The organism is Lentzea sp. CC55, from assembly GCF_021056325.1.
GTDB lineage: Bacteria > Actinomycetota > Actinomycetes > Mycobacteriales > Pseudonocardiaceae > Lentzea > Lentzea jiangxiensis.
In genome coordinates, this window is the sequence record NZ_JAJCXE010000003.1 from 1 (window position 1) to 57,219 (window position 57,219).

51 protein-coding genes and 3 tRNA genes (1 of these 54 only partly in view) are annotated in these 57,219 nt (G+C 70.5%); 31 read left to right on the top strand and 23 right to left on the bottom strand.

Annotated elements, in window-relative coordinates; genetic code table 11:
- Positions 1 to 694 precede the first annotated feature (694 nt).
- The 3 genes from L6E10_RS40145 (at position 695) to L6E10_RS02030 (ending at position 2,991) form a co-directional block, all read left to right on the top strand.
- Positions 695 to 829 carry a hypothetical protein gene (locus L6E10_RS40145; protein ID WP_275675957.1) on the top strand — a complete coding sequence of 45 codons (135 nt, stop codon included), beginning with the start codon at positions 695 to 697 and terminating at the stop codon, positions 827 to 829.
- A 180-nt stretch (positions 830 to 1,009) separates the two neighbouring features.
- On the top strand, positions 1,010 to 1,435 hold the full coding sequence (locus L6E10_RS02025; protein ID WP_236216289.1) for a PH domain-containing protein: 426 nt from the start codon (positions 1,010 to 1,012) through the stop codon (positions 1,433 to 1,435).
- Positions 1,432 to 2,991: a PH domain-containing protein gene (locus tag L6E10_RS02030; RefSeq protein ID WP_236216188.1), complete on the top strand. Its 1,560-nt coding sequence runs from the start codon at positions 1,432 to 1,434 to the stop codon at positions 2,989 to 2,991. The genes L6E10_RS02025 and L6E10_RS02030 overlap by 4 nt, the downstream gene beginning before the upstream one ends.
- Here L6E10_RS02030 and L6E10_RS02035 read toward each other — a convergent pair.
- Positions 2,964 to 3,899, bottom strand: a complete 936-nt coding sequence (locus L6E10_RS02035) for a GlxA family transcriptional regulator (protein WP_236216190.1) — start codon at positions 3,897 to 3,899, stop codon at positions 2,964 to 2,966. The genes L6E10_RS02030 and L6E10_RS02035 overlap by 28 nt on opposite strands.
- A gap of 71 nt (positions 3,900 to 3,970) precedes the next feature.
- Between L6E10_RS02035 and L6E10_RS02040 the strand changes: the two genes are divergently transcribed.
- Positions 3,971 to 5,236, top strand: coding sequence for an MFS transporter (locus L6E10_RS02040; RefSeq protein ID WP_236216192.1), 1,266 nt, complete (start codon positions 3,971 to 3,973; stop codon positions 5,234 to 5,236).
- Here L6E10_RS02040 and L6E10_RS02045 read toward each other — a convergent pair.
- On the bottom strand, positions 5,168 to 6,685 hold the full coding sequence (locus L6E10_RS02045) for a helicase HerA-like domain-containing protein (protein WP_236216194.1): 1,518 nt from the start codon (positions 6,683 to 6,685) through the stop codon (positions 5,168 to 5,170). The two genes, L6E10_RS02040 and L6E10_RS02045, sit on opposite strands and share 69 nt — an antisense overlap.
- A 72-nt stretch (positions 6,686 to 6,757) precedes the next feature.
- Here L6E10_RS02045 and orn point away from each other — a divergent pair, with 72 nt between their 5' ends.
- From orn to L6E10_RS02060, 3 genes are all read left to right on the top strand, one after another.
- Entirely contained in the window at positions 6,758 to 7,363 is a 606-nt protein-coding gene (gene orn / locus L6E10_RS02050) for an oligoribonuclease (RefSeq protein WP_090100295.1), read from the top strand.
- A 65-nt stretch (positions 7,364 to 7,428) separates the two neighbouring features.
- Positions 7,429 to 7,501, top strand: a tRNA-His gene (locus tag L6E10_RS02055).
- A gap of 58 nt (positions 7,502 to 7,559) precedes the next feature.
- Entirely contained in the window at positions 7,560 to 9,185 is a 1,626-nt protein-coding gene (locus L6E10_RS02060) for an ABC-F family ATP-binding cassette domain-containing protein (RefSeq protein WP_236216196.1), read from the top strand.
- 4 nt (positions 9,186 to 9,189) lie between these two features.
- Here the strand turns inward: L6E10_RS02060 and L6E10_RS02065 are convergent, their stop codons facing one another.
- Positions 9,190 to 10,326, bottom strand: a complete 1,137-nt coding sequence (locus L6E10_RS02065) for an Ig-like domain-containing protein (protein ID WP_236216198.1) — start codon at positions 10,324 to 10,326, stop codon at positions 9,190 to 9,192.
- A gap of 284 nt (positions 10,327 to 10,610) precedes the next feature.
- On the opposite strand from L6E10_RS02065, the gene L6E10_RS02070 reads away from it, so the two are divergent.
- Together L6E10_RS02070 and pip are read left to right on the top strand one after the other, a co-directional pair.
- Positions 10,611 to 10,684: transfer RNA gene (locus L6E10_RS02070), tRNA-Lys, on the top strand.
- Between the two features lie 103 nt (positions 10,685 to 10,787).
- Positions 10,788 to 11,759, top strand: a complete 972-nt coding sequence (pip, locus tag L6E10_RS02075) for a prolyl aminopeptidase (RefSeq protein WP_236216199.1) — start codon at positions 10,788 to 10,790, stop codon at positions 11,757 to 11,759.
- A gap of 58 nt (positions 11,760 to 11,817) precedes the next feature.
- Here pip and L6E10_RS02080 read toward each other — a convergent pair whose 3' ends face one another.
- The 3 genes from L6E10_RS02080 to L6E10_RS02090 form a co-directional block, all read right to left on the bottom strand.
- A complete protein-coding gene (locus L6E10_RS02080) occupies positions 11,818 to 13,416 on the bottom strand; it encodes a beta-1,3-glucanase family protein (protein ID WP_236216201.1) in 1,599 nt (532 codons plus the stop codon).
- Positions 13,417 to 13,594: 178 nt separating this feature from the next.
- Positions 13,595 to 14,794: an acyltransferase gene (locus tag L6E10_RS02085; protein ID WP_236216204.1), complete on the bottom strand. Its 1,200-nt coding sequence runs from the start codon at positions 14,792 to 14,794 to the stop codon at positions 13,595 to 13,597.
- Between the two features lie 147 nt (positions 14,795 to 14,941).
- Entirely contained in the window at positions 14,942 to 18,121 is a 3,180-nt protein-coding gene (locus L6E10_RS02090) for a S8 family serine peptidase (protein WP_236216206.1), read from the bottom strand.
- A gap of 188 nt (positions 18,122 to 18,309) precedes the next feature.
- On the opposite strand from L6E10_RS02090, the gene L6E10_RS02095 reads away from it, so the two are divergent.
- From L6E10_RS02095 to L6E10_RS02110, 4 genes are all read left to right on the top strand, one after another.
- The gene (locus L6E10_RS02095; RefSeq protein WP_236216208.1) at positions 18,310 to 19,512 is read left to right on the top strand and encodes an amidohydrolase; all 1,203 of its coding nucleotides are present in this window, start codon (positions 18,310 to 18,312) and stop codon (positions 19,510 to 19,512) included.
- A gap of 43 nt (positions 19,513 to 19,555) precedes the next feature.
- Positions 19,556 to 20,167 (top strand): lysoplasmalogenase, encoded by a 612-nt coding sequence (locus L6E10_RS02100; protein WP_236216210.1) that lies wholly within the window; start codon positions 19,556 to 19,558, stop codon positions 20,165 to 20,167.
- A 79-nt stretch (positions 20,168 to 20,246) separates the two neighbouring features.
- Positions 20,247 to 20,320: transfer RNA gene (locus L6E10_RS02105), tRNA-Lys, on the top strand.
- Between the two features lie 87 nt (positions 20,321 to 20,407).
- The gene (locus L6E10_RS02110) at positions 20,408 to 21,793 is read left to right on the top strand and encodes a DUF4241 domain-containing protein (RefSeq protein WP_236216212.1); all 1,386 of its coding nucleotides are present in this window, start codon (positions 20,408 to 20,410) and stop codon (positions 21,791 to 21,793) included.
- 79 nt (positions 21,794 to 21,872) lie between these two features.
- Here L6E10_RS02110 and L6E10_RS02115 read toward each other — a convergent pair whose 3' ends face one another.
- Complete coding sequence (locus tag L6E10_RS02115; RefSeq protein WP_236216215.1) at positions 21,873 to 22,535, bottom strand: fasciclin domain-containing protein; 663 nt, start codon at positions 22,533 to 22,535, stop codon at positions 21,873 to 21,875.
- A 214-nt stretch (positions 22,536 to 22,749) separates the two neighbouring features.
- Here L6E10_RS02115 and sigK point away from each other — a divergent pair, with 214 nt between their 5' ends.
- The 6 genes from sigK (at position 22,750) to L6E10_RS02145 (ending at position 28,219) form a co-directional block, all read left to right on the top strand.
- Positions 22,750 to 23,361, top strand: coding sequence for an ECF RNA polymerase sigma factor SigK (sigK, locus tag L6E10_RS02120; protein ID WP_236216217.1), 612 nt, complete (start codon positions 22,750 to 22,752; stop codon positions 23,359 to 23,361).
- Positions 23,358 to 24,089 (top strand): anti-sigma factor domain-containing protein, encoded by a 732-nt coding sequence (locus L6E10_RS02125; RefSeq protein ID WP_236216219.1) that lies wholly within the window; start codon positions 23,358 to 23,360, stop codon positions 24,087 to 24,089. The genes sigK and L6E10_RS02125 overlap by 4 nt, the downstream gene beginning before the upstream one ends.
- Positions 24,090 to 24,133: 44 nt before the next feature.
- Positions 24,134 to 24,484 (top strand): VOC family protein, encoded by a 351-nt coding sequence (locus L6E10_RS02130; RefSeq protein ID WP_236216221.1) that lies wholly within the window; start codon positions 24,134 to 24,136, stop codon positions 24,482 to 24,484.
- Positions 24,485 to 24,563: 79 nt separating this feature from the next.
- Positions 24,564 to 25,568, top strand: coding sequence for an acyl-CoA desaturase (locus tag L6E10_RS02135; RefSeq protein ID WP_236216224.1), 1,005 nt, complete (start codon positions 24,564 to 24,566; stop codon positions 25,566 to 25,568).
- A gap of 50 nt (positions 25,569 to 25,618) precedes the next feature.
- Positions 25,619 to 27,466, top strand: a complete 1,848-nt coding sequence (locus L6E10_RS02140) for a hypothetical protein (RefSeq protein WP_236216226.1) — start codon at positions 25,619 to 25,621, stop codon at positions 27,464 to 27,466.
- Between the two features lie 51 nt (positions 27,467 to 27,517).
- A complete protein-coding gene (locus L6E10_RS02145; RefSeq protein ID WP_236216227.1) occupies positions 27,518 to 28,219 on the top strand; it encodes a 3-oxoacyl-ACP reductase family protein in 702 nt (233 codons plus the stop codon).
- 3 nt (positions 28,220 to 28,222) lie between these two features.
- On the opposite strand, the gene L6E10_RS02150 is transcribed toward L6E10_RS02145, so the two are convergent.
- The 9 genes from L6E10_RS02150 to L6E10_RS02190 all read right to left on the bottom strand — a co-directional run bounded on the left by L6E10_RS02150 (position 28,223) and on the right by L6E10_RS02190 (position 36,252).
- Complete coding sequence (locus tag L6E10_RS02150; protein WP_236216229.1) at positions 28,223 to 29,419, bottom strand: cytochrome P450; 1,197 nt, start codon at positions 29,417 to 29,419, stop codon at positions 28,223 to 28,225.
- Between the two features lie 13 nt (positions 29,420 to 29,432).
- Positions 29,433 to 30,215: an ABC transporter permease gene (locus L6E10_RS02155; protein ID WP_236216231.1), complete on the bottom strand. Its 783-nt coding sequence runs from the start codon at positions 30,213 to 30,215 to the stop codon at positions 29,433 to 29,435.
- Positions 30,212 to 31,147, bottom strand: a complete 936-nt coding sequence (locus L6E10_RS02160; RefSeq protein WP_236216233.1) for an ATP-binding cassette domain-containing protein — start codon at positions 31,145 to 31,147, stop codon at positions 30,212 to 30,214. The genes L6E10_RS02155 and L6E10_RS02160 overlap by 4 nt, the downstream gene beginning before the upstream one ends.
- A gap of 10 nt (positions 31,148 to 31,157) precedes the next feature.
- Positions 31,158 to 32,000, bottom strand: a complete 843-nt coding sequence (locus L6E10_RS02165) for a DUF4097 family beta strand repeat-containing protein (RefSeq protein WP_236216235.1) — start codon at positions 31,998 to 32,000, stop codon at positions 31,158 to 31,160.
- A 68-nt stretch (positions 32,001 to 32,068) separates the two neighbouring features.
- Entirely contained in the window at positions 32,069 to 32,590 is a 522-nt protein-coding gene (locus tag L6E10_RS02170; RefSeq protein ID WP_236216237.1) for a ribbon-helix-helix protein, CopG family, read from the bottom strand.
- A 99-nt stretch (positions 32,591 to 32,689) separates the two neighbouring features.
- Positions 32,690 to 33,475, bottom strand: coding sequence for a TIGR02452 family protein (locus tag L6E10_RS02175; RefSeq protein ID WP_236216239.1), 786 nt, complete (start codon positions 33,473 to 33,475; stop codon positions 32,690 to 32,692).
- A 44-nt stretch (positions 33,476 to 33,519) separates the two neighbouring features.
- The gene (locus L6E10_RS02180; RefSeq protein WP_236216241.1) at positions 33,520 to 34,506 is read right to left on the bottom strand and encodes a hypothetical protein; all 987 of its coding nucleotides are present in this window, start codon (positions 34,504 to 34,506) and stop codon (positions 33,520 to 33,522) included.
- Positions 34,507 to 34,558: 52 nt separating this feature from the next.
- Positions 34,559 to 34,984 (bottom strand): universal stress protein, encoded by a 426-nt coding sequence (locus tag L6E10_RS02185; protein WP_236216243.1) that lies wholly within the window; start codon positions 34,982 to 34,984, stop codon positions 34,559 to 34,561.
- Between the two features lie 2 nt (positions 34,985 to 34,986).
- On the bottom strand, positions 34,987 to 36,252 hold the full coding sequence (locus tag L6E10_RS02190) for an SLC13 family permease (protein ID WP_236216245.1): 1,266 nt from the start codon (positions 36,250 to 36,252) through the stop codon (positions 34,987 to 34,989).
- Between the two features lie 138 nt (positions 36,253 to 36,390).
- Here L6E10_RS02190 and L6E10_RS02195 point away from each other — a divergent pair, with 138 nt between their 5' ends.
- The 3 genes from L6E10_RS02195 (at position 36,391) to L6E10_RS40650 (ending at position 39,293) form a co-directional block, all read left to right on the top strand.
- The gene (locus L6E10_RS02195; RefSeq protein ID WP_236216247.1) at positions 36,391 to 37,221 is read left to right on the top strand and encodes a DUF4082 domain-containing protein; all 831 of its coding nucleotides are present in this window, start codon (positions 36,391 to 36,393) and stop codon (positions 37,219 to 37,221) included.
- 183 nt (positions 37,222 to 37,404) lie between these two features.
- Entirely contained in the window at positions 37,405 to 38,196 is a 792-nt protein-coding gene (locus L6E10_RS02200; protein WP_236216249.1) for a bifunctional 2-polyprenyl-6-hydroxyphenol methylase/3-demethylubiquinol 3-O-methyltransferase UbiG, read from the top strand.
- Positions 38,197 to 38,234: 38 nt separating this feature from the next.
- Entirely contained in the window at positions 38,235 to 39,293 is a 1,059-nt protein-coding gene (locus L6E10_RS40650) for a sensor histidine kinase (protein WP_236216251.1), read from the top strand.
- A 2-nt stretch (positions 39,294 to 39,295) separates the two neighbouring features.
- Here the strand turns inward: L6E10_RS40650 and L6E10_RS02210 are convergent, their stop codons facing one another.
- The 3 genes from L6E10_RS02210 to L6E10_RS02220 form a co-directional block, all read right to left on the bottom strand.
- Positions 39,296 to 40,624: a cytosine permease gene (locus tag L6E10_RS02210; RefSeq protein ID WP_236216253.1), complete on the bottom strand. Its 1,329-nt coding sequence runs from the start codon at positions 40,622 to 40,624 to the stop codon at positions 39,296 to 39,298.
- 76 nt (positions 40,625 to 40,700) lie between these two features.
- Entirely contained in the window at positions 40,701 to 41,345 is a 645-nt protein-coding gene (locus L6E10_RS02215; RefSeq protein ID WP_236216255.1) for a hypothetical protein, read from the bottom strand.
- 62 nt (positions 41,346 to 41,407) lie between these two features.
- Positions 41,408 to 41,959, bottom strand: coding sequence for a hypothetical protein (locus tag L6E10_RS02220; protein ID WP_236216257.1), 552 nt, complete (start codon positions 41,957 to 41,959; stop codon positions 41,408 to 41,410).
- A gap of 57 nt (positions 41,960 to 42,016) precedes the next feature.
- Between L6E10_RS02220 and L6E10_RS02225 the strand changes: the two genes are divergently transcribed.
- Genes L6E10_RS02225 through L6E10_RS02260 form a run of 8 tightly spaced genes read left to right on the top strand, consistent with a single transcriptional unit; the run spans position 42,017 to position 52,266 of the window.
- Complete coding sequence (locus tag L6E10_RS02225) at positions 42,017 to 42,469, top strand: YbaB/EbfC family nucleoid-associated protein (protein ID WP_236216259.1); 453 nt, start codon at positions 42,017 to 42,019, stop codon at positions 42,467 to 42,469.
- Positions 42,466 to 42,774: a hypothetical protein gene (locus L6E10_RS02230; RefSeq protein WP_236216261.1), complete on the top strand. Its 309-nt coding sequence runs from the start codon at positions 42,466 to 42,468 to the stop codon at positions 42,772 to 42,774. Before L6E10_RS02225 ends, L6E10_RS02230 begins: the two co-directional genes overlap by 4 nt.
- Positions 42,771 to 43,205, top strand: a complete 435-nt coding sequence (locus tag L6E10_RS02235) for a DUF6346 domain-containing protein (protein ID WP_236216263.1) — start codon at positions 42,771 to 42,773, stop codon at positions 43,203 to 43,205. Before L6E10_RS02230 ends, L6E10_RS02235 begins: the two co-directional genes overlap by 4 nt.
- 37 nt (positions 43,206 to 43,242) lie before the next feature.
- Complete coding sequence (locus tag L6E10_RS02240; RefSeq protein WP_236216265.1) at positions 43,243 to 44,544, top strand: WXG100 family type VII secretion target; 1,302 nt, start codon at positions 43,243 to 43,245, stop codon at positions 44,542 to 44,544.
- Positions 44,541 to 45,977 carry a DUF6346 domain-containing protein gene (locus L6E10_RS40655; protein ID WP_236216267.1) on the top strand — a complete coding sequence of 479 codons (1,437 nt, stop codon included), beginning with the start codon at positions 44,541 to 44,543 and terminating at the stop codon, positions 45,975 to 45,977. The genes L6E10_RS02240 and L6E10_RS40655 overlap by 4 nt, the downstream gene beginning before the upstream one ends.
- A gap of 55 nt (positions 45,978 to 46,032) precedes the next feature.
- The gene (locus L6E10_RS02250; protein ID WP_236216269.1) at positions 46,033 to 47,427 is read left to right on the top strand and encodes a TIGR02677 family protein; all 1,395 of its coding nucleotides are present in this window, start codon (positions 46,033 to 46,035) and stop codon (positions 47,425 to 47,427) included.
- On the top strand, positions 47,424 to 48,500 hold the full coding sequence (locus tag L6E10_RS02255; protein WP_236216271.1) for a TIGR02678 family protein: 1,077 nt from the start codon (positions 47,424 to 47,426) through the stop codon (positions 48,498 to 48,500). The genes L6E10_RS02250 and L6E10_RS02255 overlap by 4 nt, the downstream gene beginning before the upstream one ends.
- Entirely contained in the window at positions 48,493 to 52,266 is a 3,774-nt protein-coding gene (locus L6E10_RS02260; protein WP_236216273.1) for an SbcC/MukB-like Walker B domain-containing protein, read from the top strand. Before L6E10_RS02255 ends, L6E10_RS02260 begins: the two co-directional genes overlap by 8 nt.
- Here L6E10_RS02260 and L6E10_RS02265 read toward each other — a convergent pair.
- Positions 52,263 to 52,772 (bottom strand): hypothetical protein, encoded by a 510-nt coding sequence (locus L6E10_RS02265; RefSeq protein WP_236216275.1) that lies wholly within the window; start codon positions 52,770 to 52,772, stop codon positions 52,263 to 52,265. The genes L6E10_RS02260 and L6E10_RS02265 overlap by 4 nt on opposite strands.
- Before the next feature lie 69 nt (positions 52,773 to 52,841).
- Positions 52,842 to 55,124 (bottom strand): LuxR C-terminal-related transcriptional regulator, encoded by a 2,283-nt coding sequence (locus L6E10_RS40150; RefSeq protein WP_275675967.1) that lies wholly within the window; start codon positions 55,122 to 55,124, stop codon positions 52,842 to 52,844.
- Positions 55,125 to 55,208: 84 nt separating this feature from the next.
- Between L6E10_RS40150 and L6E10_RS02275 the strand changes: the two genes are divergently transcribed.
- On the top strand, positions 55,209 to 56,261 hold the full coding sequence (locus tag L6E10_RS02275) for a cytochrome P450 (RefSeq protein ID WP_236216277.1): 1,053 nt from the start codon (positions 55,209 to 55,211) through the stop codon (positions 56,259 to 56,261).
- On the opposite strand, the gene L6E10_RS02280 is transcribed toward L6E10_RS02275, so the two are convergent.
- Together L6E10_RS02280 and L6E10_RS02285 are read right to left on the bottom strand one after the other, a co-directional pair.
- A complete protein-coding gene (locus tag L6E10_RS02280) occupies positions 56,218 to 56,502 on the bottom strand; it encodes a hypothetical protein (RefSeq protein ID WP_236216279.1) in 285 nt (94 codons plus the stop codon). The two genes, L6E10_RS02275 and L6E10_RS02280, sit on opposite strands and share 44 nt — an antisense overlap.
- A gap of 48 nt (positions 56,503 to 56,550) precedes the next feature.
- Positions 56,551 to 57,219: the 3' portion of a hypothetical protein gene (locus tag L6E10_RS02285; protein WP_236216281.1), read on the bottom strand. It continues 270 nt past the right edge of the window; the window shows 669 of its 939 coding nt (coding positions 271–939); its start codon lies off the right edge, out of view; its stop codon occupies positions 56,551 to 56,553.

Here is a 57,219-nt window from a genome sequence, read left to right on the forward strand (position 1 = left end):
CTGACTTCGCAATCACCACCGCACCCGGAGGCCTCACCCATGATCAAGCCGACACACCGTCACCAACGTGTTGGCCAGGTACACCTAGGACCGGGCGCCGATCGGGCGCGAGGGGCCCGGCCGGACGCGGCCGCGATCGCCCGTTCGGCTGCTTGCCGTTCCCCGGCAACTGCCGCTCACCGGGTGTTCTACCCATTTCCGCGCGGTGCAATTGGGTGATGTGACGGGCAACTGCTCTGTGTCATGCTCCGATCACAACGTGTCCCGTTGACGAACAAGGGGCGGTCATGACCGGGCAACGCCGCCCAGCGCCTCGGCAGGGGCCAGTGCTCGCACGACGCGATGCGTGGCACGTCCCGCCGCCGCACCCGCCCGACGGCCACGGCCTCCGCGGATTCGGCCGTCCGGGCGAGGCGCCGCGGCGAGGATGCGCGCAGGATCTCCCCGAGCGCGTCCACCGCCGGACCGGGAGACCACGACTCGAGCAGCTTCGACGCCGGCACGCCCTGGTGGCCACGCCCTCTCGCGAGCGGCGCCCCGGCGTCCCCCGGCACGCGTGCGCCGGACTCGAGCCGCGCCACGTAGCCCGGCGGGACGCCGGGACGCGCGACGTCCTTTCGCGACGGACCGCGCCGCGAACGGGCCGAAGATTTCCGCCCCCATCACGGCTACCCCCTGACGAACGGAGCCCCCGATGAAGTTGCACACCATCGCCCGCGCCATCGCCGCCCTCGTGCTGAGTTTCGGGGCTCTCACAGCGATGGCGGGGGCCGCGTCGGCCGATGACCCGGACCAGGCGTTCCACCCGCCGTACAGCGTCGAGTCCTGACGGCCCGGCCCGGCCGCGGTGGTCCCGCCTCCCTCGCACGCGGGACCACCCGGCCACCGGCACACCAATTGACACACCTGGCCACACCGCCCGGAGCCGTTGAGGCACCCTTGGGGAGTGACTCCGCAACTGCGCACGCCTCGTCACCAGGTGAGCCCGAAGTCCGTCCTGCTGTGGACCATGCAGGCCGCCGTGTTCTGGCTCGTGCTGGTCGTGCCCCAGCTGGTCGTGTTCCTGCTGGTGGACGAGCCGCCGGCGTGGGAGCTGTGGGTGCTGGTCGCCACCGCGGTCGTCGGCGTCGTCCACACCGCCGTCGAACCGAGCTGGCGCTACCGCGTCCACCGCTGGGAGACCACGCCGGACGCCGTCTACACGCTCTCGGGCTGGCTGAACCAGGAGTGGCGGGTCGCCCCGGTGTCGCGGATCCAGACGATCGACACCAAGCGCGGTCCGTTCCAGCAGCTGCTCGGCCTGTCGACGGTCACGGTGACGACCGCGTCGGCCGCGGGTCCCGTGGAGATCGAAGGGCTGGAGCACGAGCTCGCGCAGAGGCTCGTCGTCGAGCTGACGAACACCACGCAGGCGACGCCGGGTGATGCCACGTGAGCACCCCGGCGGAGGTGCCGGCCGGCCTGCCCGCCGCACCGGAGATCACCGAGCCGCTGCAGGAGTGGCACCGCCTGCACGTGCGGATGCTGGTCGTGCGGCCGCTCAACGAGGGCGTCGCGATGCTGGTGCCGATCCTCGTGCTGCTGTTCACCGGCAACGGCGAGAAGTGGCGGCTCATCGCGAGCGGCGTGACGGTCGCGGCGATCCTCGCGTTCAGCTACCTCATCTGGCGCACCACGAAGTACCGCATCACCGACGACCAGGTCGAGCTGCACACGGGTCTGTTGACGCGCAAGCAGCTCGCGGTGCCGCGTGATCGCATCAGGACGGTCGACCTCACCTCCAAGCCGGGCCACCGGATCTTCGGGCTCTCCGCGGTGCGGATCGGCACCGGGCAGCAGGACGTCCCGGGAACGGACGGCCTCACGCTCGACGCCGTGACGCAGCAGGAGGCCGAGCGCCTGCGGGTGTTGTTGCTGCGGAAGGGAGTCGCGCCCAGAGCCGCCTCACCCGAGGAGCCCGGCGCCGAACCGGTCGCGCCGCCGGAGTCCGAGGTCATCTCGCGGCTCGACCTGAAGTGGCTGAAGTTCGCGCCGCTGTCGCTGTCCGGTCTCGTCGCGATCGGCGCCTTGTTCGGCGTGCTGTCGAACTACGCCGACGACCTCGGCCTGCACCCCGTGCAGGACCTCTGGGAGTGGCTGTTCGAGCACCCGAGCCTCACGCTGTTCGCCGGGTTCCTGGTCGCGCTCGTCGTGGTCGGCCTGGTGCTGTCGATCCCGCTCTACGTCCTGCAGTTCTGGAACTACCGGCTGACCCGCGAACCGGACGGCACCCTGCGCGTGCAACGGGGGCTGCTGACCACGCGGTCGGTCTCGGTGGAGGAGCAACGGCTGCGCGGCGTCGACATCCAGGAACCGCTGCTGGTGCGCGCGGGCAAGGGCGCGAAGCTCGCCGCGGTGACGACGGGCCTCGGCTCCAAGGGCGAGAGCAACCTGCTGCTGCCGCCCGCGCCGCTGTCCGTGGCGCACCAGGTCTCGCGGAACGTGCTCAAGGTCGGCAGCGACCCGACGACGCTGCGGCTGCGCAAGCACCCGTTCGCCGCGTTGCGCCGCAGCGTCTTCCGGCACGTGATGCCGTGGGCCGTCATCGCCGCGGGCCTCGCGGTCTGGGCACCGCCCTGGGCGTGGCCGATCCCGGCGGCGGTCATCCCGTTCGCCGCGCTGATCGGCTGGGACAACTACCGCTCGCTCGGCAACGCCCTCGACGAGCGCTACCTGGTGACGCGCAACAACTCCCTGGTCCGCAGCACGGTCGCGCTGCAGCGCACCGGCATCATCGGCTGGCGCATCCGGCGGTCGTTCTTCCAGCGCCGCAGCGGGTTGATGACGATCGGCGCGACCACGGCGGCGGGCGCGGGGATCTACCACGTGACGGACGTCGGCGAGTCCGACGGCTTGGCGCTCGCCGACGAGGCCGTGCCGGAGCTGCTGCGGCCGTTCCTCCTCGGCGAGTCCACTGTGGACGGTCAGGCCGACCGGAACGTCTGGCGGTAGGCGCTCGGCGAGACCCCGATCATCGCCGCCATCTGCTGCCGCAACGCCGCGCCGGTGCCGAAGCCGGCGTGGTTCGCGACCTGGTCGATCGGCAGGTCGGTGGACTCCAGCAGGTGCCGGGCCCGGTCGACGCGCTGCTGCGCCAGCCACTGGCCCGGTGACATGCCCGTCTCCGCGCGGAACCGCCGGGTGAACGTGCGCACGCTCATCCGCACCTGCGCCGCCATCCCGGCGAGGTCGAGGGGCTCCTGGAGGCGTTCCAGGGCCCACTCGCGGGCGAGCGCCGTGGAGGTGTCGGGGTAGCTCGGCACCGGGCGGTCGACGAACTGCGACTGCCCGCCCTGCCGCCACGCGGGGACGACGCAGTAGCGGGCGATCCAGTTCGCCACCTCGCTGCCGTGGTCGGACCTGATGACGTGCAGGCAGAGGTCGATGCCCGCGGCGACGCCCGCCGAGGTGAGGACGTCGCCGTCGTCGATGAACAGCACGTCCGGGTTCAGCCGCACCTCCGGGTACAGCGCGCGGAACTCGTCGGTGGTCTTCCAGTGCGTGGTCGCGGGCCTGCCGTCGAGCAGCCCGGCGGCGGCGAGCACGAACGCACCGGTGCAGATCGACATGATCCGGCGCGCGTTCGTCGTCGTCAGCGCCTCCCGCACCGCGGGTTCGAGCCGGCCTTCCCTGGCCGGCCGGTAGTGCGTGCCGGGGACGAGCACCGTGTCGGCGTCCCGCAGCACCTCCAGCCCGTGCTCGGGCGCGATGGTGAAGCCGCCGGTGGTGGGGACGGGGCGGCGGTCCGGCGAGCAGACGACCACCTCGTAGCGGTCCTCGAGCCGGGCGAACATGTGCGTCGCGCTGCCGATGTCGAACGCCACCGACTGCTCGAGCGCGAGAACGGCGATCCGGTGCATGGCCTGATTCTTTCACATGTTGGCCATCGGGCCACTGGTTGCCGCGTCGGCCTTCACCGACCCTTGTCGGCGTGAGACTGCATTGGGCCTGGGTTGTCGCGGGTGTGTCCTTCATCGCCCTGGTGGGCGCGGCGTCGTTCCGCGCGGCGCCGAGTGCGTTGATCGAGCCGTTGCGGGCGGAGTTCGGCTGGAGCACCAGCACGATCTCGCTGGCCATCTCGGTCAACCTGTTGCTGTACGGGCTGACCGCGCCGTTCGCGGCCGCGCTGATGGACAGGTTCGGTGTCCGCGTCGTCGTCACCTGGGCGCTGACGATGGTCGCGCTCGGCAGCGGGCTGACGGTGTTCATGACCGCGTCCTGGCAGCTGGTGCTGCTGTGGGGCGTCGTGGTCGGTCTCGGCACCGGGTCGATGGCGCTGGCGTTCGTCGCGACGATCACCGGACGCTGGTTCGTGCGGCACCGCGGCCTGGTCACGGGCGTGCTGACGGCGGGCGGCGCGGCCGGGCAGCTGGTGTTCCTGCCGACCGTGGCGTGGCTGTCCGAGAGCTACGGCTGGCGGCCCGCGTCGCTGGTGATCTGCATCGCCGCGCTCGCCGTGGTGCCGCTGGCGGCGTTCTTCCTGCGCGAGTACCCGCGGGACGTCGGGCTGCTGCCGCTCGGCGCCTCCGAGGACACTCCCCCGCCGCCGGCCGGTGGCGCCGCCCGCCGGGCGCTCGGCGGGCTGCTGCAGGCCGCCCGCACCCGGCCGTTCTGGTTGCTGGCCGGTGGTTTCGCGATCTGCGGGGCCTCGACGAACGGCCTGGTGGGCACGCACTTCATCCCCGCCGCGCACGACCACGGCATGCCGACGATGACCGCCGCCGGACTGCTGGCGCTGGTCGGCGTGTTCGACATCGTGGGCACGATCGTGTCCGGGTGGCTGACCGACAAGGTCGACTCGCGGATGCTGCTGGCGGCCTACTACGCGTTGCGCGGCCTGTCGTTGATGGTCCTGCCGCAGCTGTTCAGCGAGTCGGCGCACCCGTCGATGCTCGTGTTCATCATCTTCTACGGTCTCGACTGGGTCGCGACCGTGCCGCCGACCGTGGCGTTGTGCCGCCAGTACTTCGGGATGTCCGGCCCCGTCGTGTTCGGCTGGGTGTTCGCCTCGCACCAGCTCGGTGCCGCGCTCGCCGCGTCCGCCGCCGGGCTCACCCGCGACCACCTGGGCAGCTACGACCTGGCCTGGTACGTCGCGGGCGGGCTCTGCCTCGGCGCCGCGGTGCTCTCAGCGTCGCTTGCGCGAGGTGCCGAAGACGCCCCGCGTGATCTCACGCGCCAGGGCGCTGCCCGCTGACCGCAGGAACGACTTCACCGCGCTGTTGCCGAGCACCTTCTCGACGAGTCCCGGTTCCTCCTCCCGCCGCTGGGGTTCCGGGGCTCGTCGCTGGTCTTCCTGTTGCGGTGGCGCGACCTTCCGCATCAGCTGCTCGTAGGCCGACTCGCGGTCGACGGTCTCCGAGTACTTGCCGTGCAGGTCCGACGCCCCGGCCGCCTGCTTGATCGCGTCGTTGCCGATGGTGTCCATCAGCGAACGCGGCGCCCGCAACCGGGTCCACGCGACCGGCGTCGGCGCGCCCTTCTCGCTCAGCACGGTGATGACCGCCTCGCCGATGCCGAGCGACGTGAGCGACTTCTCCAGGTCGTAGTGCGGCGTCGTCGGGTACGTCTTCACCGTGCGCGCCAACGCTTTCTGGTCGTCCGGTGTGAACGCGCGCAGAGCGTGCTGGACCCGTGCGCCGAGCTGCGACAGCACCTCGTTCGGGATGTCCGTCGGCAGCTGCGTGCAGAAGAACACACCGATGCCCTTGGACCGGATCAGCTTCACGGTCTGGGTGATCTGGTCGAGGAACGCCTTGGAGGCGTTCGAGAACAGCAGGTGCGCCTCGTCGAAGAAGAAGACGAGCTTGGGCTTCTCGACGTCGCCCTCCTCCGGCAGCGTCTCGAACAGCTCCGCCAGCAGCCACATCAGGAACGTGGAGAACAACGCCGGGTTGCCCTGCAACTCGGCCAGTTCGAGCAGGCTGATGACGCCCCTGCCGTCGCGTTCGCGCATCAGGTCGGCCGGGTCGAGCTCCGGCTCGCCGAAGAACCGGTCGCCGCCCTGCGCCTCCAGGTTGACCAGAGCCCGCAGGATCACGCCCGCCGTGGCGCCGGAGACACCGCCGATGCCCTTGAGGTCCGCCTTGCCCTCGTCGCTCGTGAGGTGCTGGATGACGCTGCGCAGGTCCTTGGTGTCGAGCAGCGGCAGCCCCTTCGAGTCGGCCCAGTGGAAGATCAGGCCGAGCGTCGACTCCTGGGTGTCGTTCAGCCCGAGCACCTTCGACAGCAGGAGCGGCCCGAAGCTCGTGACCGTTGCCCTCAAGGGCACACCGATGCCACCCGTGCCGATCGAGAGGAACTGCACCGGGAACGACTGCGGCCGCCAGTCGTCGCCGGTGTCCTGGGCGCGGGCAGTGGTGCGGTCACTCGCGGCACCCTGCCGCGACAGACCGGACAGGTCGCCCTTCACGTCCGCCATCAGCACCGGCACGCCGTTGGCCGACAGCTGCTCGGCGAGCAGCTGGAGGGTCTTCGTCTTGCCCGTCCCCGTCGCGCCCGCGACGAGTCCGTGGCGGTTGACCATGGACAACGGGATGCGGACGTGCGCCGTCGGCTCCACGGTGCCGTCGACCAGCACCGCGCCGAGCTCGATGGTCGCGCTCTCCGACGCGTACCCGGCGGCGATCTCAGCTTGAGCCGTCATGCACGGGGAGCGTAACCAGGTTGCCGCACGCCGCCACTCGAAGTTGACGCTCCGCGCAGTAATGTTCCGGGCGTGATGGATCGTCTGGTGTGGATCGACTGCGAGATGACCGGACTCGACTTGGGCAAGGACGCTCTGATCGAGATCGCGGCACTGGTCACGGACGCCGAGCTCAACGTGCTCGGCGACGGTGTGGACATCGTGATCCACGCTTCCGACGAAGTGCTCGCCTCGATGCCGGAAGTCGTCGTGCAGATGCACGCCAAGTCGGGCCTGACCGAGGAGGTGCGCGCCTCCGCGGTCTCGTTGGAGGAGGCCGAGGCGGCCGTGCTCGCCTACATCAAGGAGTGGGTGCCGGATCCCCGGACCGCTCCCCTGGCCGGCAACTCCATCGCCACCGACCGCGGGTTCATCGCCCGCGACATGCCGGCGCTGGACGCCCACCTGCACTACCGGATGGTCGACGTGTCGTCGATCAAGGAGCTGTGCCGGCGCTGGTACCCGCGCATCTACTACGCGCAGCCGGGCAAGGGCCTCGCGCACCGGGCGCTCGCGGACATCGTCGAGTCGATCCGGGAGCTCGCGTACTACCGGCGGACGGCGTTCGTGCCGCAGCCCGGCCCGACGACCGAGCAGGCCCAGGCCGTGGCCGCTGACCTGCTGAAAAACGCCGACTGACCCCCGATTTCAATATCGGCAGCTGTCGTTGCTATGCTTTCCTCGCCGGTCAACGACTGGCAATGGTGGGTGTAGCTCAGTCGGTAGAGCACTGGGTTGTGATCCCAGGTGTCGCGGGTTCAAGTCCCGTCACTCACCCTTTGTCGAAAGGCCTCCGCTTCAGCGGGGGCCTTTCTTCACGTTTACGGGAGCCCTCATGACCACGCTCGTCGCCAAGGACCTCGCCGCCGGTCACGGTGATCGCGTCCTCTTCTCCGGTCTGGACCTCGTGGTCGCGCCCGGCGACGTGATCGGCCTGGTCGGTGTGAACGGCGCGGGCAAGTCGACGCTGCTGAAGACCCTGGCCGGGCTGATCCCCGCCGAGTCGGGCCGCGTGTCGCTGAACCCGCCCTCGGCCAACGTCGGGCACCTGTCGCAGGAGCCCGAGCGCCGCGAGGGCGAGACCGTCCGCGAGTTCCTGGCGCGCCGGACCGGCGTCGCGGAGGCCCAGGCCGCGCTGGACGAGGCCACCGAGGCGCTGACCGCCGGCAACGACGAGGGGTACTCGGACGCGCTGGACCAGTGGCTCGCGCTGGGCGGTGCCGACCTGGAGGAACGCTCGCTGGAGGTCGTCGCCGACCTGGGGCTGACCGTGGGCCTCGACGCGTTGATGACCTCGCTGTCCGGTGGCCAGGCGGCGCGGGCGGGCATGGCGTCGTTGCTGCTGAGCCGCTACGACATCTTCCTGCTCGACGAGCCGACCAACGACCTGGACCTCGACGGCCTGGAACGGCTGGAGAAGTTCGTCACGGGCCTGCGCGCCGGCACGGTGCTGGTGTCGCACGACCGCGAGTTCCTCGCGCGCACGGTGACGAGCGTGCTGGAGCTCGACCTGCACCAGAACGCCGTGCGCCTGTACGGCGGTGGCTACGAGTCGTACCTCGAAGAGCGCGCACGGTCGCGTCAGCACGCCCGGGACGACTACGACGAGTTCGCCGACACCAAGGCGTCGCTGGAGGCCCGTGCGCGCATGCAGCGCGCGTGGATGGAGAAGGGCGTGAAGAACGCACGGCGCAAGGCGGGCGACAACGACAAGAACGCCCGCAAGTTCCGTGCCGACGCCACCGAGAAGCAGGCCTCGAAGGCCCGCCAGACCGACCGCATGATCGAACGGCTCGACGTCGTCGAGGAGCCCCGCAAGGAGTGGGAGCTGCGGATGGAGATCGCCGCGGCGCCGCGGTCGGGTTCCGTGGTGGCGTCGCTGCGGGCGGCCGTGGTGACGCGGGGGTCGTTCACGCTCGGCCCGGTGGACCTGCAGGTCGACTGGGCCGACCGCGTCGCGATCACCGGCGCGAACGGCGCGGGCAAGTCGACGCTGCTCGCGGCGCTGCTCGGCAGGGCGGAGCTGTCGTCGGGCTACGCGACGCTGGGGTCCGGCGTCGTGGTCGGCGAGGTCGACCAGGCGCGCGGGCTGTTCCTGGGCGATCTGCCGCTGGTGGACGCCTTCGAGGAGGCCGTGCCGGAGATGACCCCGGCCGACGTGCGCACGTTGCTGGCGAAGTTCGGCCTCAAGGCGGCCCACGTGACGCGCCCGGCGGCGTCGCTCTCACCGGGCGAACGGACGCGGGCCGCACTGGCCCTGCTGCAGGGACGCGGCGTCAACCTGCTGGTGCTCGACGAGCCGACGAACCACCTCGACCTGCCCGCGATCGAGCAGCTGGAGTCGGCGCTGGAGCACTACGCCGGCACGCTGCTCCTCGTGACGCACGACCGGCGGATGCTCGAGGCGGTGCGGGTGAACCGCCACCTGACCGTGTCGGGCGGTCAGGTGGCGGTGTCCTGAAGCGTCAGCGGTTGCCCTGGACCCAGGTGGCCCACGGGACCTGCCAGTCGCCGAAGCCGTCCCACGACTCCAGGGGCGGGCCACCGGAGTTCGTGACGATCACCACGTCGCCCTGCTTGCTCGCGTCGTAGACCCACTTGGCGTTCTCGGGCGAGAGGTTGAGGCAGCCGTGGCTCACGTTGCGGTGCCCCTGGTCGCCGATGGACCACGGCGCGCTGTGGAAGAAGATGCCGCTGTTGGACATGCGGTACGCCCAGTCGACCGGCGTCCGGTAGCCGCCGTTCTCGAGGGCCAGGCCGTACGTGGTCGAGTCCATGATCATGTGGCTGTGCTTCTCCATCAGCACGTACGTGCCAGTGGGCGTCGCGTCGGCCGGCTTGCCCATCGACGTCGGCATGGTCCGCACGACCTGCCCGTTGACCTTGGTCGTCACCTGGTGCGTCTGGCCGTCGGCGTAGTGGATGACCTCGTCGCCCACCGTCGTGGTGATGACGCGGTCCTCCTGGCCGTAGATGCCGTCGCCGACGTGCTTGCCGTAGACCTTGACGTGCATGGTGATCTTGGTGCCCGGCTTCCAGAACTTCTCCGGACGCCAGTGCACCTCCTTCTTGTTGAACCAGTAGAAGGCGCCCTCGACCTTGGGCTCGGTCGTGATCTCCAGCATCTTCTCGGCCGCGACCTTGTCGGCCACCGGCTCGTCGAAGTAGAAGGCCAGCGGCTGCCCGACACCGATGGTGGTGCCGTCCTGGGGATTGGTCGACACGTACGTGAGCGTGCGCGGCTTCACCGTGGTGAAGGTCGACTCCTTGGTCTGCGCCTTGCCGTCCTCACCGGTCGCCGTGGCGACGAGCTTGTACGTCTTCGAGTACCCGAGCGGCTCGGTGTTGGTCCACTGCGTCGCCTCGGGGTTCATCTTCCCCTCGACGACCTTGCCCTCGGCGTTCGTCAGCTTGACGTCGCTGAGCTTCCCGTCCGCCGCCGTGGCGATGACCGGCAGGCCGGGCGACATGTCCGCCGCGCCGTTGTTCAGCGCGAGCGTCAGCGTGACGGGCTTCGGCGGAGGCGGCGGCGGAGCACTCGACGACTCACCCCCACCCCCGCCCGGGCTCGCGCCACCCCCTGAACAGCCTGCGATCAGCATCACAGCGATTCCCGCCGTGACCACCCCTCGACCGCGCCTGCCCCACATCCCCATCGACGCACTTCCGATCTGCTTGTCGCGGCTCTCGAGACTGCCTGCACGTAGCGTTGTGGCGTCCCCCGATCAGGTGACGACACGATGTCCCTCGAAGTTGCGCGAGTGGCCGGATCGTTACGTGGCCGATGCGCCATCGAACAGCCGCTGACCAGGCGATTGGGAGCGCGCGGAGGCGCTGTGCTAACGTTCTTCCCGTCGGAACGAGCAAGCCTCCGGCACACAAACAAGCGCCGCTAGCTCAGTTGGTTAGAGCAGCTGACTCTTAATCAGCGGGTCCGGGGTTCGAGTCCCTGGCGGCGTACTCCAGAGAAGCAGGTCGAGATTCGTCTCGACCTGCTTCTCTGCTTTTCCGGGCATTCTCCGATTGTCGTTGCCGTCGGTGACCGTTGCGCGATCATGTCCCGATGGGGAGCACATCTGCCGACGCGCGCTATCCGCTGAGTGAGCCGCACGAGTCGGGAATGCTGGACGTCGGCGACGGGCACTCGCTGTACTGGGAGGTGTCGGGCAACCCCGGCGGCAAGCCGGCCGTGGTGCTGCACGGCGGTCCCGGTTCGGGGAGTTCGCCGGGCAAGCGCGGGTTGTTCGACCCGGAGCGCTACCGCGTGGTCCAGTTCGACCAGCGCAACGCCGGGCGCAGCACGCCTTCGGCGACCGAGCCCGTCGTCGACCTGTCCGCGAACACGACGCCGCACCTCGTCGCCGACATCGAGGCGTTGCGGGTCCACTTGGGAATCGAGCGCTGGCTGGTGCAGGGCGGGTCGTGGGGTGTCACGCTCGCTCTTGCCTACGCGGAGGCGTTTCCGGAGCGGGTGACCGAGATGGTGCTCGCGGCCGTGACCAACGGCGACCGCCGTGACACCGACTGGATCACGCGGGACATGGGGCGGGTCTTCCCGCGCGAGTGGGAGCGCTTCCGCGACGCTGTGCCCGTCGGCGAACGCGATGGCGACCTGGCGGCCGCCTACAGCAGGCTGCTGCACGATCCCGATCCCGGGGTTCGTGCCAAGGCGGCGCACGAGTGGTGTGTCTGGGAGGACACGCACATGTCGCTGGCTCCCGACGCCGCGCCCTCGTTGTCGGTGGAGGACCCGGAGTTCCAGCTGGCGTTCGCCCGTCTCGTGACCCACTACTGGTCGCACGGCTGCTTCCTGGAGGAGGGCCGGCTGTTGCGCGACATCGGGCGCCTGCACGGGATTCCGGCCATGTTGATCCACGGGCGTTACGACGTCAGCGGTCCGCTCGGCACGGCCTGGGCGTTGCACCGGGCGTGGCCGGGGAGCGAGCTCGTGGTCCTCGACGACACCGGGCACGGCGGCGGCAGCATGACCGCGGCCATCGTCGCCGCGACCGACCGCTTCGCCCGCGGCCGGTGACCTGAGAACACGTGACGCCGGGGTGCTCGTGCACCCCGGCGTCACGTGTTCGGTTTTCTCAGCCGCGGTGCCACTTCTGGTTGGCGCCGCCGACGCAGTCCCACATGTGCAGGACCGCGTCGTTGTTCGGGTTCCACTCGGCGATGTCCACGCACTTGTTCGCCTGCGGGTTCACCAGTTCGCCCGCACCGGACAGCACGAACTGCTGGGCGGGGTTGCCGGAGCAGGTCGCGAGCTGCACGGCAGCGCCGTTGGCCGTCGAACCCCAAGCCACGTCAACGCACTTGTTGTTCTCCGTGCGCAGCGTGCCGCCGACGAACTCGAACTTCTGGTTCGTGCCGCCCGTGCAGTTCCACACGACGAGGCGCTGGCCGTCGGCGAAGTTCCAGTTCGGCACGTCGATGCACTTGCCGTTCCAGTCGCTCACGACACTGCTGGCGCTGCCGGCGGGCGGAGGCGTGGCACCGCCGCTGAACGGCGTGAGGATGATGCCGGCCGAGCGCGGGTCGCCGTCGTGCACCAGCGACTCCTGCGCCTGCACGTCGTCGAACGCGAACCCGTAGGCCTTGCCGTCCACCATGTTCTGGTGCACCAGCCGCGAGTAGTGGTTGGTGATCGTGCCCTGGTAGAAGTCCGCGGGGCCGCCGCCGGGCTGGACGTCGATGCGGCCGAGCGTGGAGCGGTGCAGCGCGGCGCAGAGGGTGCGCGCGATCGGGCCGACCACCTGGTCGTTGGGCGCGTGCAGGGCGCCGTCGCAGCCCCACACGTTCGACGTGGACGGCTTCGCGAACGACGCCACCTGCTGACCGGCGGAGTTCGTGAAGTTCATGGTGTTGCCGGAGGTCCGGCCGAAGTACTTCACGTCCGGCCGGTCGCCGAACGGCTGCACGGTCAGCGTCTTGCCCGTGTAAGCGTTCCACGCCTGGGTGATGTACGGGTCGAGGTAGTTGCGGTCGAAGTTGCCGACGTCGGCCGCCTTGCCCGGCGCGAGGACGCGCAGCACCGTGCCGTCCGAACGCGACATGATCGACCCGGACCAGCCAGCCTGGTTGCGGATGCCGTTGATGACGGCGTCACGCCCACCGGACTTGAGCTCACCGGTCTTCTTCGTGGCACCACCGGCGCCCGTCACGGTCACCGCGTGCGGCACCGCGAACATGTCCACCTGCGAGCTGTTGAGCCACAACCCGGCGTCGTTGTAGGTGAACTCGCTCCAGTCGAACAGGATGCCGCTGTTCGGGTCGCCGGACGCCCACGGCGCCGGCTGCACCAGTCCGTCGGGCGTCAGGAAGAACTTCAGCTTCTCGCCGAACGACATGTAGACGCGGCCGGAGATGAACCGCGGCACGCGCAACGTGGCCGTGCCGCCTTGTCCGGGTCCGGCGATCGACACGTCCGGCGCGGGCGTGGGCGGGTTGCCACCGGGCGACCACGGCGTGAACGTGCCCGCCTGGTTGACGTACCCGAGGCGCCCGTTGCGGATGTCGGTGCCCAGGACGTACAGGTGCACGGCCTCGGACCGGCCGCTGTTGTTGGTGACGTTGAGCGGCAGCAGGTCGGGGCCGATCGCCTGTGCCGATGGGATCGCGACGGCCGCGGCCGACGCGGTGACCGCCAGTGCGGCGAGCGTGCTCCACCACTTCGTTCGAGTACGCATCTGACTCCTTGTGCAGGGGTGCTCCGTTCGCAGGCCACCGACCGGCTTCAGGGCAGTCGGCGGCCTCCGCTCCGAGAACTGGTCCAGACCGGTTATGAGAGCGCTTCCATGGTTGATCGCAGACTGGAGCCCTGTCAATACCGGTTCGTGGACACGCCGAGTCCGATGTCGACCCGGTTCAGCGAATTCCGTTGTCCCTCAAGTCACCGCTGAGCCGGAACCGCTGCTGTCGCGGGATCTCCCCCACCGCCATCGTCCGAGGCCCCGCCGGAGGCCGGGGCTTCGCCGGAGGCCGCAGATAACGGCGCAACTGCTGCGTCGGCTTCTCCACCAGCCGCCACGACAACAGCCCGGCCACGTAGGACAGCGGCACCGCCAGAGCCATCAGCAGCCACGGGTCGCGCACCCCGGCGAGGACCACGAGCTGCTGCAGCGGCATGCCCCAGATGTAGAGGCCGTAGCTGCCGTAGACCCACTCGTCGTAGCCGCCCAGCCGCCGCGGCCAGTGGTGCGCCCACGTGACCGCGCCGTAGCCCGCGGCCAGGGGCAGCACGTAGCGGGCGGCCGGTTCCACGGGCGGGAGGAAGTTGACGACCAGGTACAGGACGAGGAGGGCGAGGGCCACCCACGGCTTGAACGGGAGGCTTTTGCGGTGGACGAAGAAGATCATGCCGAGCACGAACGGCACCATGTACGCGACCAGCGGGGCGAGCGGGACGCTCAGGAAGCCGCCGAAGTCGCCGTTGTCGCCGACGCGGGCCTGGCCGAAGCCGTCCAGGACCAGGAACGCGGCCAGCAGGGGGAAGAGGGCCAGGCGGAACCTGCCCAGCACGCCGAGGAGGCCGGCGGCGAGAACGATCAGGTAACCGGTGGTCTCCATCGGCAGGGTCCAGATGGAACCGTTGGCGGAGAACGGGTACGGGTTCTCGGCGAAGACGCCGGGGAGCTTGTGCTGGAGCGTGTAGAGGCCCGCGTTGTTGATGACGTAGCCCCACGTCCGGTGGTCGTGCCAGTACTCGGCCTGGCTGACCACGGTGACGAGCGGGCCGATGACGAACGCGGTGACCATGACGACCACGAGCAGGGGTGGCCAGATGCGCAGGGCCCGCTTGAGCAGGTAGCGCCACCACGACGCGTCGCGGTGCCAGCTGTCGGCGATCTGGTAGCCGCTCATGGCGAAGAACGCCATCAGCGCGAAGTAGCCCGGCGAGAGGTTCCAGCTCTCCGGGAACATGCCGATGCGGCTGGGGTCGATCAGCGGGAAACTGTGCTCGACCACGACCAGCACGGCGCCTACCAGGCGCAGCCAGGCGAAACCCGTCTCGATCTTCGCATAGCGCTTCCCCTCGGTGAGCGAGCTGTCCGCCCGCCTCAGCACCCCGTCCACGGTTCTTGCCCGACCGGTGTCATAGGCCTAGCAGAGTAGCGCGGACGGCGAACAGCTCAGCAAGGCTTTGATTGATCGTCAACGAAATGGTCAGTGCGTGGACGAGGAGGGGCGTGCGAGCCCCTCCCCGCCCGTGCGTCACTTCAGGGTGTACGCCCGCAGGACCGTCTGGTCGACGGACCCGTTCCTGTCGGAGGTCTTCGCCTTGAAGGACACCGATTCGGCGTTCTTCGGGTGCAGCAGCGTGACGAGCCACCTGCTGCCCGCCTTGAAGAGGAGCACGCGCTGCCACGTGGCGCCCTCGTCGTAGGAGACCTCGACCTGCGGCGTGCGGACGTCGGTGACGTCGGCACGAGCGCCGTTGCGCTGCACGGTCACCGGGACCGTGAGCACGCTGCCCGCCCTGCCCTGGTTCGCGTCGTCGAGCTTCGGCTCGAACCTGACGGCGAGCAGCGGCAGCACCTCCGGCACCTCACCCGCGACGGTCCCGGAGGTGAACGTCCAGTCGGCCGTCACCTTCGACGTCCCGCCGGGGCGGGTGCTGTCGGCGTGCAACCGGTAGGCCGTCCTCGCCGGCGGGACGGGGGTGAAGAGCCGGCCCGGCGTGGAGGACTCGGCCACCACCCGGCCGTCCGCGGTCAGCTTCGTGGTGCCGGTGGCGGCGTCGAAGTCGAACGTCGAGTGCTCGCCGGTGCCGTCGGCGAACAGCGGCGCGTTCACGAACAGCTCGTCGCCCAGGCGGCCTGCCCAGGCAGCGGTCTGCTGCTCGGAGACCGCGGGGAAGGCCGGGCCGAACACCGCGGTGTTCCACTGCTCGGTGCTCTTCGCGCCGCGGCGGAACGTCCTCGGGGCCGCGTCGTCGATGAAGGTCGGCAGCGCGTTCGGGTCGGTCTCCTCGGCCAGCCAGCGGTTCCAGCCCACGCCGGGCGTGTAGAACTCGGTCAGCTCGAACGGCAGCGCGCCCCGCACGCCGTTGTTGCGGACACCGGCCGAGCCGGGGACGCGGGCCTTGAACTCCGCCTGGACGCGGGCCATGTCCCGTTCGCGTTCGTGGTGCTTGATCGCGGCGGGCAGCTTCTGCTCCCCGGCGACCAGCGCGTGGAACTGGTACGGGCTGCCCTGGAAGGTCCCGCCGGCGTTCTTCTTCGCCAGCACGCTGCTCGCCGACCACTCGAACTCCGGCGCCGACGTGGACGACGGGTGGACGTAGAAGTCCTCCCAGGTGTCGGTGCCCCAGCCGCTGCCGTAGCCGAACTCCGGCGTCGTCATCTGCACGGTCAGCGAGCCGCTCACCTGCGCCGCCTCCTGGCGGTCGACGGTGATCGACGGTTCGCTGGCGGTGCGGGCGTCGAAGGTGACCGTCCTGTCCGCGGTGACCTCGACGGCCGGGTCGTAGGCCACGGTGAGCTTCGCGCGGACCGCCGGGTCACCGCTCGGCGTCTCGAAGAACGTGCTCAGCAGGTACCGGCCCCTGGGCACGCGGACCGTCGCCCTGCCGGTCGGGGCGGCACCCTGCAGGACGCTGCGCTTCTCGAAGTCGATGAGCAGGTAGCGCCAGGCCGCGCCGGGCTTGCCGTCGTGGCCGATGTGGTCGAGCGTCAGGTCGTAGCTCTCCGGCTCCTTGTGCACGCCGATCGGCACGCGGACGCCGTTGGACGCGACGACCACCGCGCCGTACACGCCGTCCGGGCCCGTCACTCGGGTGTCGGCGGTGACCGAGGCCTCGGCGGTGCCTCCCGCGGGAACGGTCAGCTTCGCCGGGGACACGCTGAACACGCCCGCCACGGCCGGCTTCTGGTCCGCGACGGCCAGGTCGAGGGTCAGCGGCTCGGTGCCGGTGTTGCGGTAGGTGATCTTCTTCGTGATCGGCTGGTCGTCGTCGTGCGGCCAGCGGGCGGTGCCGAGGCTGAGGCTCGCCGGGGTGGCCACGGGGCTCGCGGTGGCGGCGCGGGTCAGGTCGACGCGGCCGGCGCCCTGGTCGTAGACGCTCGACTCCGCGAACGGCTTGGCGGTGTTCATCAGCGCGGTCTTGATCTCCAACGGCGACCACGCCGGGTTCTTCGCCGCGAGGACCGCCGCGGCGCCCGCGACGTGCGGGGTCGCCATGGACGTGCCGGACAGCGCCACGTGGCCCTCGTCGACCGGGGTGCCGATGACGCCGTTGCGGGCCTTGGCCGCCGCGATGCCGACACCGGGCGCGGTGATGTCCGGCTTGATGGCACCGTCACCGGCACGCGGACCGCGGCTCGAGAAGCTCGCCAGCCTGTCGTCGCGCTCGACGGCACCGACGGTCAGCGCGGCGTCGGCGGCCGCGGGCGAGGCGACCGGGGCGCCGGAGTTGCCGGCCGCGACCACGAACAGCGCGCCGTGCTCGGCGGTGAGGCGGTTGACGGCCTGCGACATGAGGTCCGTGCCGTCGCTCGGGCTGCTGCTGCCGAGGCTCATGTTGATGACGTCCGCCCTGGTGGCGGCCCACTCCATGCCCGCGATGATGCCGGACTCGGAGCCGCCACCCCCGTCGTCGAGCACCTTGCCGTTGATGAGCTTGGCGTCCGGGGCGATGCCCTTGTACCTGCCGTCGCCGGTAATCGTCGAGGCGACGTGCGTGCCGTGCCCGTGCCGGTCGTCCGCGCTGGTGGCGGGGGTGAAGTTCTTCTCCTCCACGACGGCGCCCTGCAGGTCCGGGTGCGTGGCGTCGACGCCGGTGTCGAGCACGGCGACCGTGGTGCCGGCTCCCGTCAGGCCCTGCTGCCACGCCTGCGGCGCACCGATCTGCGCGGCGCTGCGGTCGAGCGTGGCGGTCACCCTGCCGTCGAGCCACACCCTGGTGTCGCCGGCCGAGCGCGCGGCGGAGAAGAACCCGCCCTTCTTGTCGGCGGTGACGGCGTGGGCACCGATGCTGGGCAACGGCTTCGCGTCCGCCGAGCGAGCGCCGACACCGCCCTGGACGATCAACGGGATCGTGTCCCGCTCCGCGTCGGCGTAGCCGGACCGCGTGAGCAGCGAGACGTTGAAGAGCCGCCGGTCGAGCGCGCCGGCCGAGATCTCCTGCTGCACGTCCAGCGGGACGACGTGCAGGTCGCCGCGCTCGTCGGTGTGGTGGTGGAAGCGGACGTGCTCACGGCCCTGCGCCGCCACCGTCCGCACCTGCCCGTTGTTCACGTGCACGACGTCGCCCGTGACCAGCGTGACCGTTGTCGTCAGACCACCTGCTTGCGACGGCGCGGGTGCGGTGATCTCCCCCATCGCCGGGGGCACCGCGACCGTGGACGCGACCACGGCCATCGCCAGCCCGGCGGCCAGTATGGATTTTTTCAACGCGAACTCCCCTTGTTCGGCGTTAGAGGGCAATGTTGCCCTCAGTGACAGGAATACCGCAGAGAGTGGTTTCGTTGAGGAGGTTCGCACCTTGTGTCCGAATCCGGGTCCTGCCTGCCGATTCGGCCAATCCGGTGATCAGCGCGAGGTCGTTACCATTCGGACCACCGCCAGCCGAAGGGACCGACGTGCCTGACCTGCACGCGCTCTACCGCGACCTGCACCAGCACCCGGAGCTGTCGTTGCAGGAGTTCCGCACGGCCGGTGTGCTCGCGGAAGCGTTGCGGTCCCTGGGGTACGACGTCACCACCGAGGTCGGTGGCACCGGCGTGGTCGGCGTACTGCGCAACGGCGACGGCCCGGTCGTGATGCTCAGGGCGGACATCGACGCGTTGCCCGTGCAGGAGACGACGGGTCTGCCCTACGCGTCCACAGCCCGTGCGACCACTGCGGACGGTGAGGACGTGCCGGTCGCGCACGCCTGCGGTCACGACATGCACGCCACCTGCCTGGTCGGGGCGGCGGACAGGCTCGCCGGGACGCGTGACGAGTGGTCCGGGACGCTGCTCGTGGTGTTCCAGCCGGCCGAGGAACTGGGCAGCGGCGCGCGGGCCATGGTCGAGGACGGGTTGTTCGACCGGTTCGGCACACCGGAAGTCGTTCTGGCGCAACACGTCAGCCCGTTGCCCGCCGGGATGATCGCGCACGGCGCCGGTCCGCTCATGGCCGCGTCGGACTCGGTGCGCGTCACGTTGTTCGGACGCGGCGGCCACGGGTCGGCGCCGGAGACCGCGGTCGACCCGGTGCTGATGGCGGCGCACGTCGTGGTGCGGCTGCAGGGAATCGTCGCGCGCGAGGTCGCGCCGAGCGACCGCGCGGTCGTCACGGTCGGGCGGTTGCTGGCCGGTACCAAGGAGAACGTCATCCCGGAGACCGCCGAGCTCGGCGTCAACATCCGGACGTTCGACGAGCACGTCCGCGGCGTCGTGCGGACCGCCGTCGAACGGATCGCCCGCGCCGAGGCCGCCGCGTCCGGGGCGCCGCGCGAGCCCGGGTTCGACTGGTACGACGGCACTCCCGTGCTCGTGTCCGATCCGGACGCGACGGCGAGGACGGTGGCCGCGTTCGCCGGGCACTTCGGCGCGCACAACCTGATCCCCGGCGCGGTGGTCAACGCCAGCGAGGACGTCGGCGTGTTCGGCGCCGCGGCCGGGGTGCCGACCGTGTTCTGGTTCCTCGGCGGCACCGACTTCGGCCGGCGCGAACCCGGCCGGCCCGTGGCGATGAACCACTCCCCCGAGTACGCGCCGGACATCGAGCCGACGCTGACCACCGGCGTCGACGCGCTGGTCGTCGCCGCGAGGACCTGGCTCGGCGGGTCCCCGGCGTGACACCGTCCACTTGGTCCGGCGACCTCAACGGCGAGAGGTGCACATGAAGAAGCAGGCGTACGCGGTCGCGGCAGTGGTGGACTCGATCGCGGCGGCGGTGCGCCGCACCGGAAAAGTGCGCAAGGTCACCAAAACCGCTCTGATGCCCGCGCTCGCGGTGGCCACGCCTCCGCGCGACCCCGGCATGGCGGTCGGCCTCGCCGGCTCGTGGGCGGGTGACGTCGCCCTGCTCGGCGACTCCGACCGGGCGTTCCGCACCGGCCTGACCAGCTTCCTGGTGGCACACCTCGGTTACACCGCCGCCCTGGCCCGCCGCTCGGCGCCCGGCTCGCGCGCGGCCGTCGTGCCGATCGTCGCGGCCTCCGCGGCGGGAGCCGTGGCGTTCGCGCGCGCGGCAGGACCGATGGGACGCCCCGTGGGTCTCTACGCCCTCACCCTCGGCACGATGGTGGCCGCCGCGTCGACCGTGCGCGGACCGGGCGCACGACGCGTTTTCGGTGGTGCGGCGCTGTTCGCGGTGTCCGACGCCCTGCTCGGCGCGAGCCGGTTCGTCCTCTCGGGACGGGCGGCGCGAGTGGCCTCGGCGGGGGTCATGCCGACCTACGCGGCGGCGCAGTACCTCATCCACACGGGCTTCGAGGAGTCCAACGGGTGACCCGCGTGAAGACCCGTTGGAACCTCTGTGCTAACGTTCTTCACGTCGGAAACAGCAAGCCTTCCGGCACCGTGAACAAGCGCCGCTAGCTCAGTTGGTTAGAGCAGCTGACTCTTAATCAGCGGGTCCGGGGTTCGAGTCCCTGGCGGCGTACACCGGAGAAGCGGGTCGAGATCATTCTCGGCCCGCTTTTTCGCGTTCGGGCACCGGTCTTCCGCGGCCTCCGTACGATCGCGCACCGTGACCTCCCCGGCGCCGGAGAACCGATCCCCCACGCTGCTGTCCCGGCGCACCGCGATCCTGTCCGGTGTCCTGGGCGTGTCGGTGCTCGCCGCCGGGCTCGCGGCGCAGTGGCTCCCCCGCGAACCCCGGGCCGCCGACCCGTTCGCCGGGCAGGAGCTGCCGGAGGTGCCCGCGCCCGATCCCACGGACGAACCGGTGGAGGTCGTGTGCTGCGCGGGATGGGATTCCGCCACGCGGACACCGGTGTCGCCGATGTCCGAAGCGGTCGCACGGGCTCAGGACGCCGCGGGTGCCCAGTACGCCGTCGTGTTGCTGGTCGGCGGTGTGGCGCGGGCGGTCGTGGAGGTGTGCTGGGCGGCCCACCACGCCGAGGTGTGGTTCATCGACAGGGAAGGCCGCCGCTACCGCGGTGTCGCCCGCCGCCGCTGGCCCGACGGGCGGTTGCGGTTGTTCGAGGTGCGCGGCTGGCGCTACACCGGGAACGACGCCCGGGAGTTCGACGGCGACCGGCCGGCGGTGCGGTTCCGGGTTCGTCGTGGTGCGACGGCGGGGATCGAGACGGTTTCGGTGCACGCGGACCTCCCCTGCGGCGGGTCGTTCCAGACCTCGCGCGAGTGGGAGCGGTGGCCGGAGCCGACGCGGCCGCCGGACGACGTCGCCGTGCCCGCGGTGGACGGCTGGGCGGTGCTCGCCGGGCTGACCGGTCCGGTGACCGTGCGGTCCGGCCCGGACGAGGTGCCGGCGGAGTTCCCCTGGCGGCCGCCGCACCCGTTGCGGCCGCGGCACGTCACCGAGCTCACCACCGACGGCACGCGGTTCCGCGTGCCGGACGGGCGCGTGCTGAGCGTGCGGCGGGTTCCCGCCGGCAGGATCCGGGTGCCCAGCGGCAGGCTGCTGGCCGGCGACCCCGGCCGGCTCGACGCCGGGTCCGCTCCCCTGGCCGTCACCGTCCCGCCCGGCGAGTACGCGGTGGACGTGTTCCAGGTGTGGGAGAACAGGACCGGCCGTTCCACGTGGACGGCCGCGTGCCGGGTGACCGTCGCTAACAAGCCGGTCACCTCGTGGGAGCAGGCACTGCGCGAAGGCGACCAAGAGCTCGAACTGGGCGACGGCGAGTTCTTCGGCAACCCGGTCGACACCGCCACGTTCGCGCTCGTCGACCACACCGGCGTGACGGAGTTCGCCCGAGCCGACGTCGACGCCGCCACGGCCGGCGAAGCGCCCTACCGCACGCTGTCCTCCGGCAGGACCGACATGGTCGTCGTGCCGGGGTGGAGCGACGGCGCGTGCCTCGTGTGGCTCGGGCGGGCCGAGGACGGTTCGCCGAGCAGCTTCGTCCTCGACTTCCAGGTGCCGGACCTGGCCGACGCCGAACCGGGTTGATCAGCTCGCGTCACCCCGGCGCACGAACAGAACGCGGCCGGGCCCCGGCGTCGCGGGGCCCGGCCGGAGTCACCCGCTGTCAGGCGGGCAGCAGGACCGAGTCGATCAGGTACACCGTGGCGTTGGCGGTCTTCACTCCACCGCAGATCACGTTGGCGTCGTTGACCTTGATCGCGTTGCCCGAGCCGCTGACCTTGACGGTGCCGGTCTGCACGGTCTTCTGCTCACCCGCGATCTTGTCCGGCGTGATCTGGCCGGGGACCACGTGGTAGGTCAGGATCTTGGTCAGCAGCGCGTCGTCGGTCTTGAGCTTCTCGATCGTCGCGGCGTCGATCTTCGCGAACGCCGAGTCGACCGGCGCGAACACCGTGAACTCCGCGCCGTTGAGCGTCGAGACCAGGTTCACCTTCGGGTTGAGCTTGCCCGACACCGCGCTCACCAGCGTCGTGAGCAGCGGGTTGTTGCTCGCCGCGGTGGCGACCGGGTCGGCGGCCATGCCCGAGACGGAACCGGCACCGGACGGCACCTGCTTCGCGTAGTCGGCACAACCCGGGCCGACGAGGTTCGCGGCCGGATCCGCCATCGCCGACGACGACGGGGCCATCGAGGTCGTCGAGGTGGCGGCGGCGCTGGAGGAGCTGCTGCCGGTGCTGGCGGCGTCACCCGAGCCGCACGCCGCGCCGAACAGGGCGAGCGAGACGGCGCCGACGGCCAGGGCGGAGCTGCGGACGGTCTTGTTCATGACAGGACATCTCCCGGAGTGGTCGAGCGGTTGCTGCTCGTGATTCGGGGCTCCCCCGCAAGCGGATGGGTGCGGTTATGAATCCGTTACCAACCGCTCCGTCCCCTCGCCGCCGGGGCGGATTTCCCGCCCGAACGTGACGGCTCGCCCGAAACCGATCCGAAAACGCTCCGGCTGCGAACACCAGGGGACAACGCTGAGGAGAGGACTCGGGATGCCGAAGCGTGAGCAGTCGCTGCAGACCCTGCAAAGCACCCCCCGTGACGTCGGGCGCCCGGCCGATCCGACGGCGGACGACCTGCTCGCCCTGGTCGCGCGGGGTGACGAGGCGGCGTTCGAGCGGCTGTACGACCTGCTGTCCGGCTCGGTGTTCGGGCTGATCAGACGCGTCGTGCGCGACCAGGCGCAGTCGGAGGAGGTGTTCCAGGAGGTGATGCTCGAGGTGTGGCGGACGGCGACGAGGTTCGACCCCGAGCGCGGCAGCGCCAACACCTGGGTCCTCACCCTGACGCACCGCAGAGCCGTCGACCGGGTCCGCTCCGCCCAGGCCGCCACGCACCGCGAGGACCGCGCGGCCCGCCTCGACCCGGCCAGGCCGTTCGACGAGGTGAGCGAGCAGGTCAACGGCCGGCTCGAGCAACGGCAGGTGCGCCGGTGCCTGAGCTTCCTGACCGAACTGCAGCGCGAGTCCGTGCTGCTGTCCTACTACCAGGGCTACTCGTACCCGGAAGTCGCGAGCCTGCTGGGCATCCCGCTCGGCACGGTCAAGACGCGGATGCGCGACGGCCTGATCCGACTGCGGGACTGCATGGGGGTGACCGGATGAGGACCACATCCGCGGATCTGCACACGCTCACCGGCGCCTACGCCGTCAACGCGTTGTCGGAGTTCGAGAGGACCGCGTTCGAGACCCACCTGCCCGGCTGCGAGAGCTGTGCGGTCGAAGTCGCCGAGCTCACCGCCACGGCCGCACGTCTCGGCGCGGCGGTCGACTCCCCGCCGCCCGCTCACCTGCGTGCCCGCGTGCTCGCGGCGGCGGCGGAGACGCGGCAGATTCCCCCCGAGACGGCCAGAACCGCGGTTCGCGCCCCGCGCACCGGCTTCAGGCGGTGGGCCGGTGGGCTGGCCGCGGCCGCCTGCCTGGTGGCGGCGGCGTTCGTCACGGTGCAGGTCACCGACTCCGCCGACGAACGCCGGCTGGCGCAGCTCTCCAGCGAGTACAGCCGCTTCTCGGACCTGCTGTCCACTCCGGACGCCAAGCTGATCAGCGGCACCGCGCCGAACGGGGCGACGGGCACCGCGGTCGTGTCGGCGAGCCGCGACGAGGCGCTGTTCCTCGCCAGGGACCTGCCCGCCGCGCCCGGCGGGCACACCTACCAGCTGTGGCTGATCGGCGACGACGGGCCGCGTTCGGCCGGCCTGCTGGCGGCCGGGTCGTCGCCCGTCGTGGTCACCGGGCTGACCGGTGCGCGGGAGGTCGCGCTCACGGTCGAGCCGGACGGCGGTTCGCCGGGTCCGACCACGCCCCCGGTGATGGCGATGGCACTGGCGTAGGACGAGGGCGGAGGGTGTCCGCATGCCGTGCCGGCATTCCGCGCATGATCGGACGTTGGCACGGCTTGGTGGCCGACTGCCCCGGCCCGCGGGCGCTCGCGGGCTTCTGCGAGGAGTTGCTCGGCATGGTCCGGGTGCAGGACGACGGTGATTTCGTCGTCATCGGCGACGCCCCCGACCGGCCGGGCGTGGCTTTCGCGAGGGTCGAGGCGTGGGTGCCTCCGAGGTGGCCGGAGGAAACGGCGCGGATGCACTTCGACGTGAGGGCCGCCGACCGGGAGGCCGCGGGCCGGCAGGTGCGGGAACCGGGTGCGCGCAGGCTCCCGGGCGGCGGCGAGTCCTTCGACGTCCACGCCGATCCCGCCGGGCACCCGTTCTGCCCGGTCCCGTGGTGAGGCCAGGCGTCATCGGCCGTGCACGACTTCTTCGTCACCGTGTGGCATCTTCTTCGTCGTAGTGGGGCATCCTGGGCGAATGGTGCCCCGGCAGGCGAGCGACTTCGCCCAGTTGTCCGCCTTGGTGAAACAGGCAGGACTGCTCGAACGACGACGCGGCTACTACTACGCGCGGATCGGCGTGAACCTCGTCCTGTACGCGGCGGCCTGGGTGGCGTTCGCGCTGCTGGGCGACTCCTGGTGGCAGCTCGCGGTGGCGGTCGTGCTGGGGGTGATGAGCACGCAGCTCGCGTTCATCGGCCACGACGCCGGGCACAAGCAGATCTTCGCCTCCCGGAAGTGGAACGAGATCGCCGGCTACGTCCACAGCGGACTGGTCGGGGTCAGCTACGACTGGTGGGTCTCGAAGCACAACCGGCACCACGCCAACCCCAACCACGAGGACGAGGACCCGGACGTCGACATCTCGGTGCTCGCGTTCACGCAGCGGCAGGGTCTCGCCAAGCGCGGGCCGTTGCGGTGGATCGCCTCGCGCCAGGCGGTGTTGTTCTTCCCGTTGCTGTTGCTGGAGGGCTTCGCGCTGCACTGGCACTCGATCCGGCACTCCGGGCGCGAGCGACCGCTGATGATCGCGAACGTCGTGGTGTACCTGGTGGTCGTGTTCTGGGTGCTCTCCCCGGTGTACGCCATCTCGTTCGTCCTCGTGCACCAGGCAGTGTGGGGCTTCTACATGGGGTGTTCCTTCGCGCCCAACCACAAGGGGATGCCGGTGCTCTCGGCGGGGCACTCGCTCGACTTCCTGCGCAAGCAGGTGCTCACCTCGCGCAACATCCGCGGCGGCTGGTTCGTCGACGTGCTGCTCGGCGGGCTCAACTACCAGATCGAGCACCACCTGTTCCCGAGCATGCCCCGCCCGCACCTCAGGCACGCCCAGCCGATCGTCAGCGAGTTCTGCCGGCAGCGCGGCATCTCCTACGCGCAGTGCGGCCTGTTCCGCTCGTACGGGTACGTGCTGGAGCACCTGCGCGAGGTCGGGGCGTCGTTGTCCGAAAACGGACAAAGGCCGGCCGAAAGGCTCGCCTGACCCGCACGCCGCTGGTTTCCTCGGTTCGAGACCGAACTGGGGGTTCTACCATGCGAAAGCACCTGTTTGGCGTGCTCACGGCCGGTGTGGCACTGACTCTGGTGGCCGCGGGGCAGTCCGCGGCCGAGCCCGTGCCGCGCAGCAGCCAGCCCGAGCCGATGCTCGCCTTCCTGCCCGCCGAGGCCCAGGTCGACTGGGCCGCGGTCCACCGCGACCGGGAGGCGCGCAAGCAGTCGCGCCTGGCCGCGAAGAGCGCCGGCCAGCCGTTGACCTACATCGAGGAGGAGACCGGTCAGGGCGCCAACGACGCACCGGACCGGGCCGAGCACGTGGCCGGGTTCGGGACCGGCCGGGGCAAGAACGCGAAGCTCAGGCTCACCGGCGACCTGGCCGGTGATCCCACGCTCCCCGTCGTGCCGCCGTCCCCCGAGACCGACGACGCCGTTCCGCTCGCCGGCAGCCTCGGCACGCCCGCGCGGACCAGCGGAATGATCGGCGACGGCCCGTACGGCAGCGCGGGCGACGGCACCGGCGACCACGACTTCTACAAGGTCACCGGCGGCGCGGACGGCGCGGTGCTCACCGTCGAGACGGACACCCCGGCGGGCTCCCTGGACACGCTGCTCGCCGCGTTCGACGCGCAGGGGCGGCTGCTGGCCGAGCACGACAACCTCGCGGGCACCACGGACAGCAGGCTGCAGCTCCCGGTGGGAGCGGGGCAGGACGTGTACGTGATGGTCGCCGCGGCCGGTCCCGGCGGGATCCCGGCCGACCCGCTCACGCCGGGCACCGGCAAGCGCGTCCTCACCGAAGGCGCGTACGACCTGACGATCACGAACGGCACGCAGCGCCAGGACAGGGACTTCTTCTCCGTCGACCTCAGGGCCGGCGACGTGCTCGGCGCGTCGGCGGCGGGCAGGGCCACCAGGGTCGTCGTCCACGACCCCGCCGGACGCGAGGTCTTCGGTTCGTCGCAGGACTTCAGCTTCCTGTACGCCGAGAACTCCCCGCTGCCCGCCGGTGGCAACGCCGTCGCGGACTTCGTGGCGCCGAGGGACGGCCGCTACACCGTCGGCGCCGAGAACGGCACCGGGCGCTACGACGTCACGGTCGAGGCGTACCGGCCCGGCTCCGAACTCAACCAGCGCCCCGAGGTGCTGACGCTCTTCCTCGACTTCGACGGCGCCCGCGTCAACACCCGCGTCTTCGGCGTCACCCCGTCCGGCAACCGCGACCTCTCGCCGCTGAGGAAGTTCCTGCCGGGCTGGGGCCTCACCGGCGCCGACGAGAACGCGGTGATCGACGGCGTGGTCGCCACCGTGCGGGAGAACGTCGAGAAGGACCTGGCCGCGAAGGGCACCAACCGGCGGTTCGCCGTGCGCGTGCTGAACAGCCGCGACCACGCCGACCCGTGGGGTCAGCCGAACGTCAGCCGGATCGTCGTCGGCGGCTCGATCGCCGAGTCCGGCATCCAGACCGTCGGCATCGCGCAGTCGATCGACGCGGGCAACTTCGGCGAGGAGGAGACCTCGCTGGTGCTGCTCGACATCCTCAGCGCTCCGGCCGCGCAGTCGCGCACCTCGTTGAACGGCTACATCACGCCCGCCAGCGACAAGATCGCGTTCATCGGCAGGGCGATCGGCAACATCACCGCGCACGAGGCCGGGCACATGTCGGGCAGCTGGCACCAGGACCAGTTCAACGAGCTCGACAGCCTCATGGACCAGGGCGGCAACCCGAAGGGCATGTTCGGCGTCGGGCCGGACGGCGTCGGCGGCACCGCGGACGACGTCGACGTCGACTTCCACGAGGACGTCCTCAACCCCGGCGAGGGCTTCACCGGGATCGAGGACTCCCTCAACCGCACCGCGTGGGCCTACGTGCGGGGCACCAGCTGACGGTCCGATTCCCGCCAGAACCCCGGCCGCTGTTCCGCCAGGGTGGACGGCATGGGATCACTTGCAGGAAAAGCGGCTCTCGTCACGGGCGGGAGCCGCGGCATCGGGGCCGCGGTCGCCGAGAAGCTCACCGCTCTCGGCGCCCGCGTCGCCGTCACGTACCAGAACACCAAGCCCGACAACGGTTTCTCGATCCGGGCCGACAGCGCCGACCCGGACGCCGTGGTGGCCGCCGTCGAGGAGACGGCTGTCCACTTCGGACGCCTCGACGTGCTCGTCAACAACGCCGGCGTGTTCCGGGTCGGGCCGCTGGACGAGCTCGGCCGTGACGAGTTCGACCACACGATGGCCGTGAACGTCCGCGCGCCGTTCCTCGCCGCGCGCGCGGCGGCGAAGCACATGCGTGAGGGTGGCCGGATCATCAGCATCGGCAGCAACGTCGCCGTGCACGCGCCGTTCCCCGGCTTCGCGTTGTACTCCGCGAGCAAAACGGCGCTGATCGGGATGACGAAGGGACTTGCTCGCGACCTGGGTCCGTCGGGCATCACGGTGAACGTCGTGAACCCGGGTCCCACCGACACGGACATGAACCCCGCGGACGGGCCGATGTCGGACGCGATTCGCGGGCTGACCGCGCTGGGACGCTACGGAACACCTTCGGAGATCGCGGAGGTGGTGGCGGCGCTGGCAGGGGAGGCCGGTGCGTACGTCACCGGTGCCAGCATCAACGCCGACGGTGGTTTCACCGTCTGACGGCTACGCCCAGGTGACCGGCAGGGCGTGCACGCCGTAGATGTTCATGTCGGTCCTCAGCTTCACCTCGCTGGGCTCGACGGCGAGCTCCAGCGAGGGGAAGCGGCGCAGCAGCCCCTCGAACCCGGCGCGCATCTCGATGCGGGCCAGCTGCTGGCCGAGGCACTGGTGGACGCCGTGGCCGAACGCCAGGTGCCCGCGGGCGTTGCGGTGCACGTCGAGCGTGTCCGGGTTCTCGTAGCGCGCCGGGTCGTGGTCCCCCGCCAGCAGCGACAGCACGACCGTCGAGCCCTTCCGGATGGTCTCGCCGAAGAACTCGACGTCCTCCGCCGCGTAGCGGAAGAAGACATCGGCGACCGTGAGGTAGCGCAGCAGTTCCTCGACGGCGTCGGGGATCAGCTCCGGTGCCGACCGCAGCGCTTCCTTCTGCTCCGGGTGTTCCAGCAGCGCGAAGGTGCCCAGCGCCAGCATGTTCGCGGTCGTCTCGTGCCCGGCGAGCAGCAGCAGGAACGCCATGCCGGTCAGTTCCTGGATGCTGAGGTCCTCGTCGCGGGCCAGGTCGGACAGCAGGTCGTCGCCGGGTTCGGCCCGCTTGGCCGTGACGAGCTCGGACAGGTACGTGCTCAGCGCCACGTACACGGCGATCTTGTCCTGGAGGTCGATGTCCCGTTCCATGAACCGCGACGAGTTGTGCTGGAACGACTCGCGGTCCGCGTACGGGACGCCGAGGATCTCGCAGATCACCAGTGACGGCACGGGAAGCGCGAACTCCCGCACCAGGTCGACCGGCGGGGTGAGCTCCGCCAGCGCGTCCAGCTGCCGTTCGGTGATCTCGACGATGCCCTCCTCGAGGGCCTTCATCCGCTTGACCGTGAACGCTCCGGTGAGCTTGCGGCGCAACCGGGTGTGGTCCGGCGGGTCCATGCTGATGAACAGGCCCGGCTCCTGCGGCGACGGCTCGGTCTGCTCGGGCATGCCGGGCGTCGGGTACGGGACGTGCAGGACGCCGAGGTCCTGCCGCGAGCTGAACCTGAGGTCCGCCAGCGCCTGCCGGACCGCGTCGTAGCCGGTGACGAGCCAGCCCTCGTGGCCGTCGGGGAAGAGCATCGGGCTGACCGGTCGCGTGGACCGCAGCGAGGTGATCTGGCTGGGAGGGTCGAACGGGGTGACGTCCCGTTCCATGGGCAGGCCGTGCAACATGTGACGATCTCCTTCAGCGGGTGGATTCGCGGTTGAAGAGCTTCTTGGACCAGAGGTAGCCGCCGACCCCGATGACGAGGCACCAGGCGGAGGCGATGTAGCCGCTGTTGCCGATCGGCGTGCCCATGAGCAGTCCGCGCAGGGCGTCGATGAACGGGGTGAACGGCTGGTACTCGGCGAACCAGCGCAGCACGGCCGGCATCGAGTCGGTGGGCACGAAACCGTTGCCGAAGAACGGGAGCAGGATCAGCGGCAGGCCGACGTTGCTCGACGACTCGACGGACCCGCTGGCGAGACCGAGCGCGGCGGAGAGCCAGATCATCGCGAACGACATGGCGACCAGCAGGCCGGCCAGCGCGAGCCAGCCCAGTGCGCTCGCCTGCGGGCGGAACCCGATCGCCAGCGCGACACCGAAGACGACCGTCATCGCGAGGACCGTCTGGACCAGGCTGCCGATCACGTGTCCTGTCAGGACGGACACCCGTGCGATCGCCATGGTGCGGAAGCGGTCCACGATGCCCTCGGTCATGTCCATCGCGATCGAGATGCTCGTGCCCTGCACCGCGGCGGTGATCGACATCAGGACGATCGTCGGCGTCACGTAGTTCAGGTACTCGGCACGGCCGCCGGACGGACCGCCGAGACCGGCGCCGAGCGTGCCGCCGAACACGTAGACGAACAGCAGCAGGAAGACGACCGGCATGATCAGGAGCTGGAACGTCAGGGACGGGTAGCGGATCATCCGCTTGAGGTTGCGGCGCACCATCGTCGCCGAGTCGGTCAGTGCGTGCGTCATGAACGGGCCACCTTTTCCGGCTTGCCGGTGAGGGCGAGGAAGACGTCGTCGAGGTCGGGCGTGTGGGTGCTGAGCGACTCGACCGCGACGGCGTGCTCGTCGAGCCGGTCGAGCAGGGCCTTGAGGGAGCGGACGTCGCTGTCGCTGGGCACCCGCAGGGCGAGCGCGTCACCGTCGCGCGAGGCGTCGCGCACGACCCGCGTCGCGGCTTCCAGGTGCCGCAGTTCGCTGAACTGCAGCAGGACGTGACCGCCGGGGATGCGGCGCTTGAGCTCGTCCGCGGTGCCCTCGGCGACGATCCTGCCGTGGTCGAGCACCGCGATCCGGTCGGCGAGCTCGTCGGCCTCCTCCAGGTACTGCGTGGTGAGGAAGATCGTGACGCCGCTCGCCACCAGCCCGCGCACGATCTGCCACATGGTGCGGCGGCTGCGCGGGTCGAGGCCGGTGGTCGGCTCGTCCAGGAAGATCACCTGCGGCGACCCGACCAGCGTCATGGCGAGGTCGAGCCGGCGCCGCATGCCGCCGGAGTACGTGGAGGCCGGCTTGCCGGCCGCGTCCACGAGGTCGAACTCCGCCAGCAACTGCTCGACCGTGGCCCTGCCCTCCGCCTTGCCGAGGTGGTGCAGGTCGGCCATCAGCCGCAGGTTCTCGCGCCCCGTCATCAGGTTGTCGACGGCGGAGAACTGGCCGGTGACGCCGATGGCGGCGCGCACGGCGCCGGGATCACCCGTCACGTCGTGGCCCGCGACGGACGCGCTGCCGCCGTCCGCGCGGATCAACGTGGAGAGGATCTTGACCGTGGTGGTCTTGCCGGCGCCGTTCGCGCCGAGCAACGAGAACACGGTGCCGCGCTGGACGTTCAGGTCGACGCCCTTGAGAACTTCGTTGTCGCCGTAGGAACGGCGCAGACCGCTGGCCTTGATCGCGTACATGGGATTCCCCTCAGGCACGGCGGACGGAGATGTCGCCGAAGGACGTGTGGGCGGTGACCTTGACGGTCTCGGCACAGGAGCCGGGGCCGTCACTGCCCTCGAGCGAGTTGGAGACGCGGCCGAAGCTGGTCTTGGCGTCGATCCACGCGGCGGTGCCGTCGGCGATGCCGACCTCGATGCCGCCCATCGCGGTGTTCAGCGTGACGGTGTCGCGGACGACCTCGCCGACCTCGATGGCCCCCATCGCGGTGCGGGCCTCCACCAGGGCGCCGGCGCGTTCGACGTGGATGTCGCCGTTGGCCGACCGGGCCCGCAGCGCGCCCTCGACCGTGCCGACCTCGATGTGGCCGTTGGAGTTCTTCACGACCAGCGCCCCGTCGACCCTGCCGACGCGGAGGTGGCCGCTGCCGGTCTTGACCTCGGCGTTGCCGGTGACCGCGCCGACCTTGACCGCCCCGGCACCGGTGTCGGCCTTGAGCGAACCGGCGCGGTCGACGTGGATGTTGCCCGCGGACAGGTCGACCTCGGCCGCGCCGAGCACGCCGTTGGTGCGGACGCTGCCCGCCGTGACGTCGAGGTCCACCTTGGACCCGGTCGGCAGCTCGATCACGACGTCGACCGACCTGGTCTTCTTGGAGAAGTCGAACGTCCGCTTCGGCCCGCGCACCATGAGCGTGCCGTCGGCGAAGTCGACGCTGGTCTTCTGCGCGGTGTCGACGTCCGAGGTGTCGGACGGGTCGGAGGGCCGCACGTCGACGGCCGTCGTGGTGCGGTCCGTCGCGACGACCTGGACGTGGCCCGCGTAGATGTCGAGCAGCACCGAAATCGGTTCCGGCGTGTCGTAAGAAGGCATGGCTGTCCCCTCAGAAGGTGTGGGTGGAACATCCCCGCAGGTCGGGGCGAAGTGGTGAAGGGCTGGAGCTAGCGGACCCAGCCGACGAAGCGCTGCGCGCCGGTGATGCTCGACAGCGTTTCGGCGGTGGTGTCGCGCTTCGGGCTCAGCTGGGCCGACGCGGCGCGCACGAGCCACGCGTTGATCGAACGGCCCTCCTTGGCCGCCGCCTCGTCGATGGCGGCCTTGAGCGGTTCGGGCAGGCGGACGTTGATGCGCACCGTGGTGCCGTCGTCGAAGCCGGCCGCCACGTCCTCGGCGGGTGCCGCGGGGGCGGGCTCCGGCGCGACGGCGGCCTGCGGCTCGGGCTTCTGGCGCGTCACGACGAACTTCGGGTCACGACCCCGCAGCAGCACCTGCACCGAGTCCGGTGCCAGGTCCGCGGTGATCTCGTCGGCGGCGGCGGAGAGCGCTTCGAGCAGCGCCAGCCGGATCGCCGACTCCATCGTCACGGTCAGCCGCTCGACCAGCGCACTCGCTTCCCCGCCACCGGTTTCGACGGCGGTGAGCAGTTCGCGGCCGAGGGAGGCTACATACGGCGTCAGATCCATGGCATCACTATGGCACACCGTGGCACCACCAACAAGCAATTCTGGCTCAGATTGGCATCATTCTGGCTCAATGCAGGTCAGAGGTGGTGCCATCGTGGCTCAGGCGAACACCTCGGCGAACGCGGAGAACGTCGGCGCGCCCTTGTGGCGGTCCAGAACGGCGAAGACGACGTGCTCGAAGTAGCGGTTGTCGCGCAGCGCGAGGGCGAAGATCCGCGCGACGGTGGCGGGGTCGTTGCCGAAGACGCCGCACCCCCAAGCGCCCAGGACGAGCCTGCGGTGGCCGTGCGACGCCGCGACGTGCAGCACGCGGATGGCGCGCCCCAGCAACGCGAGCGGAACGCCGTCGGCCTTCTCCGGCTGGTTCTGCCGGATCGCCGCGAGGTTGGGCGCCGCGGCGGTGAGGAACGAGACCTCGTACGGCCGCGGCAACAACTCGCCCTCGTCGTCGCGGAACACCGGGACGCGCGGCGAGTAGATCACGCGATCGGTGTAGGTGAGGTCGGCGTGCGAGCGGTGGTGCTCGTAGAACTCACCGGCGGTGCGCAGGCTCAGGTAGAGCGCCGACGCACGGGCGATGCTCTCCTCCTGCGCCACCCTGCCGTTGAGGAAGCCGCCGCCGGGCTTGCGGGCGGAGGCGAAGTTCAGGGCGGCGACGTCGCCGCCGAGCCGGCGCGCGGCCTGCAGGGTGGACTCGCCGGTGACGTCGACCCGGACGCCCACCGTCTCGGAGGGCAGCGGCAGCACCTCGTCCGGCAGGTGCAGCCGGGTCCCGGAGACGGCGTGGGAGACGTCGACGGCGACCTCGCCCGCGCCGGTGGCGTAGGAGCCCCGTTCCGAGATCTCGACCGTGTCGTGGGCGATGGCGCGCAACCTGCTGCTCATGGTGCCCCCGAGTCTGACCGCCGCAGTCCGCCGCGCCAAGCGGGTTAAATGCGCCCGTAGACCTCGGCGACGGCACCGAACGCGGCCTTGGGCTCCCAGTGGCCGTCGTCGTGCACCTTCACGATGCCGGGGCTCGCCATGTCGAGGTCGCGCCCGGGGTCGTCCGGCCGGTGCGGGTAGTTGCCGAGCGCGAACATGTAGACGAACGCACCGTCCACGCCTTCGGCCTCGAAGATCTCCAGCACCTCGCGCAGGTAGGTGGCCTGCTCCTCCTCGTCACGCACGTACCCGTCCTTCACGCGAACCGGCAACCCGGCGTCGTCGTGCTCGACGATCTCCATGCTGCGCGGAGCCACGGCACCCGAGCCGCGCCAGGCCGCCGTGCCGAAGCCGGTGATCGCGACCGGTTTCCCCTGCGCCACCACGTTCCTGATGCTCTCGGCGTAGACGCCGGCGACCTCGGCGGAGCGGATCAGCTCGAACGACTTGATGTCGAACAGGTCCCAGTCGGGGTTCTCGAACGGGATGCAGGCGTAGGTGAGCCTCCCCCGGAAGTGCCGCCGCACCACGGCGACGGCTTCGGCGAGGAACGCGGAGAGCTTCTCCCCCGCCTCTCGCATCCGTTCGGGTCGCCCCAGCAGGTGACCCAGCCGCTGCCCGACGTCGTCGCCGGGCAGGAAGCCCGGGTTCATGATGCTGACCTCGACGCCGGTCACGAACACGACCTCCGCGCCCCGCTGCCGCACGCGCTCGGCCCTGCGCGCGCAGTCGGTGAACAGCTCCAGGACCTCGGCGGGCGTCAGCTCCAGCGGGTAGGGCGAGAACCAGATCTCCAGCCCGAGCCCGGCGGCGATCCCCGCAGCCCGCTCGAGCCGTTCCGGATCACCTCCGACCAGGTGGACGGCGTTGCAGTGCAGGTCGTCCCGGATGACGGTCAGGTCTCGCCTGACCACGTCGAGGTCGAACTCCTGGAGCGAAATCTCCCCGTGGCGCACGAAACCGGTGTCGTACGCAATGCCCTTGGCTCGCATGACGCGAGACTAGGCCAAAAAACTGCGTGCACGCAAGTTTGCGTGAAAGCAGTTATGCGGGCCAGACGAGGAGCACCGGACAGGGCGCGTGGTCGACGACGAACCGCGTCGCCGGGCCGAGGCTGCGCGGCCCGGCGTGGCTGACATCGCCGTCCCGGCACAGGACCAGCAGCGACGCGTTCCGAGCCGCCGCAACGACTTCGTGCTCTACCCGGCCGACCCGCGCCTCCTTCGCGCACGGGCGCCCGAGACGTTCCGCTGCCGCGTCGAGGAGTCGTGCGGCGTGATCGGCGGCCAAGTGGTCCAGGCGCGTACCGGGGTCGCGCGACGCGTGCCGGCCGAGCAGCCCGGCGAAGGCGGCGTGCGCCGCGCCGGCCACATCGCTGACGTGCAGCAGCAGGAACTCCCCCTGCTGAGCGCTCGCCGCGTCGACGCAGTCCTGCCAGGTGTCGTCGGCGATCCACACGACCACCGTCATGGTCATCCTCCGATCACGTGCAGGGACGCCCACAGTGCCACGACGGCGCCCACCAGGGTGGCGGGCACGGCGAGCAGGCCGAGCTTCGTGAACTCCGGCAGGTGCACCTCGGTGTCGTGGTCGTGCACGATCCGCCGCCACAGCAAGGTCGCGAGCGACCCGGCGTAGGTGAGGTTGGGGCCGAGGTTCACGCCCAGCAGCACCGCGAGAACCGCTCCAGGCCCCGCCGGCGCGACCAGCGGCAGGAGCACGAGCACCGCGGGCAGGTTGTTGATGACGTTCGCGAGCACGGCGGCGACCGCGGCGACCCCGAGCAGCGCCCACAGGTCGTGCCCGCCCGGGATGACGTTCCGGAGCAGGCCGTCGAGGCCGTTGTCGACCACGGCCCGCACCACGACCCCGAGGCCGATCACGAACGCGAGGAACGGCAACGACGCCGCCCGCACGAGCTTCCGCACCGTCGTGCGCTTCTTCACGAACGCCCGGACCGCCATCGCCAGCGCCCCCGCGCACGCCGCCCACGCCGGGTTGATCCCGGTGGCCGACGCGACCACGAACCCGGCGAGCGTCAGCGCCACCGCGGCCAGCGCGAAGACGGGCAGTTCCTGCGGAGGCGACGACCTGGGCGCGTGCACCGGCGCGTCGAGGTCGGTGCGGAAGAACCGCCGGAACACCAGGTACTCGGCCGCGATGGCCACGAGCCACGGCAACGCCATCAGCGCCGCGAACCGGGTGAAGCTCAGCCCGCTCGACGCGAACGCCAGCAGGTTCGTCAGGTTCGACACGGGCAGCAACAACGACGCGCTGTTGGACAGGTGCGTGCACGCGTAGACGTGCGGCTTCGGCCGGACGCCGAGCTGTGCCGCCGTCGCGAACACCACCGGTGTGAGCAGCACGACCGTCGCATCGAGACTCAGCACCGCCGTGGTCACCGAGGCCGTGACGAACACGCTGCCCAGCAACGTGCGCGGTCTGCCGCCGGACGCGCGCGCCATCCAGGTGCCGCAGGCGTGGAAGAGGCCCTCGTCGTCGCAGAGCTGCGCGAGGACGAGGATGGCGGCCAGGAACCCGATCACGGGTCCCAGCCGCACCGCCTCGTCCACGGCGTGCTCGACCGGCAGCGCCCCGACCACGACCACGAGCACCGCCGCAGGCACCGCGACCGCCGCCTCCGGCAGGCCCCACGGCCGCGCCACCGCGCAGACGAGCACGGCGACAAGCAACAAAACGGACAGCGCCAGCACGGGATCCTCCTGCGCCGGCGGCATTTCCGGCTTCTCGGCCGCCGCTGACCCTAGGCTGGGCAGACGTCCGGCTCCAGCCGGGTACGACCGTCAGCCGTACAGGCGCACGACCGATCGGAGGACCACCGTAACCGCGGCTCCACCGGGGACGATCTGCCGTACATGAGACGATCAGCCGCACTGCTGCTGGCACTTGTCCTGGCCTCCCCCGCTCCCGCCCTCGCGGCGGACGCCCCGGTGGCGATGATCCTCTCGCCGACCGCGGAGGCCTCGGTCCCGCTGAACCAGCCGCTGCTGGTGATCGGCGGCGCCGTCAACGGCGAGTCCGGCGGCATCACCGACGTCGGCTTCTCCACCGACAACGGCACGAACTGGACCACCGTCGACGCGACCGGCGAACGGTGGTCGGTCGTGCTGTGGCCGTCCGTCCCCGGCCCGCTGACGATCCACGCCCGCGCTCACACCGCCTCGACGACCGGCCCGGTCACCGCGTCCCGCACGATCCACGTCGGCGGCACCACGGTTCCCGCGCTCACCCACGAGACCTCGCTCGTCTTCCACGACACGCACAACCCGACCGTCGACGACCCCGACATCGAGGGCGTCGAGCTCGGCCTGCGCACGAGGGTCGACCGTCCCGGCGCGCTCACGGGCGTGTTCCTGCGCCGCGGCGCCTACACCGGCCCCGTGACCGCGCGCGTCTGGACCTCGAACGGCACGCTGCTGGCCGAGCAGGACGCTCCCGGCGCCACCTACAGCCAGCGGATCACCTTCACGACACCGGTTCCCGTGGCGCCGGGCACCGAGTACGTCGTCTCGTACTACACGCCGTCGGGCGGCTACAAGGTCACGGAGAACTACTTCGTGGGCAACCTGGCGCAGACGCCGTTCCACCTGCCGGTGAACGCGGGCGTGTACCGCTACGGCGGCGGCTTCCCCACCGACACGTGGGCCGCCGGCAACTACTGGGTGCAGCCGATCTTCCGCCCCTGACGCGGTTCGAAGCCCCTCGCAGCGGTTTCGCGCGTGAGCCGACGCCGCATACCGCTCACATAGCGGATCCGGTCGGGTGCCGACTCCGAAGGTGCCCGCGGGTACCGCGAGAGACTCAGCGAAGGCGGCCTTCAGAGCCTCTCCCCCGGATAGGGTCGAGGCGTACCGACCTGGGGGTTTTCCTTGCTGCGCAACGTACGCACGCTCGACGACGTGATGGAATTGCTGGACGGGTTGTTCGCGCCGGGAGCCGACCGCTGGACCGCCCGCGCGGGCGACTGGTGGGACGGCTTCTACGCGGACCGCTCGCGCGGGGTCCCGTTCTTCGCGGCCAAGCCGGACGAGAACCTGGCGGGCTACCTGGAACGCGGCCTGGTCACGCCGGGCCGGGCGCTGGACGTCGGCTGCGGGCCCGGCCGCAACGCGGTGTTCCTGGCGCGCCGCGGGTTCCAGGTCGATGCCGTGGACGTCTCGGCCACCGCCATCGCGTGGGCCGAGGAGCGGTCAGAAGGTCTCGGCATCCGGTACCGCCACGGTGACGCGTTCACGACCGAGGGCTCCTACGACCTGGTCTACGACTCCGGCTGCTTCCACCACCTGCCGCCGCACCGGCGCATCGGCTACCTCGCCCTGCTGGACCGCGTGCTGGTGCCCGGCGGCCACTTCGCGCTCACGTGCTTCACCGCCGAGGAGGGCACCACCACGCCGGACGCCGAGCTGTACCGGCAGGCGGGCCTGTCCGGTGGCGTCGGCTACGACCCGGACGACCTCCGGTGGGTCTTCCAGGACCTCGCCGAGGTCGAGCTCCGCCGGATGACGGAGGAGGCCCCGGACAGCGCTTTCTTCGGCAAGTCGTTCCTGTGGACGGGGCTGTTCCGGAAGCAGCGGGTGCAGCCACCGAACGCCGGTGTCCGGCAGGCGGAAAGGCCGGCCGTCGCCACCTGCGAAAGTAGGGACAATCCCCTGCTCCAGTAGGTGATCCGGAGCACAAAACCGGCAGTATCGTCACCGGCGTGACGCGGGCCCGGGATCTGGCGTTGGTGCTCCTCGTGGCAGCGCCGGGGGTCTGCCGCGAGTTCCTGGTGCCCGCGCCGTCCCGCCTGGTGGTCGCGTCGACGGCGTTCTACGTCGTGGTCCACCTGCTCGCGGCGGGCGCGCTGTGGTGGCGGCGGACGCGCCCGCGGGCGTCGGGTCTGGCAATCGCTTTCCTGACCCTGCTCACCCCCACCTTCGCGTCGTTCGCGTCCGCGTTCTCCGCCGCCCACGCGGCGCGGCACCGCTGGCTCGTGCCGGTCCACGTGCTGGCGTGGGTGGTGGGCGCCGGCGTGTGGACGGTGCCGGACGGGCTCGTCGGCCCCGGCGCGATCGTGATCGCCGGTCTGGCCGGCCTGTACCTGGGCGAGCGGCGCACGCTCCGGCAGATGCTCACCGAGCGGGAGTGCGAGCTGCGCGTCGAGCAGGCCCGCGCGGACGAACGCACCAGGCTCGCCGCCGAGATGCACGACGTCGTCACGCACCGGCTGAACCTGATGGTGCTGCACGCCGGGGCGTTGCGGATGGCGGCGAAGGACGACGGCGTGCGCCAGGCCGCCGAGGAGCTGCGCACCGCGGGCCGCCAGGCGCTGGCCGAACTGCGCGACCTCGTCGGCGTCCTGCGCTCCGGCCGCGCCCCGCGCATTCCGGACGTGCTGCCCGACCGCCTGTCCCGCCTCGTGGCCGACTCCGCCGCCACCGGCCTGGAGGTCACCCTGACCGAGCACGGTGACGCGGACACCATCTCCCCCGCCATGCGCCGCACCATGTACCGGGTGGTGCAGGAGTCGCTCACGAACGTGCACAAGCACGCCCCCGGCGCCCACACCGAGATCACGATCCACTGTGGACCGAGCAGCGTCCGCGCGGTCATCCGCAACGCCCGGCCGTCGGCTCCGGGCCCGGCGCTGCCCGGTTCCGGCGGCCTGCTCGGCCTGCGCGGCCGCGTGGAGATGGTCGGCGGCACCCTCACCGCGGGCCCGACCGACGACGGCGGTTTCGAGGTGGACGCCGTCCTGCCCGCGTTCGTGCCGACCTGACCTCAGGCGGCCTTCCCGGTCACCTCGCGGCGGGTGGCCCTGCGCGTCCTGATGCGCAGCAGGTCCCACCGCCCGGCGGCGACGTACAGCGCGAACGCGAGCACGAAGGAGTTCAGACCGGACAGCCCGAACGGCAGCACCTCGCCGGCAGCGGCCGCGACGAGCCAGATGACCACCGTCGCGGGCACCCACGAGGGCGCCGACCTCGGCACGAGCGGCCGGGTGGAGACGAGCTCGTTCCGCCAGCACCGCACGACGTGGTACTCGGCGATCATGATCCCGGCTACCGGCGGGAACACCACGCCGAGCAGGACGAGGAAGTGGCTGAAGTGGGCGGCGACGCCCGCGGCCGCGAGGGAGCTGCCCGCGCACCCCGCCACGACCGTCACCTGCGCCCGGCTGACCCGCACCGCGAGGACGGCGTCGAAGAAGTTCACGAGCCCGAGCGAGGCCGAGAAGAGGTTCCAGTCGCTGATCTTCACCGCGACCGCGACGACGACCAGCGCCCCGGCCCAGCCGCCGGTCGAGCCGATGACGCCCAGGACGTCCGTGGTGCCGAGCGCGTGCGCGATGACCACGCCCACCAGGCCGATGACCCACTCGCCGGCCATGACCCCCAGGACTGTCTGCTTCACGACGTCGCTCCCGTCGCGGTGGAACCGCGTCACGTCCGGCGAGACCACCGCGCCCACGACGAAGCTGCCGGTGACCAGTGTGATCGCCGTCAGCATCCCGATGGACGGACCGGGAGCGGGGCCGCTCAGGTCGCTGACATCGTTGACGTTCGCGAGCACCACCCACGCGAGCAACCCCAGGAACGCGGGTACGGCCACATACGACGGCCACGCCGTCCACCGCGCACCGCAGGCCGCGACGACCGTGACGACGACCCCGAACACCAGCGCCCACACCGGTGCCGGCAGCACCCCGGCGACGTTCGCGAGCACCGCCCCGGCAAGGCCGGTCTGCACCCCGAACCACCCGGTGCACGACAGCGCGACCACCAACCCCAGCACCGCCGACCCGGCGTGACCGAACCCGGTCCACCGGCTGAGCAGGGCGGTCGGCAGCCCTTCCCGCCACCCGATGGTCCCGACGGCGACCGCCACGACGCCGACCAGCACCGCCCCGACCGTGAGCGCGACGAACGCTCCCCAGAACGACATGCCGAACCCGAGCGTCGCGCCGAGCAGCACCTGGCTGAGCGCGGTCGTCTGCCCGAACCGCTGAGACGCGACCGACCACCACCGGTGCCGGGCACCACAGGGGACACGGCTGAGGACCTGATCCTCACACCCGGCGCGAGAGGTCTCGACCATCCCTCGGATCACCACCCGGACAGTAATGGTCACCCCACGGTCGAGCTACGGACACGCGGTACGAACGGGTGAATCACCACCGCGCAATTCACACAGCGACACGATTCATCGCCAACGCGATCCGCCGGCGCGCCACCAACCTCGTCTGGTGCACGTCCATGCCGAACGCGAGAGCCGGCCGCCGCTCGAACCGGTCGTAACTGCGGCTGAGCAGCCAATGGGCCGCCTCGGGGGTGATCAGCTCCAGCCGCACCTCGTCCCGCAACCGGCTGAGCGTCTCGTCGACCTGCCTCGTCAGGAACGCGTGCCTCGTGAGGCTCCCGTTGATCTCGTCGACCATGAACACCATCGCGTGCGGCACGTCCCCGTACGCGTAACTGCACAGCAGCGCCAGGTATCCAGCGTCGATCGACCGGTCGCCGATCCAGCACTCCCCGAACCGCAACCCGGCGAGGTCCCACCGCGGCGGCTCCTGGTGCGCGGCCGCCTCCTTCGCCCACGTCCCGGGCCGTCCGGGCAACAGGTGCCCCAGCGCCGTCAGCAGCGCCGCACTCCGCCGGCTCGGCACCCCCTCCAGGTGCCGGACGACGACCTCCCACAACTCCTCGTTGCGGGCGAAAGACCCCACCGACGCGCTGACCCGCAGCTCGACGTCGAGTGGATCGGTCAGCTGCGGCAGCGGGCGCCCGGCATCGACCACCGCCTGCTGCATGGGGCTCAGCCTCGTCCGCACGGGCGGAGATTAGACCGATCGGCGCAACACGAGGGCTTGGTTCACCCATGCCATGGCGCGGATCACCCCATCGAGACCGCTTCCCGCACCCCGTCGGCCAGCGCCTCACCCGGAAGCTCGAACTGGAGCCCGCCCTGAGCGGTCACCAGCACCGTGACCGGCCGCTCCAGCGCGTTCACGACCACCGCCAGCTCGACCCCCAGGAACCGGTGCCAGTGCGGCGGCCAGTCGCGGGGACACGCTCGTCGCGACGAGAAGACGTCGACCACGTCCCCTCGCACCACCAGGTGCTCGCGCGGCCGGCGGGAAGGGTCGGCGGGCAGCACGAGCTCGGCCGCCAGCACCGCGTCCACCAGGTCGCCCTTGTCCGCGTACCCGCGCCGCACGAGGTACATCACCGACTCGAGGTCGTTGTCGAAGACGACCTCCCGGGGCCGGTACCGCGGGTTCGGCACGTACTGGTCGGTGATCTCGCCCCGCTCGTCCACGAGGTAGCGCCCGATCACCGCCTCGGCGGAGACCTCGTCGTGCACCGGGTCGATCACGTGCAACCAGTTGCTGGGCGCGCGGCGGGCGCGTTCCCGCATCTCCCGGGTGATGAGCGGCTTGACCATGCACACATTGTGCTGAATCGACCACGCCCAGTCAGCGCGAATGAGAACATCCGGATCATGACCGATCCGCACCAGTTCCTCGCGAACTTCGAGGGACGCCTCCAGCAGGCCCAGGAACAGGCGAACGCGATCCAGACCGCGTTCCGCGAGTCCCGCACCGAGGCCCAGAGCCCCGACGGCGCCGTCCTCGTCACCGTGGGCTCCGGCGGCCGGATCGAGTCGCTCCAGCTGACCCCGCGCGCCGACGACCTGGGCCACACCGCGCTCGGCCGCACGATCATGGACACCATCCGCCGCGCCCAGGTCGAAGCCGCCCGCAAGATCGAGGACACGATGCGCCCGATCCTCGGCGAAGGCGAGGGCATGGCGTTCCTGCGCGAGCAGATCGACCAGAGCATCGCCGTGATCGACCCGGCGGGCACCGTCGAAGAGCCGAAGCCGGCACCGGGCCGTCCCGCACCGCCCCAGGGCGATGACGACGACTTCGGCAGCAACTCGGTGCTGCGATGACCGGCGGTTTCCAGGCCCAGGCGGAGGCCATCGCGACCCACGGCAAGAACCTCGTCGGCCGGCTGTCCCCGTCCCTGCAGGAGGCCGTGTCCGCCTCGCAGGTGAGCCTCGGCCCCGCCGTGATGGGCGAGCTCTGCCAGCGGTGGTCGTGGATCTTCAACGACGAACTGGACAAGGCGAAACAGCTGCTCGCCGAGCTACCCAAGGCGTTCGAGGCCACGGGCGACAGCCTCTGCTCGACCGCGGAGACCTACCAGCAGACCGAGGACGGCAACCGCGCCTCGTTCCGGGGGACGGACGGGTGAAGCGCATCGCGATCGCGGCCGTCCTCTGGATCGCCGCGCTCTACACAGCTCATGCCGGCGCGGTCACGTTCAGCGGCGAGGTGCCCTCCGGCGGTGAACCCAAGGGCTACGCCCAGGACATCTCCTGCGCACGCAACTGGTGGGTGTTCGGATTGCTCTGGAACTGCAACGCCACCATCGTCGCCGACGACGGCCAGCGCTACACGTACTCCAGCGACGACTCCGGCCTGACACCCGCCGACATCGGCAAGCAGGTGCCGATGACCAAGAAACGCGTCGGTTCGGGGATGTCCCGCGGCAGCTGGGAGTGGGGGCTGGCAGAACGACGCGAGCCGAGCAAAGGCCTCGCGGTCCTCTCCCTCCTGGGCATACCCGCGGTCGCGTTCTACATCACCTTCCGGATGTTCCGCAGCAAGGAACCGGTGACGTGACAGTCCAGCACCCGCGTGCCCGCAGGAGGAGGAACCGATGAGCAATCCGTTGATCGTGCAGAAGAAAGACGAACCGAAGTGGTTCGCCGGCGCGGGTTTCGCCGACACCGGTGAGGACCTGGTCAGGCCGTTCATCGAGGGCAAGGACATCGACCCGGTCGCCCTCGGCATCGACGGCGCCGCGATGGTCCTCGACGTCGCCGGTCTCCTCACCGACCCGCTCGGGACGCTCGCCTCGTCCGTCGTCGGCTGGATCATCGAGAACGTCGGCTTCATCCGCGAGCCCTTCGACAAGCTCGCGGGCGACCCTCCCTCCATCGAGGCGGTCGGCAACACCTGGGAGAACATCGCCAAACGCCTGGGCGACGAGGCCACCGCCTACGAGAACCAGGCGAAGGCGCTCGCGGACTGGACGGGCGACGCCGCCGACGCCTATCGCGCCCGGTGCACCAAGCTGGTCGAACACCTGAGGGGCTCGTCCGCCGCCGCGTTCTCGGCCGCGAACAAGATCAAGGTGGCCGGCGCCATCGTCGCCGCCACCAGGGCGTTGATCCGCGACCTGCTGGCCGACCTGGCGGGAACCCTGCTGATGTGGGGCATCCCGGCCGCCGCGTCGGCCGTCCCCACCGCGGGCGCCTCGATCGCCGCCTTCATCACGCGCGCCGTGACGAAGGCCGTCGAGATCGGCACGAAGATCGCGAGGTTCGTCGCCAAGCTGTTCAAGGCCCTCGACAAGCTCGGTTCCCTGGCGGGGAAGGCCGGCGACGCGATGCGCAGGCAGGCGGACGACCTGGCCGCGTTGAGCAGGCAGATGCCCAACAGCAGCTACGGCAACCAGCGCGCGGCCGAACTCGCGTCCGACTCCGCGACACGGGTGTCCAGGGCGGACACGCTCGACAATGTCGGCGAAGGACTCGGCAACACGAGCAGGCGCGTCCAGGACGGCGTCGACAACGCCATGAACAAGGTCGACGACCTCGCCCAGCGCACGAGCCGGAAGGTCGACGAGTGGGCGCAACGCGTGAAGGACAACGGTCCCGCGCGCAAGCAGAAGGTCAAGGACCTCTACGAGAAGCTCAACCAGCCGCCGCTCACGACGCGCAGGCAGGACATGGGCGATCCCTCGCACTGGGGTGGGCGCGCGGGTGACCACGTCGACGCTCCCCTGACCAAGGGCCTGCTCGACGGCCAGAACTGGGTGCGTGCCGTGGCCAGCAGGGACATCGGCCACCTCATGCCCCACTACGGCGATGTGGCCCATCCGGCCAAGGAGTTGGGCAAGGAGATGAACAAGGCGGTGGGCCAAGGCGGCCACCAGGATCCCGACGAGAAGAAGTGACGAAGCGCATCGCGATCGCCGCGGTCCTCTGGATCGCGGCCCTCTACATCGCCCAGGCAGGCACGCTGTTCTTCGACGGCGAAGCGGGTTCCGGCGGAGAGACGAAGGGCTACGCCCAGGACATCTCCTGTTCGAGGAACTGGTGGGCCTTCGGAGCCCTCTGGTCCTGCGAAGCCACCATCGTCGCCAACGACGGCAAGCGCTACCACTACAGCAACGGCAACTCCTCACTCACACCCGCCGACGTCGGCAAACGCGTACCGATGACCAACAACCGCGTACGGACCACCCGGACCTCGGCAGCCTCCGTGAAATGGGGAGTCACCGAGGAACGCCCGCCCAGCAAAGGTCTCCTGGTCCTCTGCCTCTTCGGCGCACCGGTAGCCGCGCTCTTCATCACCTTCCGCCTGTTCCGCGACAGGAAAGCGGACTCCGCCGCCGACGAGCGGCAGCGAGGTGGACCGCGGCTGACGCGGTACCGCAAGCGCCGCTTCGCCGTGGTCTGGTTCCTGTCGTCGCTGTACGCCGCGATCTTCGTCGGCGCCTTCTGGGCGGACCACACCGACGGCGGCGAGGCGGAGGCGACCGCGGACAACGTCGAGTGTGAACGCAACTGGATGCTGCTCGGCACCCGCTGGAGCTGTTCGGCGATCGTGACGGACACCGACGGCAAGCAGTACCGCTACACCAACTACTCGTCGATGCTGACTCCTGCGGACATCGGAGCCGAGGTGCCGATGGAGAAGTTCACGTACGCCGACGGACCGCCGAAGTTCAGTCCCGCGAGAGGCTCGTTCGACCCGAAGCCGTGGAACGCCATCACCGGGTTCGCGCTCGGCATCGGTGCCTTCGCCGGTGCCGCCTTCCTGTGGCCTCCCGATCGGCTCGGTCGCCCGGCCGATCCCGAGCGAAGGCGTGCGCTGGCCCGCAGCCTCCGCCGCCAATGGCGCTGGAACGTGCCCATCAGCGTGCTGGCCCTGTACGGCGCGTACTTCGTGCACGGCGTCTTCGTCGTGGCGCACATCAACGACGACGGAACAGTCGTCCTGCCGACGCAAGGCAGCGGTACCGCCCGATCGTGTGACCGGGACTGGCGCTACCTCGGCGTCGTCTGGCAGTGCACCGTGGAGGTGAAGCCCGATTTCGGCTCGGAGGTCACCCAGACCATGAGCCAGTCGCAGTTCACCCCGGACGACATCGGCGAACCGAAGCCGGTCACCCTCGTCCGCGGCAGCACCTGGGAGGCTGTCGACCAGCCGTACGAGAGCAAGTTCGCCGTGTGGGCGATGATCGTTCTGATCGCGATCGGCACGGTGATCGCCAAGCCGCTGTCCAACCTGCGAATCGCCCGGGACCTGGAGAACAGCCGTCCCGAGCCCGACCCGCTGGACGGGCAGTTCCTCGAGCATCGACCGCCTGGCGTCCGACCGTGATGTCCGCCCGCCCTGTCACCGGATAGCCCTGCGGCGACAAGCTACGGTGGCACAGGTGACGACGTTTCCCCCGGTGCCCGCGGACCTGTTCCGCTTCACCACGACCGGCCACGCCGAGCTGCACACCGCAGTGGTCCGCGTGTTCGGGGTGGCGAACGAGCGCCTGGAGACCGTCCTCACGGCCGATGACGTGCAGCAACGCCTCCGCGGCGTCGGCTGGTCCGAGCAGGTGGCCGACGACGAGCTCGCCGCGTCCCTGGCCGCGCTGCGCGGCTGGGGCCTGCTCGACGCGAGCCAGCATCGGTACGGGCTGACGAAGCTGGGCGAGGCCGCGTACGCGGGCCTGAAGCACGCGCTGGAAACCCTCACGGGCAGCGGCTCGCTGCAGACCGCCGTCCTGGACGCGATCGCCGACCGGCTCGACGAGCTCGGCAAGCCGCTGGACGACCGCGGCACCTTCACGAAGCTGATGGAGCTCGAAGGCCACCTCGACGCGCTCAAGGTCAACACCACCCGCTTCAACGCGGACCTGCAGCGCCTGCTCCGCGACGAGGACGCCGACCTCGCCACGTTCCAGGACCTCAAGCGCACGACGATCACCTACCTGCGCGACTTCATCGCCGACCTCGACGACCGCAAGCAGCGGATCCGCGACGCAATTAGCGCCATCGACCCCGCCGACCTGCACGAACGGGCGCGCAGCGGTGCCGGCCCCCACCTGGACGCCGAGCCGTGGCTGCGGCAGCGGGCGGCGAACTGGGCGAGCCTCACGACGTGGTTCGACAACGCCGACGAGCTGCAGGACGTGTCGCGCAAGGCGATCGTGCAGCTGCTCAGGGTCCTGGACCGGATCAGCGAGCAGCGCAGGAAGCCCACGAACACCGCGGCCGACTTCCGGGCGCTCGCCAGGTGGTTCGGGCGCACCGGCACCGAGGCCGAGGCGCACGAGCTGTTCAACGCCGCGTTCGGGCTCTACTCCTCCCGCCACGCCCACCTCGCGCACGCCGACGGCGAGCTGATCCCCAGCGGTGAGGCGTGGGAGAACACGCCGCCGGTGCCGGTGTCGCCGCAGCTGCGGGCGACGGGCAAGCAGGAGCACATCGGCAGCACCGGCAAGGTCCGCAACGTCGACGAGGTGCGCCGCAACCGCCGCATCCAGGCGGAGAAGGAGCGCGCCGAGCTCGAATACGCGTGGTCGCAGATCAAGACCGACGGCGCCGTCCGCATCTCCACGCTCACGAACCTGGACCACGACACGTTCCACAGGCTGATCGACCTGGTCGGACGCGCGCTGGGCAGCGATCCGGACAGCACGGGCACGCGCACGGCCGGCACCAGCGACGGGCGCATGCAGATCAACCTCCGCAACGCCCGCGGCTGGGCGACCATGACCACCCAGAAGGGCACGCTGAGCGGGCCCGACTACGTGATCGACGTGCAGAGCCGATGAGCCGCACGGGGAACCAGCTCGCACGGCTGGAGAGCGAAGAGATCGCGCGTGGCGTCCGCCTGCTGCTCGCGCGTCCACTGGTCACGGCCAGGCAGGACCACGACGGCTTCGACCTCATCAGAAGGCGCCGCGAACCGATCGTGAAGTGGTTCGACTACTACTGCGGCTGGCGCGTGCATGTCGAGCCACGCGCCGGATACGCGCGTCTGTTCAAGACGACGCAACGGCCTGATAGCACGCGTCCGGTGTTCGACCGGCGGCGCTACATCGTGCTGTGTCTCGTGTGCGCGGAACTGTTGACCACGCCCACGATCACGCTCGACGCACTGACGGCACGCACGCAACAGGCCGCCGCCGCTGAGGGGCTTCCGCCGTTCGAGCCGGCCCGGCGTGCCGACCGCAACGCGTTCGCCGACGTGCTGAACTTCCTCGAAGAGCACGGCGCGGTCGAGGTCGGCGAGCAGGTCCGCGCGGATCCGGCTCTCATCACGCGCCTGCTGTCCGCTCCCGTTCCCGCCTCCACAGTGGACACGATCGAAGACCTCACCCGCGAGACCAGATATGACAACGCGCATCGCAGCGTGTGGCAGCGGCACTCCGTGATGCGCAGGCTGATCGACGACCCCGTGGTCTACAAGGAAGACCTGAGCGAGAGCCAGATCGCGTTCCTCACGTCGCCGTCCGGGCGCAAGGTCGTCAGGACCGGCATCGGGCTCGCGGGCTGCACGCTCGAAGAACGCGCCGAGGGTTTTCTCGTGGTCGATACCGACGCCATCGCCACGGATACGAGGTTCCCGGACGACGACAGCCACGCGAAGGTCGCCGCGTTGTTGCTGCTCGACCGGCTGGCACAAGGCCCCGCGCCGTTCGAGGACCTGGTCGAGGAGACGCGCGAGCTGCTCACGAAGTTCCGCAACTGGGCCAAGGCCTACCAGTCGGACGGTGGCGCGGGCAGACTCGCAGCGGACGGGATCGAGCTGCTGGAAGCGTTCGGTCTCGCGCGCACGGAGAACGGCGTCGTTCGCAGGCTGCCCGCGGCAGCCCGGTACGCGATCGAGGAGCTGCATGACTGACCGGTGGCAACCCAGCCGCGCCGGGATCATCAACGTCTGGCGCTACTACGACGAGATCTTCTCGTTCTACCAGGGCAGACTGCTGCTCAGGGGTCCCAACGGCACGGGCAAGTCGAAAGCGCTCGAGCTGCTGCTGCCGTACCTGTTCGACGCGAACCTGCGCCCGCACCGGCTGTCGACGTTCGGCAGCGCGGACCGCACCATGCACTGGAACCTCATGGGCGAGGGCAACCAGGGCAGCACCCGCGTGGGGTACGTGTGGCTGGAGTTCCAGCACGGCGAGCAGTGGTTCACGTGCGGTGCGCGCCTTCAGGCCACCGCGAACACGTCGAACGTCAACGCCACGTACTTCACGACGTCGCTCAGGGTCGGCGACCTGGCTCTGGTGAACGAGGCCGGACGGCCGTTGACCAAGACCGACCTCGTCGAGGCGATCGGTGAACACGGCGTCGTGCACGCCTCACCGGCCGACTACCGGCACACGGTGCGCACGACGTTGTTCCCGGGCGTGAGCGAGCAGCGGTACGACTCGCTGATCACGGCGTTGCTGCAGCTGCGCACGCCGAAGCTGTCCGAGCGGCTCGACCCGGGCGTGCTGTCCTCGTTGCTGTCCAAGGCACTTCCGCCGCTGGACCAGTCCGACCTCACCGAGATCGCCGAGGGGTTCGAACGGCTCGACCGGCGGCGCGAGGACCTCCGCCGTCTCGACGAGGAGATCACCGCCGCCGAACGGCTCGCGGAGGTCCAGCGCACCTACGCCCAGCGTGTTCTCGGGGCGGCGACCTGGGCCCTCGAGACGTCGTCCGAGCAGCTCGAGGACGCCACGCGGGCCGCACGGATGAGCGAACGCCGCTACCAGCGCCAGGTGACGCTGACCGACGAGGCGTTCGACCAGCTCGCGGCCCTGGGACGCGAGGCGAGCGCGGTCGGCGCGCAGATCGCCGGCATCTCCGACCTGCCCGCCTACCAGGAGGGCAAGCAGCTCGACCTGTTGCGGCAGCAGCTGTCCGCCGCGGCCCAGCGCGCCACCGAAGCCGCCTCGCACGCCGCGAAGCTCCGTGCGCGCGCCGTCGCCGAGGAGGAGCAGGCCGGACAGGCCAAGTCCGACGCGGCCGCGCGAGCCGATGACGTGCGCCGATCGGCCGTCCAGGCGCGGGAGGCCGCGGAGCTGGCGGGCATGCCGTCGGTGTTCGAGGAGATCGAGTCGGGCAGCGACGCACGGGCGGGACGACAGCTGCTCACCGCCGCCGTCGACTCCCGTTCCGCCGAGATCAGCTCCATCATGCGTGCCGTTGCCGCGCACGGGAGAGCCGTCGAGGCACGGGACGCCGCACGCCAACGGCTGGAAGAGACCCGTGACGAGCTCGACCTCGCCACCGAGGCGGAGGTCGCGACGCAGCAGGCGTTCGAGCAGGCGCTGGCGAAGTTCCGCGCGGACTTCGAGACCTGGGCGCAGGGCTGCTCCGAGCTGAGCGTGTCCGACCACGGCGAGATCGTCGAGGCCGCCGCGCTCGCCCGCGAGGAGTTCAGCCGCATCGAGGCACGTCTGCACGAGACGCGCACGGCGTTGAACGGCCAGCTCTCGCAGTACAACTCCATCCGCGAGAAGCTCGCCAACCAGATCGACGTGCCACCGCCCGCCCCGTACACGCGCGACGTCAAATACCGCGCGTCCGCCGCGGGCGCTCCCCTGTGGCGACTGGTCGACTTCCGTCCCGGCACGCCACCGCACGTGTGCGCCGCGGTCGAGGCGGCGCTGGAGGCCTCGGGCCTGCTGGACGCGTGGCTCACCCCGGACAGCTCGTTCGGCGTCTCCGACCTGGACCGCTTCGCCGAACCGCTGCTCTGCGGCCCCGCGCCCGGCACCACGCTGCTGGAGGTGCTCGTCACCGACGACGAGCGCTGCCGGCAGCTCCTCGAAAGCATCGCGTTCGGCGACACGGCCTCCGGTCACACCGCCGCCATCGGCGCGGACGGCACGTGGCGCCTCGCGAACGCGCACGGCCGTTGGAGCAAGGACTTCCCCACCTACATCGGCGCGGACTCCCGCAAACGCGCCCGTGCGGGCCGCATCGCCGAGCTCACGGGCCTGATCGAGCAGCTGGCCACGGACCTGTCCGGTGTGGACGCCGCGCTGAACCAGATCGCCGTGCGCCGCGCGACCCTGGCGGGCGAGCTGGCGCGGCAGCCGTCGACCGACCCGATCGAGATCGCCGAGGAGCAGCGGACCAAGGCGCAGCTGCGGTGCGCGGCCCGCAAGGACGCCGTCGCCGCGGCCGCCCAGCGCGTGTCCGACGCCGAGACCGCCCTGGCCCGCCTCGGCTCCCCCGCCGCCCTGCCGGACGTGGAGGCGCTGGCGAAGTTCGGCACCGCCTGCCACCGCTGGCTCGACGACCGCCAGGCGGCGTTCGCGGCGGAGACGTCGTCGGTCGAGGCCGGCAGCCGCGCGTCGCTGAGCAGCACCCTGGCCGACGAGGCCGAGGAGACGGCGGCCGCCCGTCAGCAGGAAGCCGCCGATCTGACCGTCAAGCTGGAAACCGTCGAACGGTCCACGGGCTCCGAGTTCCACGCCCTCGACCAGCAGCTCATCTCGTTGCGGGCCAAGGCACTCGAACTGGCCGAACAACGCGAGCTGCTGCAAGACAAGCAAACCGGCCTGGCGCGCACCCTCGGCACGTTGGAGGAAAAGCGCAAGACAGACACCGCACGCGCCGCGGAAGCCACCATCGCCCACGAGGCCGCCGAAGCCCGCCACCGCCACCTGACGGGCAGCCACCTGCCCGCCGACGCCGGCGAGGTGCCCGAAGGCGGCGTGGACCCGCGTCTGATCCGCGACGCCGAATCGCGCCTCAGCATGGCCGTGCACGAGGCACAACAACAACTCGCAGGCCGCATCGCCCTGTCCCTGGACGCCGACGACGACGTCACCGTCCTCACCGCGACCCTCGACGGCACGCGCATGGGCGCACACGCCCTGCTTCGCACGCTTCAGGCAGAACGCGACCGCATGCGCACACACATCACCGACGGCGAACGCGACCTCTTCGACCAAACCCTCACCGGCGACACGAGAAGGCACATCGCCCAGCGCATCCAGGACGCCGCAGACCTGGTCCGCACGATGAACCAACGCCTGGAGCGCGTCCAGACCGCCTCCGGCATCCGCGTGCAGCTCGACTGGCAGGTGGACCCCCAGCTACCGCCGGGCACGAGAGAGGCCCGCGACCTCCTGCTCCGCTCGGACCTCAACGCAAACGAGCACGAGCAACTGCACCAATTCTTCCGCGAGCGCGTAGAAGAAGCACGCGCCAACGACACCGCGACGGGCTGGGAACAACAACTGGCCCAGGTGCTCGACTACACGACGTGGCACCAGTTCGTCGTGAAGGTGGACCGCGGCGAAGGCTGGGTCCCGGTCACCAAGCGAGTGCACGGCGCCCTCTCCGGCGGCGAGAAGGCGATCGTCCTGCACCTCCCGCTCTTCGCGGCGGCCGCGGCCCACTACCACTCCGCCCCGCACGCACCACGCCTGATCCTGCTCGACGAGGTCTTCGTGGGCGTCGACGCCACCAACCGCGGCCAGCTGCTGGAACTGCTGGTCAACTTCGACCTGGACCTGGTCCTCACCTCGGACCACGAGTGGTGCGACTACCGGGAGCTGACGGGCATCGCCATCCACCAGCTCACGACCGGCACCGACGGCGATGACGCCGTGACGACCGTGCGCTTCACGTGGGACGGGCACAGCCTCACGGCCGACGACTAACTGCCGAGCAGGGCGAGTTGTGCGCGCTGCTCATCGGTGACGGGGAACGACGGGTTGTGCCGCGGGTAGATCTCCGCGGCCTCCCACAGCTCGGCCCGCACGCTGGACGCGGCACCGATCTTGCGGCCGCGTGCCCGGAGGTCGGCGACGACGGCCGCCGCGTCGAACAGGTGCACGGAGTCGACGACCACGGGCCGCGTCGTGCCACGGGAACTGGCCGCGGCCGCCTTGGGCCCGGCGAGCACCAGGTAGAGGTCCGCCCCGTCTTCCCCCAGGTCCAGGAGGCCTTCCCGCTTGAGGTACCACTTCACGTCCACCGACCGGCCGTCGGCCAGCCTGCCGTTCACGCCCTTGGGGCCCTTCTCCAGCACGATGCCGAAGATCTGGGCGGCGATCCACTCGCCGAGGTGCCCGGTCAGGGCCGGCCGTCCGATGTGCGCCGCCAGCTCGGCGTCGATGCGGTTGCGCTCCTTGATGAGCGCGGCCACCCGATCCATCTCCGTCACGTCAACACCCCATCGCCCGGCACCGCGTTGCCCTTTTGCCGGAACTGTCGTTCCGGCCTGTGCTCCGCGTTAGCCCCTGTCCGCGAGGTCGTCGGCAAAAAGCGACACCAGCTCTCCACGCGTCGCGATCCCGAGCTTCGCATAAGCGTGGGACAGGTGGTTGTCGACGGTCCGCACCGAGATCACCAGCGACTCGGCGATCTCCCGGTTCGTCAGCCCCCGCGCCGCCAGCGCCGCCACCTCCCGCTCCCGCTGCGTGAGCGGCACCAGGGACATCCGCGCCAACGCAGGCGTCCGCGCCCCCTCGCACGCCCCGATCAGCCGTCCGAACAGCACACGATCACCCGACTCGGCAGCGGCCTCCGCGGCGTGCAGCACGAACCCTGCTTCCTCGAACCGCAGAGCCACCTCGGCCAGCCCGGCAGGATCGTTGCGCACCAACGCCTCCGCGTGCGCCACGAACACCGGCACCAGCAGACCGGTGGTGGTGGAAGCGAGCTCCCGCAACCGTTCGACGGCTTCGGCCGCACGCCCCAACCGAACCGCATCGTGCAGATGCAACGCCTCGGCAGCGAACTCCCCATACGAACGGGCTTCGGCCGCCGCGTCGAACGGCGAAGCACCACCAGCCCAGACCCGCGCCGTCCACAACCCGTGCCGATAAGGCCGCATCCCCGGCGGCGCCAGCTCCTCCGCCTCAGCCAGCAGGGAACGGGCGTCGTTGCCGAGCAACGCCTCGACGTGGGCGAGCACGCACAACCGCACGAACGGCTGCGCGGGCCGCGCCTCCTGCAACAACCGCCGTGCCTCCAGCAGCCGCCCACCGGCACACGCCAGCGCAGCGCACGAAACGGCCCAGCTGGACCGCATGGAGTCCCACTCCGCCTTCTCCTGATGCGCCCGCACGGCAAGACGTTCCGCACGCACCAGATCGCCGTGCAAGGAGTGCACGAAGACCTCGGAGAACGTGTTCATCTCCGCACCCAGCCCCACTTCGCTGACCGGCGGGATGACGGGGAACGGGCCGGTGTACCGGCCCTGCACCACGTCGATCATCGCGAGAACCGCCGCCTCGCCCGGATCGGAAGCCGACAGCAGGGCGCGGGCCTCGTCGTACCTGCCCGCGTGGAACAGCATCACGGCCCGCCCCGCCGGCATCACGATCATGTCGGCGGCTTCCTCGCTGCGCCCCAGGCCCCACCCGAGGTTCATCCCGCGCATGGTCCGGACCTCGACCGGGTCGTTGTCGGTCGCGACCATCGCGAACACTTCCTCTGCCTCCTCCGCACGGTCCGTGAACACCAATACGTAGGCCAACAGCCGTGCAGCTTCCACACCACCACCGACGGACCATGCGGCGCGTGAAAGTCGCTCTGCCAGAACAACACCACCTGTCGCGCTGGCGAGCTTCGCGGCTTTCAGGAGCAGGTCGGGATCGTCGGCCGTCCCGCTGTCCAGACGCAACACGGCCACCCGCAACGGGTCGTCGAGCACGGAAGCCAAGTAGCGCTGATGATTGCGCTTGCGCAGAGGGGGACATTGCGCGCGCAAAACCTCGCCGTACAACGGATGCGCGAGACGCAGCCCCTCGTCCGTCACGGTGACGAGGCCGTCCAACGACTCGGAAGCGGCCAAGTCCAGAGGCTCACCGAAAGCCAGCAGCTCCAGCACACGGCGGTCCTCGTCCGGCACGGCGGCGAGGTGTGCCTCGATCAGCTCCACCAGCCGGGCGGACAACGGCAGCGGACCGTCCAACGACCACACACCGCCGTGCGACGTCCACGCCGCCGCGAAGTGCATCTCCCGCAGCAGCAACATGTTCCCCATGCAGGCCGTCCAGAGCCGATCGGCCGTCACGCTGTCCAGCACGCCGCCGAGCACCGTCTCCAGCACCTCGACCACCGCGGGGCGCCCGAGCGGCTCCAGCTCGATGCGCGGCAGCAGTTCGTCCTTCCACAGCGCCACCACGGGTTCCGGCGCCCGTTCCCCCGAACGCAGCGTCGCCACCACGACAGCTTCACGGTGCTGCACGAGCTGATGCAGCAACCCAGCAGACGCGTCATCGAGCAGATGGACGTCATCGACCACCACGACGCGACCGCGCAACGCTGTCCGTGCGGCGGTCAACATCGCCAAAGGCGAGGGATCGACTGACGGCAAGAAGGGCGCCATCACGCCGAGGGGGATCTCCGACATGGCCGCTGTCGCACGCAACCGGACGTCACACGCGATCTCGTCCAGCAACCGCGTCTTGCCCACGCCGGCGGGACCCGCCACGATCAGCCCGGCCCCGCGCACCGCGCGCCGGACCGCGACGAGCTCGGCGTCCCTCCCCACGAACGGCCACCCCATGCGGCCAGGCTAGGTGATGTGCGCCGGCAAGATGGGTGATCGCCTACTCATGTCCCTGACCTGCGGCGACGTCAAGATGGCGGCATGAGCTTCTTCGCGGATCCGACGCCGTACTTCGACAAGTGGCGCGAGCAGGGACCGGCGCTGATCGAGACCCCGGACGGCCAGAAGACGTGGATGATCAGCCGCTACGACGACGTCGTGCAGGCGCTCAGCCACCCCGGCCTCAGCAGCGCGTTCGTCCCCGGCGGCATGCTGAACCACACCGACCCGCCGGAACACACGCGCCTGCGCAAACCCATCGCGCGCGCGTTCGCCACACGGCGCGTGGAGGCGCTACGACCGCGAATCGAGCAGATCACCAACGAGCTGCTCGGCACGTGGGAGGACGCGGAGGAGGTGGACGTCATCGAGACGTTCGCCTACCCGCTGCCGATCGCCGTCATCTGTGAGCTCCTGGGAGTGCCCGAAGAGGACAGGGACGAGATCCGCCGGCTCTCCGGCGAGCTGCTCGCACCGCAGACGATGGCCGACGCGTTCGTCCGTTTCGCCGGATACGTGCAGCAGCTCTTGAACACCAAGGAGCCTGGCGACGACGTCATCACGGAGCTCCGGGACGAACCGAACCTCGTCCCGAACCTCGTGCTGCTGATCACAGCGGGACACGAGACCACCGTGCAGCTCATCGGCAACGGTCTGCTGGCACTGCTGCGCGATCCCGTGGTGAAGCGGAGGGTGATCGACGATCCGATCGCGCTGCCGGAGGTCGTCGAGGAGCTCCTGCGCTACGACGGCCCGTTCGCCACGGGCATCGTGCGCGTCGCCACCACCGACGTAGTCGTCGGAGGGGTCACGATTCCGAGGTCCTCGCAGGTCACCGTTTCACTTGGGGCGGCGAACCGGGATCCGTCCCGGTACCCGGATCCGGACGTGTTGCGGCTGGGCAGAGATCCCCACGTCACGTTCGGGCACGGGATCCACTACTGCGTCGGAGCGCGGCTGGCCCGAGTCGAGGGTGAGATCGCTTTCGGGACGCTCCTGCGGCGTTTCCCGGAACTCGCGCTCGCCGCTGAGCCCGAGTGGCGGGAGTCCTTCATCCGAGGCTTGGCGTCATTTCGCGTGCGACCGAAGCCCTGACGGCAGCACGGGCCGCCGACAGGTCGTCGACGGCGTAAATCTCCGGACAGGAGGCGATCACGAGGTCCTTGTCCGACGCAACGGTCAGCAAAGAGACTTTCTCGCTCAACGACTTCGCTTGCCGGACCACCCCCTTGGCATCGACGCGGATCAACGTGACCCACGTCTCTGACCAGGGAAAGTCCGCGACGGCGCTGGATTTGCGCAGGCCTTCCACATCGAACTCGGCAAATCTGGGCATGACACCAAGATAACGAGTCGAGGAAGCGGAAAGGCAAAGATCACCCTTTCACCGCAATGCGGCCAGCAGATGGGACAGGTTGACCCCCACGGCGTCCGCCAACCGGCGCACGACTTCCGGAGCGGGTGCCAACGGGTGTGTCTCGCGGGTGAACGGCAGACCTTCGCCGCCTGAGAACTTCGATTGCGGCGTGACGGGGGCCAGGATCGGGTAGACGCGCCAGCGCGGCACCTTCGAGTCCGCCATCGCGAGCGTGTTCTCCTGCCACAGCATCACGGCGGACTGCTTCGCGTTGCGCGCGAGGACGCAACCGTGGCCCGTGAGCGTGATTGCGCGCGCAGCAGCCCGCACAGGGTTGCGGAACTCGCCCTCGACGACCCACACGCCGTTCATGAACTCCGCGGTGAAGCCTTCGGTCTCCAGCGCGGCGATCGTTTCGGCGTGCTGGTCGTCCGCCACGGCGGTGGCCAGTTCGACGACCTCCTGGACCTCCGAGGCGGTCACCACGCGCGCACCGGCCTCTGTGGAGGCGTGCAGGAGCCGTTCGACGTGGCGGTCCTCCGCGTAGGCCGCCCACTCCTGCGCCTTCTCCCACGCCGACTGTGCGATGACGTCGGCCTCGGAACCGCCACGCAGCCGTGCGTCCTGCAGCAGCTGTGCGAGCGCCACGGCGATGACAGAGCTCAACAGGGCGTCATCGCGCGGCTCGTCCTCTTC

Coding starts and splice junctions, on each gene's coding strand:
- L6E10_RS02155 (WP_236216231.1), bottom strand. CDS start 30,215: ATGACGCACGCACTGACCGACTCGGCGACGATGGTGCGCCGCAACCTC.
- L6E10_RS02140 (WP_236216226.1), top strand. CDS start 25,619: ATGCGAAAGCACCTGTTTGGCGTGCTCACGGCCGGTGTGGCACTGACT.
- L6E10_RS02145 (WP_236216227.1), top strand. CDS start 27,518: ATGGGATCACTTGCAGGAAAAGCGGCTCTCGTCACGGGCGGGAGCCGC.
- L6E10_RS02185 (WP_236216243.1), bottom strand. CDS start 34,984: ATGACGGTGGTCGTGTGGATCGCCGACGACACCTGGCAGGACTGCGTC.
- L6E10_RS02240 (WP_236216265.1), top strand. CDS start 43,243: ATGAGCAATCCGTTGATCGTGCAGAAGAAAGACGAACCGAAGTGGTTC.
- L6E10_RS40145 (WP_275675957.1), top strand. CDS start 695: ATGAAGTTGCACACCATCGCCCGCGCCATCGCCGCCCTCGTGCTGAGT.
- L6E10_RS02195 (WP_236216247.1), top strand. CDS start 36,391: ATGAGACGATCAGCCGCACTGCTGCTGGCACTTGTCCTGGCCTCCCCC.
- L6E10_RS02045 (WP_236216194.1), bottom strand. CDS start 6,685: ATGACGGCTCAAGCTGAGATCGCCGCCGGGTACGCGTCGGAGAGCGCG.
- sigK (WP_236216217.1), top strand. CDS start 22,750: ATGCCGAAGCGTGAGCAGTCGCTGCAGACCCTGCAAAGCACCCCCCGT.
- L6E10_RS02150 (WP_236216229.1), bottom strand. CDS start 29,419: ATGTTGCACGGCCTGCCCATGGAACGGGACGTCACCCCGTTCGACCCT.
- L6E10_RS02190 (WP_236216245.1), bottom strand. CDS start 36,252: ATGCCGCCGGCGCAGGAGGATCCCGTGCTGGCGCTGTCCGTTTTGTTG.
- L6E10_RS02115 (WP_236216215.1), bottom strand. CDS start 22,535: ATGAACAAGACCGTCCGCAGCTCCGCCCTGGCCGTCGGCGCCGTCTCG.
- L6E10_RS02125 (WP_236216219.1), top strand. CDS start 23,358: ATGAGGACCACATCCGCGGATCTGCACACGCTCACCGGCGCCTACGCC.
- L6E10_RS02180 (WP_236216241.1), bottom strand. CDS start 34,506: ATGCGAGCCAAGGGCATTGCGTACGACACCGGTTTCGTGCGCCACGGG.
- L6E10_RS02035 (WP_236216190.1), bottom strand. CDS start 3,899: ATGCACCGGATCGCCGTTCTCGCGCTCGAGCAGTCGGTGGCGTTCGAC.
- L6E10_RS02100 (WP_236216210.1), top strand. CDS start 19,556: ATGAAGAAGCAGGCGTACGCGGTCGCGGCAGTGGTGGACTCGATCGCG.
- L6E10_RS02160 (WP_236216233.1), bottom strand. CDS start 31,147: ATGTACGCGATCAAGGCCAGCGGTCTGCGCCGTTCCTACGGCGACAAC.
- L6E10_RS02080 (WP_236216201.1), bottom strand. CDS start 13,416: ATGCGTACTCGAACGAAGTGGTGGAGCACGCTCGCCGCACTGGCGGTC.
- L6E10_RS02275 (WP_236216277.1), top strand. CDS start 55,209: ATGAGCTTCTTCGCGGATCCGACGCCGTACTTCGACAAGTGGCGCGAG.
- L6E10_RS02165 (WP_236216235.1), bottom strand. CDS start 32,000: ATGCCTTCTTACGACACGCCGGAACCGATTTCGGTGCTGCTCGACATC.
- L6E10_RS02060 (WP_236216196.1), top strand. CDS start 7,560: ATGACCACGCTCGTCGCCAAGGACCTCGCCGCCGGTCACGGTGATCGC.
- L6E10_RS02135 (WP_236216224.1), top strand. CDS start 24,564: ATGGTGCCCCGGCAGGCGAGCGACTTCGCCCAGTTGTCCGCCTTGGTG.
- L6E10_RS02225 (WP_236216259.1), top strand. CDS start 42,017: ATGACCGATCCGCACCAGTTCCTCGCGAACTTCGAGGGACGCCTCCAG.
- L6E10_RS02255 (WP_236216271.1), top strand. CDS start 47,424: ATGAGCCGCACGGGGAACCAGCTCGCACGGCTGGAGAGCGAAGAGATC.
- pip (WP_236216199.1), top strand. CDS start 10,788: ATGGGGAGCACATCTGCCGACGCGCGCTATCCGCTGAGTGAGCCGCAC.
- L6E10_RS02230 (WP_236216261.1), top strand. CDS start 42,466: ATGACCGGCGGTTTCCAGGCCCAGGCGGAGGCCATCGCGACCCACGGC.
- L6E10_RS02130 (WP_236216221.1), top strand. CDS start 24,134: ATGATCGGACGTTGGCACGGCTTGGTGGCCGACTGCCCCGGCCCGCGG.
- L6E10_RS02170 (WP_236216237.1), bottom strand. CDS start 32,590: ATGGATCTGACGCCGTATGTAGCCTCCCTCGGCCGCGAACTGCTCACC.
- L6E10_RS02025 (WP_236216289.1), top strand. CDS start 1,010: ATGCAGGCCGCCGTGTTCTGGCTCGTGCTGGTCGTGCCCCAGCTGGTC.
- L6E10_RS02175 (WP_236216239.1), bottom strand. CDS start 33,475: ATGAGCAGCAGGTTGCGCGCCATCGCCCACGACACGGTCGAGATCTCG.
- L6E10_RS02280 (WP_236216279.1), bottom strand. CDS start 56,502: ATGCCCAGATTTGCCGAGTTCGATGTGGAAGGCCTGCGCAAATCCAGC.
- L6E10_RS02220 (WP_236216257.1), bottom strand. CDS start 41,959: ATGGTCAAGCCGCTCATCACCCGGGAGATGCGGGAACGCGCCCGCCGC.
- L6E10_RS02065 (WP_236216198.1), bottom strand. CDS start 10,326: ATGCTGATCGCAGGCTGTTCAGGGGGTGGCGCGAGCCCGGGCGGGGGT.
- L6E10_RS40150 (WP_275675967.1), bottom strand. CDS start 55,124: ATGGGGTGGCCGTTCGTGGGGAGGGACGCCGAGCTCGTCGCGGTCCGG.
- L6E10_RS02260 (WP_236216273.1), top strand. CDS start 48,493: ATGACTGACCGGTGGCAACCCAGCCGCGCCGGGATCATCAACGTCTGG.